We start from the raw sequence: 40,481 nt of genomic DNA, 5'->3' as shown, positions 1-40,481 counted from the left end.
ATCAAACTCTCCATAAAAAGAAATTTGATTAGCTCAAATTGTTTTGCTGGCATCATGTTTGATGTCCAAAATTTTGTTTCGTTCACTAACTCAAGGTTAGCTATTAAAAACTTTATTGATTACGTTTTGCTTGTTCAGTTTTCAAGGTTCATTTTTTCGTTTACCGCGTCACCTCTTGGCGACTTATACATAATATCATCGATTAATCATGAAAGTCAACACTAAATCATAAGTTTTTTTAAGAACTTTATTTTACTGTATCAATTATGCCTCGGCATAATTGCGTCCGGAATCGGCTTTGTGCTTAGGCCTGCGTGATGCAGGTCAGTTAGCCGTTATCGCATGGATGCGATGATTTTAGGCTAACATCCTTTATTAACTCCTTTCCGATTCCGTGACATCCGCCGGAGGCATTAACTTCTGTAGCTGACGCTTTGCTTTCGCTACGAAAACATTTGTAGCTGACGCTTTGCTTTCGCTACGAAAACATTTGCTGAAAGAAGTTAAAAATATAGAAACGAGGTTGTTATGAATGGTTCGTAAAACGTTGATTTCACTGCTTTTCATCGTAATACTGTTTGTCTTTATAAAGCCGATAAATTCTACTATGATTTCTGTATTTAATATCGCTGATGCTCCAGCAGTTGTAACAAAAGGACATTATGGTACATCACTTATTGTCGAAATTTCTTTCTCTGATGAAACCCTGTTGGATTGGCTTAAAACTATAAAAGAACCTTATCCGCTTCTTTTGTTAGATGCTGCATGGATTGAACGTTCATCCGAGCACCTAAAAGTCATTCAAGAGCGAAAACTACCTACAGGATTATTAGGGCCTGAGGATTCCGTAGATAAGCCAATTGATCTTGCCGTCGTTCAAAAGGATATTAATACTTACGAAAAGCATTTTCAAGAAACCCCACTTTGGTTTGCAACACGAAATCACCAGTATTCGCAGGATTTACAAAATAACTTATTTCAACAGCAGATGAATATACTTTCTCCCTCTCTAATCTGGAAAGGTGAAAAAACACCTAAATTACAAAAGGGAGATTTTGTTTTTATGTCTTTACACCAAAATAATAAAATCTCGATTAAAGAGCTGAATACATTTCTACAACAAAATAAATTTATGTCGATTGAGGAAAATATATTCGGCTATAAAGTTCAAACAAAAAAATCACCATAAAGCGAAACTTTAATCAGTGGTCCCCACTGATTATTAGTCTTCACCAATCGGGCTTTTACGGACAGTTGATTTCCCACACTTTCGCTAAATTTTACGGCAGAAGTCTTGTACCTGACGCTTCACTTTCGATAATTACTGCCCGCCCGTTAATGCGGGATAACAAAGAAGTTGCCTCTAACTAATAGAGGCAACTTCTTTTGTTAATTATTACGCGTTTTTAGCTTGTTCACGACGTGCTTTGCGGCGTGCTTCTAATCTTTGACGATCTTCTTCGGATTTTGCATTATATTTTGGTAATACTAATAATTGATAAGCATTTACAGCAAGTAGTGGGAATAGTAATAGTGCAACATACTCGTTAATATTTTCATCGCGACCCATTAATGCAATTGTCCATTCTAGTGTTGTAACAACAATCATAAAAAATAATGCCGAAACGAAAACGTGTTTTTTTCCAGTTAATTTTACTTTTTGAATAGCTGTTGCTATAGCACCTACTATTAATACAATTAACAAGCCAACATAGAATAACCAACTTTGTCCATCTTTTACACCTGGTATAAAGCGGAAGAATATAATATCAAAAATAGTAATAGCAATTAATAATAGCTGTACCCAATTCCATAATGTAAGTGTTCTAAAAATATTAACTCCCACTTGATGGAGCGTTAAATAAGCAAAAAAGCCTGCTTGTGCAATAACACTCATTGTAAATCCTAAGAAAACCATCCATAAAAGCCCGGCTAAAAATTCACCCCAGTGACCATTTGTTATGTATGGTTGAAAGAAGTCCCATCGAATAAATAAACTGCAAATTCCGTTGACTGCGCCACCAACGAGCATTGCAAAGAAGAAAAACTTTGCCCAATTACGTATCGTCACAACTAAAAGTCCCCCAATTTCTCAATATATATCTGTACTTATTTTAACAATGCATTGTTAAAAAAGCTATTTCTCATCGTAACCAATACATAAAGTCATCATAAATGTGAACAATAATTGAAAGAGTCTATCTATAGAAAGGACTGATGATTGATGCGAAAATTCTTCTTACTACTAATTCTAATGCTGTTTCTTTCTGCCTGTTCACAAGATAAAGCCTCTACCATGTCCTATGAAGAAATAAAAAAAATAATGATCGACTCTTTACAAACTGAGGATGGTAAAAAGGCGCTGCGAAAGCTTTTAGAGGAACCAAGTTTCCGTGAATTATTAGTTTTGGAACATGATGAAGTGAAGAAGGCTACTGAGGCTACCTTGCTTTCCAAAGAAGCAGAAGACTTTTGGAAGAAAACGTTCGAAGATCCAAAATTTAAGGAAACCGTAGCTAAAAGTATGCAGAAGCAACAACAGGATATTATGAAGGAATTAATAAAAGACCCCACTTTCCAAAAAGATATGGAAGCTTTCTTTGGCCAGCCAGATATGCAAAAGCAGTTAGAGACTATTCTAAAATCCTCCAATATACGAAAACAAATGGAGGAAGTCGTCAAGGAAACGATTGAAAGTCCGCTTATGCAAACAAAATGGCAGGAGCTTATTAGGAAGAGCGGTGGAGAGACAGGTAAGGCTGGCGGCGGTAAAAAAGAAGAAGCTGGCGGTGGTGAGGGTAATGAGAAAAAAGGCACTCAATAACCACTTATATGTAAAAACGGATTTCCTCCATTGTTTGAGGAAATCCGTTTTCATTATTTATTTAATTTATTGATGATGTTCGTCGCGATGTCTAAATAGATTTGTCCTGTTGTGTGCTTTTCAGCATAAACAGAAGGTGCAAAATCTTCTTCTGACCAGTCAGGTTGACCAAGAGGAATTTGACCAAGTAGCTCTGTACGTAGCTCTTCTGCTAACTTTGGACCTCCACCTTGACCGAATACGAATTCACGGTCACCTGATTTTGATTCATACCATGCCATGTTTTCAATAACGCCTAAAATTTCATGGTCTGTTTGTAAAGCCATTGCACCCGCACGAGCTGCGACGAACGCTGCCGTTGGATGTGGTGTTGTTACAACAATTTCTTTTGATGAAGGAAGCATTTGGTGAATATCTAATGCAACGTCACCTGTACCTGGGGGTAAATCCAATAGTAGATAGTCTAGCTCGCCCCATTCTACATCACGGAAGAACTGATCTAACACTTTACCTAACATTGGTCCACGCCATACAATCGGTGCGTTATTTTCAACAAAGAAGCCCATCGAAATCATTTTCACACCTAAACGATCAACAGGGAAAATTCGATTGTCTACTACTTTAGGCATATCTGTAACACCCATCATATCAGGCACACTGAATCCATAAATATCAGCATCAATTAAGCCAACCTTCTTACCTAGACGAGCTAATGCAACAGCTAAGTTTACTGATACTGTAGATTTCCCTACACCGCCTTTACCAGAGGCAATTGAAATAACTTGTACTGTACTAAGCGGAGATAAAATATCTTGTGCCTCAGCTTCAGTTGCTACGCCACGGAAGCTCTGTAGTTTTTCTGCTGACAGCTCTTCGAAACGAATTCCAACTGTATTTGCACCCGCTTCTTTCAAAACTTCAACAATTTTCATTTGTAACTGTAATTGTTCAGGTGTATTTGTTTTAGCAATCGCAATTTTTACACTGACATGATTCTTCTCTTCTTTTATTGTTACGTTTGTAATACCGTCTGTTTCTGCGAATGATTTATGTAAAAATGGATCTTGTAGTTGTCCTAGTATTTCTCGTACTTGTTGTTCATTTATCACGACGAACACTCCCCTTATATTATCTCAATGTTAGTATATCATAATGATTTAATTTACGTTGTGTTGTTGCTCTATTCAATTTTAGCTAATAAATACTCTTCTATACCTTCAACAATGGCATCTCCCATTTTTTCTTGGTATTTCTTATCTGTTAATAGTGCACATTCCTCATCATTACTTATAAATCCTGTTTCGACTAGTGCAGCAGGTACCTCAGCTTTTTTCAGTAAATATATTTGTTTTATAGACATTGCTTCTCGGTCAGTATTTTTCAAATTAGTACGAATAGCATCTTGAATGCTCTTTGCTAATAATTCACTTTCAGCATGTCCTTCTTGATGATAAAACACCTGTGCTCCACGCCATTTTGTTTCAGGAATGGCATTTGCATGAATTGTAATAAAAATATCCGGTTTTTCTTTTTCTACTATATCTTTTCTTAAAAAGATGTCCTGCTTTTTTCGTTCTCTCAATGTTCCAAACTTTTCTGAGGACGCGTGCTCATCGATAACATCTCCATCTTTTGTTCGTGTCATTACGACCGTTGCGCCTTTTTTCTTTAATTGCTTCTCAACATGCTGAGCAATTGCAAGTGTAATATCCTTTTCAATTACTTCGCCCTTTGAAGCACCTCCATCTTGACCTCCGTGTCCCGCATCGATGACAATTTTTTGGCCACCAAGTGGGTCCGGTAAGAAGAAGTTACGGTTCGAAGCATTCGTTTCATATGCCACGACCACTATACTCATTAGCATAATTACTCCTAGTGCAAGCCAGCGCTTCACCCATATCCACCACCCTTTTATATTTAGTGTACGAAGTTAGTGATTAAACTATGCCAGAAAGTAAAAAAACTCTTTAAGTAATCGGAAAGGAATTTTCAGCCTACTTTCAGCGGATATTTGTATATCGAAAGAAGCTATAATTAAGAGGTTTGTTTTGTAGTAGAAGATACTTTTTAGTAAAAATAAAAAGGCATTAATCCATTTAAACAACAAGGACTAACGCCGTTAATATTTTTTATTTTAGTGTAAATTCAGGTTTAAACTTACCTGTATAAGGTTCATGCTCAACAAATACTGTTATATCCTTACCATCTTTATCTTTACCAGTTCTTTGATACGTGAATTTTTTATTATTTAGCTCGGTAATTTCGAGCACAGCTCCATATTTATTGTCGCCAATTGAAACATGGGCTCTTAATTTATTTCCATCGATAACATTAAAGTATCCATAGTCACCGCGACTTTTACCTGTTTCAGGATTGAAAAATTCATATTTATTCGTATTAGCATCATATTTCGCAATACTAATAAAATTTGTATTATATTGTGTTACATCATTTTTGTTTACATCTAATACAACTGTTCCTTGCCAAAGCGTATCAGCTAAGATTTTATCTCCATCCACATCCTTAACAATTGGGCCTGTAGAATTATTTAAAGCTTTAGCTGATTCAGTAAATGTTAGCTTTTTTTCCTTATAAGGGGCATGCTCAACGAATACCTCTGCATCGTTGCCATTTGCATCTTTACCCATTCTCTTAGACGTAAACATATTATTTTTTACCGTAGTAATTTCTTCAACTACTTGGTAATTTTTCGTTTGTGAAATCAATATTCTATGCTTTCCGTCATGCGTAATAAAGAAAGTCCCTTTATCGTCAATACTTCCAGCTGTATTTGGATCGAAGAATTCATAGCGTCCTGAGTCAGCGTCATATTTCGCAAGGCCCATTAAATTTGAATTCTCAGCTGTTACATCTTTATTTTTTTTATCGTAAACTTTTGTGGCTTGCCAGTTTGCACTACTAAGAATGTTAGCGTTTGCTTGACCTTCTGTTATTTCACCCTGTCTCTGATCTGCAGTATTCCCTGTTTTTACTTCCTCCGTTTTTTTTACGTCAGTTTTATTCTGACATGCACCAAGAAGTGCCATTGCTGCAAGTGATAATATTAGTAGCTTTTTCATATATTGACCTCCACTTTCAGAATAAACAACTTAACAGTAGTATCAGCCATTTCTATGTAAATTACACATCATAATTGCTACTAATATTCCAGACAATAACAGTGCCTCAGGATTTCTTGGAATACTTGAAATTCTAAGTATAAGAACCCAGGTATAATAACATTTTCCAAACAAAAAAACCCTTTCTCGAAAATTCGAGAAAGGGCTTGGAAAACGTTGATATAACAACGATATTAACGTTTTGAGAACTGAGGTGCACGACGAGCGCCGCGTAGACCTGGTTTTTTACGTTCTTTCATGCGTGAATCACGAGTAAGTAATCCAGCAGATTTTAATGCAGCACGGAATTCTGGGTCTACTTGAAGTAGAGCACGAGCGATACCGTGACGTACTGCACCAGCTTGACCAGTGTATCCACCACCATTAACGTTTACGTGGATGTCATAGCTTCCTGTAGTTTCAGTAGCTACTAATGGTTGTTTAATTACTTCACGTAATGCAGCGAATGGTACGTATTCTTCGATTTCACGTTTGTTGATAACAATTTTACCTGTACCTGGTACTAAACGTACGCGAGCTACAGAGCTTTTACGGCGACCAGTGCCGATGTATTGAACTTGTGCCAAAGTAATATCCTCCTCTTAATTTATATTATCCGCGAAGCTCGTATGCTTCTGGTTTTTGTGCAGCATGTGGGTGTTCTGTTCCAGTGTAAACGTTTAGTTTACCGAACATTTTGCGACCTAAAGAGTTTTTAGGAAGCATCCCTTTGATTGCTAATTCGATCATTCTTGTTGGGTACTTGTCTAGCATTTCACCAGCAGTACGAGTTTTTAATCCACCTGAAAATTGAGTATGGTGACGGTAAAGTTTACCCTCTAATTTGTTACCAGTTAAATGGATTTTGTCAGCGTTGATGATGATTACGTGATCACCTGTGTCAACGTTTGGTGTGAATGTTGGTTTATGTTTACCACGTAAGATAGCAGCTACTTCAGAAGCTAAACGTCCAAGAGTTTGGCCTTCTGCATCAACTACTAGCCATTTACGGTCTACTTCGTGACCTTTAGCCATGAATGTTGTACGCATGTATATATCCTCCTAATCGATTCGATTACCGTTATTTTTCATTAAACTACACTATAAGTTTTCGGGGCTTATTTGTGGTGGTAATGAAAATACCATCTGTTATCATATAATGAATGACTTTTAAAGTCAAGCAATTTCAATAAACACCTGGAGAAGTTGTTCAGATTCATTTATTGGTTAAATTAGGGCTTTTATTAGCCTTCATTTTTTAAATATAATGTTATTTCGTGTCAAAAATTTTATAACATAATAATGGCTCATCACCAAAACGAGTGGTTGATTTCCGTTCCGACTGGGCGCTTTCCTGGGGGCGTCCGATGAGCCGCTTCGCTTCGCTGCAGGGTCTCATCTGTGACGCTGATCCCCAAGGAGTCGCCCAGTCTCCACTCCAATCAACTTATATGCATGGCATACGTTCTAACAAATGGCATTTTAACTTTTGGTGGTGATTCTTTTAATAGAAGACTTTCTCAAGATATAGACCTTGTGGCGGTGCAGTTTTACCCGCCTTATCGCGATTCATAGATTTAACGACTTGCTCCACGTTCTCCATGTCACGACGTCCTATACCAACTTCCCACAGCGTGCCTGCGATAATACGAACCATGTTATATAAGAAGCCATTTCCTTCGATCACCATATGTAGCTCCTCACCATACCATTCGAATTGTAGTGTAGTCACTGTGCGCACCTTATCTTTGACACTTGTATTAGCTGCACAAAAACATGAAAAATCATGTGTACCGATAATAGCCTTTGTTGCATCCTGCATTGCCTCAACATTTGGTTTCACACCATTTGTCTCTACAGTGTAATGTCTGCGAAATGGACTTTGTACAGGCTCACATGACCATATATATCGGTACCGCTTTCCTGTTACACTGTAGCGAGCATGAAAATCGGCTGCTACTTCTTCAATCGACATTACTCGAATATCTCTTGGCAGTTGAACATTTAATGCCTTCATGTATTTATCTACTGGAATCGCGAGTGGTGAATCAAAATGCAATGTTTGACCTGTTGCATGCACTCTTGCATCTGTACGTCCACTTGCTGTTACCTTTATCTTTTCCCCTTTATGCATAATGGCTAGAACACGTTCAAGCTCTGCCTGTACCGTACGCTCCCCAGGCTGTACTTGATAGCCAGAAAATTGCGTCCCATCATAACTTATAATTGCTTTTAATCGTCGCATAAAGCTTACTCCTTTTAACTTCTATAGAAGAATAGTAATACGGCCATTGCTACTAATAACATAAGTGCAAATGTATCACTCATATCCCATTTTAGCTTGCGATATCTCGTACGTCCTTCGCCACCACGGTAGCCTCTTACCTCCATAGCTGTTGCTAAATCTTCAGCTCGTTTAAAAGCACTTACAAAGAGAGGTACCAATAATGGCACAACCGCTTTAATACGATCCTTTATTGGTCCAGAAGATAAATCCGAACCACGTGCCATTTGTGCTTTCATAATTTTATCTGTTTCATCCATTAACGTTGGAATAAAGCGCAATGAAATAGACATCATCAGAGCTAACTCATGTACAGGCACTTTTACCGCTTTTAATGGATTTAGCAGCACTTCAATGCCATCCGTAATGGAAATCGGTGACGTTGTAAGCGTTAAGATAGATGTCATAAACACTAGAACTAGAAAACGTATCGAAATAAATATCCCTTGTCGGATACCTTCTTCATAAATAGTGATAAACTTCCACTCAAATACTGGGGCGCCTTCTTTCGTCATAAATATATGAATTAAGAAGGTAAACGCCATTAAAAAAAGTACTGGCTTTAGACCATTAATTAAAAAATACAAACGAATACGTGACACTAGCACAATGAGTAAGGTAAAAGCTAATAGCAAAGCATATGTCACTGTGTTGTTTGCTAAAAAAACAATAATAATGAATGCAAACACAAATATAAGCTTTGATCGTGGATCGAGCTTATGAACTGGAGAATCCCCTGGAAGAAAGCGCCCAAATATCATTTTCTCCATCATGACTGTCCACGCTCCTCTCTTAGGACCCGAGCAATTTCAGTTGCTAGCTCTTCTTCGGTTAAACATATCTTCGAGAAGGAATTGTTTATCATTTTTTCGATTTTTTGTTGAAATCGTACGATACGAGGTGGTTCTAAGCGGAAATTCTTTAATGTCTCTACATCCTTGAAAATTTCTTGAGGTGTGCCACTTAGTACATTTTTCCCTTCATGCATAATGATAATACTATCTGCATAACGAGCTGCGTCCTCCATACTATGCGTAACGAGTATCGTTGTTAGGCCACGTTCCTTGTGTAGCTTATAAAACATATCCATAATCTCTTTCTGACCACGTGGATCAAGCCCTGCAGTTGGTTCATCTAAAACAATCACTTCAGGTTCCATCGCCAAAACGCCAGCAATTGCTACCCTGCGCATTTGTCCACCTGATAAATCAAAAGGTGATTTTTCAAGTACGTCCCCTGGTAAGCCTACTAAGCCTACTAGCTCCTTTGCTCGTGCTTCTGCCTCTTGCTCCGAAACACCAAAGTTCATAGGACCAAACATAATATCCTTTAATACAGTTTCTTCAAACAGCTGATGCTCCGGGAATTGAAACACAATACCAACCTTTTGACGTACAGCCTTTAAATCCTTGGCCTTTTTTCCAGCTACAACAATGCGATCTCCGATATGTACTTCTCCAGATGTTGGTTTTAGAAGTGCATTAAAATGCTGAAGAATTGTCGATTTACCGGAACCCGTATGTCCGATAATTGCCTGATACGTATGTGAAGGGATTTCAAAATCCACATCAAATAATGCACGTTTTTCAAAAGGTGTACCCTGTGCATAAGCATAGCTTACTTGTTGAAGTTTGATGTCCATAAATCATTCACCAACTCTTCTTCTGTCATATGTTGTCCCATTAATGGAACACCTTCCTTTTGCAATAACTTTGATAACTTCATGGCAAATGGCAAGTCTAACCCGAACTCAACTAGCTTGTCCCCAAGTGTAAAAATTTCAGCAGGTGTACCCTCAGCAAATTTCTTTCCGTCATTCATAAAGAGAACACGATCTGCAAGCATGGCTTCCTCTAAATCATGCGTAATAGATAGTACCGTTAACCCTGTTTCAGCACGTAAAGTTTGAACTGTTTGTAATACTTCAACACGTCCTTGAGGATCTAGCATAGAAGTAGCTTCATCAAGAATAAGGAGCTTGGGTTTCAACGCAAGTGCGCCTGCAATAGCAACACGCTGCTTTTGCCCACCCGATAAATGATGTGGCTCATGATCTAAAAAATCACCCATTTTTACTTGATCGAGTGCTGCATGTACACGTTCTACCATCTCTTCAAACGGTACTCCGTTATTTTCAAGAGCGAAAGCAACATCATCCTGCACTGTCGCACCAACAAATTGATTGTCTGGATTTTGAAAAACCATGCCCATTTGTGAACGGCTTTCCCACAGGTTTTCTTCACTCAATGGTTGACGTAAAATACGGACATCACCTTGCTGTGGGTAAAGCAATCCATTCATTAGCTTTGCAATAGTGGATTTACCGGAACCGTTATGGCCAACAATGGCAATCCATTCCCCTTCCTGTACCGCAAAGCTTACATTCTCGACAGCATTGCGACTTTCTTTTTCTTCTGGTGTATATGAAAATGTCACATTATTTAATGATAAAATTTCTGGCATTTCTAGAACTCCTCTCTACATGCTCAGCTCTACTAACTAACTTACACTTTTTTATGTATGAATTCTACTACAATCAGTATGTCGATAAAAGAAAAGTGCTAAAATCACTTGCCATTCTTTTGTCTGTCTCATATAAGCCTAACTATAATTTATAGGCCATCTTTTAAGAATATATCAAATATTGGAACGAGACACCCTATACTCCCTCAACTTACTACCATTAAAAAATCAGCCTATAAAAAAAAGCACCACTAAATTGGCGCTATCTCTTACTTCCCTAAAAAATAAAAAAGCGCGCACCTCATTCGATAGAAATGCGCTAGTCGTTACATTTTCAAGAAACGCGGGTGCTCAAGCCCTTGTTCCCTCAGAATGAGGTGCGGAGAGCTAAACGAGACGCCACACAAAAGTGTCCGCTCATCATAACGCTCAGCTTAATTATTTGTCGTATAAATCGTTAATAAAGAAAGAGGGTGGTGATTCCACCCTCTTCACCACTTGTCTTCTCTTATGATTAAACTAATTCAATCACAACAACAGGTGCACCGTCACCACGACGAGGACCTACTTTAAGAATACGAGTGTAACCACCTTGACGTTCTGCATAACGTGGTGCAACATCATCAAATAACTTTTGAAGTGCAAATGAAGTTGTTTCGTTACCTTCTGCATCAGTAGTTGTTACTAGTTCACGACGGATGAATGCAGCAGCTTGACGGCGTGCATGTAAATCACCGCGTTTACCTAAAGTAATCATTTTTTCAACAGCTTTACGTACTTCTTTAGCGCGAGCTTCAGTAGTTTCGATACGCTCGTTGATGATTAAATCAGTAGCTAAGTCACGTAACATCGCTTTACGTTGAGAACTTGTACGACCAAGTTTTCTGTAACCCATGGATGTTTCCCTCCTTTATAAAAAATATCTGATCTTATAAGTTTTGTTTAAATCGCTTAGTCTTCTTTGCGTAACCCTAAACCAAGCTCTTCTAACTTCGCTTTTACTTCTTCAAGTGACTTACGTCCAAGGTTACGAACTTTCATCATGTCGTCTTCTGACTTATTCGCAAGTTCTAGTACTGTATTAATACCAGCGCGTTTTAAGCAGTTATAAGAACGAACAGAAAGATCAAGTTCTTCGATAGTCATCTCTAAAACTTTTTCTTTTTGATCTTCTTCTTTTTCGACCATGATTTCAGCAGTTTGTGCCTCATCTGTCATGCCCACGAAGATGTTTAGATGCTCGGTTAAAATTTTTGCTCCGAGCGAAATCGCCTCTTTCGGACCGATGCTACCATCTGTCCACACATCAAGAGAAAGTTTATCGTAGTCAGAAGACTGACCTACACGAGTATTTTCCACTTGGAAATTGACGCGTGATACTGGAGTGTAAATAGAGTCGATCGGGATCACGCCGATAGGAAGATCCTCACGTTTGTTTTGATCAGCAGGAGTGTAACCACGGCCGCGTTGAGCGTACATACGCATACGTAAATGACCGTTTTTAGCGATTGTTGCAATATATAGATCCGGGTTTAAAATTTCTACATCACTGTCATGTGTAATGTCAGCAGCTGTAACTGTACCATCGCCTTTTACATCAATCTCAATAACTTTTTCTTCGTCAGAGTAGATTTTAAGAGCTAGTTTTTTCACGTTCAAAATAATTGAAGCTACATCCTCTACAACGCCTTCTACAGTTGAGAATTCGTGAAGAACACCGTCAATTTGAATTGAAGTGACAGCAGCTCCTGGTAATGAAGACAGAAGGATACGACGTAAAGAATTACCCAAAGTGTTTCCATATCCGCGTTCAAGCGGTTCTACAACAAACTTTCCATATTTGGAATCTTCGCTGATCTCCACCGTTTCAATCTTTGGTTTTTCAATTTCGATCATTTTATTTACCCTCCTTCAAAACATCGAATGTATAGGTTCTTTCCATCATAGATTCGATCGTCATTGACGTATCGTTTATTATCTGCACAAGACAGTCTGTACAAAAAATGATGTTCTCATACAATATGAGACGCACCCATTACACGCGACGACGTTTTGGCGGACGGCAACCATTATGAGGAACTGGAGTAACGTCTTTAATAGCAGTTACATCTAAACCAGCAGCTTGAAGTGCACGAATTGCAGCTTCACGACCAGCACCAGGACCTTTAACAGTTACTTCCAACGTTTTCAGACCATGTTCAAGGGATGCTTTAGCAGCAGTTTCTGCAGCCATTTGAGCAGCGAATGGTGTAGATTTACGTGAACCACGGAAACCAAGAGAACCAGCACTTGACCAAGATACAGCGTTACCTTGCATATCTGTAATCGTTACGATTGTATTGTTAAATGTAGAACGAATGTGTGCGATACCAGATTCGATATTCTTTTTCACACGACGTTTACGAGTTTGTTGTTTACGAGCCATGTTAAGAAGGAACCTCCTTTACTTATTATTTTTTCTTGTTCGCAACTGTTTTACGAGGACCTTTACGCGTACGCGCATTGTTCTTCGTATTTTGACCACGAACAGGTAAACCACGACGGTGACGGATACCACGGAATGAACCGATTTCCATCAGACGTTTAATATTTAATGAAGTTTCGCGACGTAAGTCACCTTCAAGTTTGTATGAGTCTAATTGTTCACGGATTTTGTTTAACTCATCTTCAGTTAAGTCGCGTACGCGTGTATCTTCTGAAATACCTGCGTCAGCTAATACTTTCTGAGCTGTAGTTTTACCAATACCGTAAATGTAAGTTAATGAAATTACCACGCGTTTGTCGCGAGGAATGTCAACACCAGCAATACGTGCCATGTACGTTGTGCACCTCCTTTAGAATTACCCTTGTTTTTGTTTGTGTTTAGGATTTTCACAGATTACCATTACTTTACCGCGTCGGCGAATTACTTTACATTTTTCGCAGATCGGTTTCACAGATGGTCTCACTTTCATCTAACCTAACCTCCTTAGTAGTCCGGAGCGCAAAAGATTATTTAAAACGGTATGTGATACGACCGCGAGTTAAATCATAAGGAGATAACTCGATAGTAACCTTATCTCCAGGTAGAATACGGATAAAGTGCATACGAATCTTACCAGATACGTGTGCTAGAATCACATGTCCATTTTCTAATTCTACCTTAAACATCGCGTTTGGCAAAGTCTCAACGACTGTCCCTTCGACTTCAATTACATCATCTTTCGCCATCTACTCTGTCTCCTCTCTATATGCAAATTAAAGTTCTCATCGTTACATCAAACGGATATCTGCTGCAACTATAGAAGCAACCTCGTTTCAACATATGTTTGGATTGTATGAGAGATGTTTGAAAGACGCTCGTCTGGTTTCGCTTCACACAATCCACGGAATACACAGAACCATTAAGGGCACTGAACCTCCCATGTTTACACGAATACCGGAATGTCTTTGATGAGATATTCATACCCGTTACACAGATGCTTCCACGAAACCCATTATACTCTTCCAAAAGTCATGTTGCACTTTTTAAAAGAAATATATACCGGGCACAATATGCTTTTGCAACTCTCAAAAAAAAAATTATGTTTCGTTGTTGCTCCCGCATGCCTCCCGCGGAAGCAGTATTCTGCGCCCGGAGCCGGGTATCAGCTGCGGCTGCCCTGTAAAAGAGCATCAAGATCAGCAAACACATTGTTAATATCTTGCTGTCCATCTATATTTGTTAACACACCTTTTACGTCATAGTAGTTCAGTAAAGGTTGTGCTTGTTTCATATTTACTTCCAGACGGTTTGCAACCGTTTCAGGATTATCATCCGCACGTGTGTAAAGCTCGCCACCATCTTTATCACATTTTCCTTCCTCAGCTGGAGGATTGAAAATTAGATGATACGATGTACCACAAGTTTTACAAATACGACGACCTGAGAGACGAGCAACTAGCTCATCTTTTTCAACTTGGATGTTAATTGTATGTTCAATAGCTTTACCAAGATCAGCAAGGATGCTGTCTAAAGCTTCAGCTTGAGGAACAGTACGTGGGAATCCATCTAATAAGAAGCCCTTATCACAATCATGTTTAGCAAGTCGCTCGCGAACAATACCAATCGTTACTTCATCAGGTACTAGAGCACCTTGATCCATGAACGATTTAGCTTGCAAGCCTAGTTCTGTACCATCTTTAATAGCAGCACGGAACATATCGCCTGTAGAAATATGAGGAATCGCGTACTTCTCAACGATTTTATCTGCCTGAGTACCTTTACCAGCACCTGGCAGACCCATTAAAACGATATTCATACGGAAATATTCCTCCCACAAAAGGTTTGCTGATTTCAGGAAACGATGAAACGTTCCCTAAAAACCAACATTATTTCATAAAGCCTTTGTAGTGACGTTTAACAAGTTGAGATTCTAGCTGTTTCATCGTTTCGAGCGCAACGCCGACTACGATAATTATACTAGTACCACCGATTTGCACTGTGGCAGGTAGATTCATAAAGTTTATGATTATAATCGGCATTACTGATATAACAGTTAAGAAAATCGCACCGACAAATGTCAGACGATATAACACGCTTGTTAAATACGTTTGAGTACTTTCACCAGGACGAATACCTGGAATGTAAGCACCTTGCTTTTTCAAGTTATCTGCCACATTTTCTGGATTCACTTGTATGAATGCATAGAAATATGTGAACGCGATGATCAAGGCAACGTAAACAATCATTCCAACAGGTTTTGTATAATCAAACGTGTTATTAATAAATGTTGATACAGCACCATCACCAAAGAACGGAACTAACGTACGAGGTGTCATCAGAAACGCTGATGCAAAGATTACCGGAATAACCCCTGCAGCATTTACTTTTAACGGTAAATGCGTTTGTTGAGAACCTGTTTGTTGATTGCGTCCAGTAACTCGTTTTGCATATTGAATTGGAATTTTACGTAGTGCTTGTTGCACATAGATAACTCCAACAACAACTGCAAGCAAAACTAAAACAAGTAAACCAAGAATCACTAGATTGATAAATAACTTATCACCAGCACCCTCGATTTGCTGTGCATAGATTTGGTTAATGCCATTCGGTAATGCCGCAACGATACCTGCGAAAATTACAACAGAAATACCATTCCCAACACCATGCGCAGTAATTTGATCAGCAAGCCATACTAGGAATGCTGTACCCGCCGTTAATACAATAGAAATTATAACATATGTTAAAATTCCTTCTTCTTTAATCAATGATCCGCCGTACATTCTGTTAAAACCAAATGACATTGCGAATGATTGGATAAAAGCAAGAATAATTGTAAAGTAACGAGTAAATTGAGCAAGTTTTCGTCTTCCGACTTCACCTTGCTTTGCCCACTCTGCAAATTTCGGTACTACGTCCATTTGCAATAACTGAACAATGATTGAAGCAGTGATGTAAGGCATAATTCCCATCGCAAAGATAGAAAAGTTTTTCAAAGCACCACCGCCAAAAGTATTTAGGAAACCAACGAGATTGAACTCATCAGTTGCCTTTAATACATTAGCGTCAACGTTTGGTACTGGTACAAACGTACCAATACGGAAAACGATTAACATTAAAAGAGTGAAAATGATTTTATTTCGTATATCTCGAACACGCATAAAGTTAGAGATTGTCTGAAACATTAAATCACCTCAGTAGTTCCGCCGGCATTTTCAATTGCTTCTTTAGCCGAAGCTGAGAATTTATGAGCTTTTACTGTAAGCTTTTTGTTAAGAGTTCCGTTTCCAAGAACTTTAATTCCAGCTTTTTCATTGCTCACTAAACCTGATTCAAGTAATAATGCAGTTGTTACTTCTGCACCATCTTCAAAACGGTTTAATGTGTCAAGATTAACGATCGCGTACTCTTTACGGTTAATGTTAGTAAAGCCGCGTTTCGGTAAACGACGGAATAAAGGGTTTTGACCACCTTCGAATCCTGGGCGTACACCGCCGCCAGAACGAGAGTTTTGACCTTTATGACCTCTACCTGCAGTTTTACCGTTACCAGAACCGATACCGCGACCTACGCGGTTACGTACTTTACGGGAACCTTCTGCTGGTTTTAACTCATGAAGTTTCATATTGGATGGCACCTCCTTGTTCGTTAATTAAAAATTAGTTTTCTTTTACAGTAACTAAGTGCGCTACTACATCAATCATACCGCGAGTTGCTGCATTGTCAGCTTTCTCAACAGTTTGGTTTAATTTACGTAAACCTAATGCTTCAATAGTTTTGCGTTGTGCTGGTTTAGAACCAATCACAGATTTTGTAAGGGTGATTTCTAATTTGTTAGCCATTATCTTTCCCCCCTTATCCTAATATTTCTTCCACTGATTTACCACGTAATTTAGCTACGTCCTCTACGCGTTTTAATTCAGTTAAACCTTGAATAGTTGCACGCACCATATTGATTGGTGTGTTAGTTCCAAGAGATTTTGAAAGAATATCAGTAATACCAGCAAGCTCTAGTACGGCACGTACTGGACCACCAGCGATAACCCCTGTACCAGGAGCAGCAGGTTTAATTAGGATTTCTCCTGCACCAAAGCGACCTTGCACTAAGTGTGGAGTTGTTCCACCTACGCGTGGCACTTCGATTAAGTTTTTCTTCGCATCTTCAACAGCTTTACGGATAGCATCTGGCACCTCTTGAGCTTTACCAGTACCGAATCCAACGTGACCGTTTTTATCGCCAACAACAACTAATGCTGTGAAGCGGAAGCGACGTCCACCTTTAACAACTTTAGCAACACGGTTAATAGTAACTACGCGTTCTTCAAGTTCTCCAAGTTTGTTTGCGTCAATTCGACTCATGAAATGTGTCCCTCCTTTTTATTAAAATTCTAAACCGTTCTCACGTGCAGCTTCAGCTAAAGCTTTTACACGTCCATGATATAAGTAACCACCACGGTCAAATACTACAGCAGTAATATTTTTTTCCGTAGCGCGTTTTGCGATTGTTTCACCGACTTTAGTTGCAGCATCAACATTGCTACCAGCAGCTTCAAAATCATTTTCTTGAGAAGATGCGCTAACAATTGTTACGCCTGCTACGTCATCGATAAGTTGAGCGTAAATGTTCTTGTTTGAACGGAATACGTTTAAGCGTGGACGCTCAGCAGTACCCGAAATTTTAGAACGTACGCGTGCATGACGTTTTTTACGAACCTGATTTTTATCTTGTTTCGTAATCACAAGGGTCACTCCTTTCTAATGCTTAAGCAGCATTATTTACCTGTTTTACCTTCTTTACGACGAACATATTCGCCTTCATAACGGATCCCTTTACCTTTGTAAGGCTCTGGTGGACGCACGTCACGGATGTTAGATGCAAGAGCACCAACGCGTTCTTTGCTAATACCTTTAACGATGATCTTAGTGTTAGAAGGAACTTCAACTTCTAGACCATCTTCAGGTGTGAACTCAACTGGATGTGAATAACCTACGTTAAGAACAAGTTTTTTACCTTGTAATTGCGCACGGTAACCTACACCGATTAGTTCTAATGATTTTTCGAAACCTGCAGAAACACCAGTAACCATGTTCGCTAATAGCGCACGAGTTGTACCGTGGTTTGTGCGGTGTTCTTTTGAGTCAGAAGGACGAGATACAGAAATCGCATTACCTTCTTGCTCAATTTTCATATCTTGGTGGAAAGAACGAACAAGTTCGCCCTTAGGACCTTTAACGGTAACTGAGTTGTCAGCTGCAACAGTAACAGTTACGTTAGCTGGTACCTCGATAATTTTTTTACCTACACGAGACATTTAGTTGCACCTCCATTCATTTATTGCTAATTACCAAACGTATGCTAAAACTTCGCCGCCAACTTGTTTAGCGCGAGCTTCTTTATCTGTTAATAAACCTTGTGAAGTTGACACTAAAGCGATACCAAGACCGTTCAGTACTTTAGGCACTTCATTTGTTTTTGCATATACTCGTAGACCAGGTTTAGAAATACGTTTTAAGCCAGTGATAACGCGTTCGTTATCTTTACCGTATTTTAAGAAAATACGGATAATACCTTGCTTGTTGTCTTCCACGTATTCTACGTCACGTACGAAACCTTCACGCTTTAAAATTTCAGCGATTTCTTTTTTCACGTTGGAAGCTGGTACTTCTAACTTCTCGTGACGAACCATGTTCGCATTACGAATGCGAGTAAGCATATCTGCAATCGGATCAGTCATTGTCATTACATTTACCTCCTTCCCAAATTAGGGGATTACCAGCTGGCTTTTTTCACGCCAGGAATTTGTCCCTTATATGCAAGTTCTCGGAAACAAATACGGCAAAGTTTAAATTTACGATATACAGAGTGTGGACGGCCACAGCGTTCACAACGTGTATATTCTTGCACTTTAAACTTTTGCTTACGTTGTTGTTTAACGATCATAGATTTTTTAGCCACGTTTTCGCCCTCCTTGTTTAATTACTTTTGGAACGGCATACCGAATTGTGTCAATAACTCGCGAGCTTCTTCATCAGAATTCGCTGTCGTTACGATCACGATGTCCATACCGCGTACTTTTGAAACTTTATCGTAATCGATTTCTGGGAAAATTAATTGCTCTTTAACACCTAAAGTGTAGTTACCGCGACCGTCGAATGCTTTTTTAGAAACACCACGGAAGTCACGTACACGAGGTAGTGAAATTGAGATTAGTTTGTCCAAGAATTCATACATACGCTCACCGCGTAATGTAACTTTAGCACCGATTGGCATACCTTCACGTAGACGGAAACCTGCGATCGATTTTTTCGCTTTAGTTACAACTGGTTTTTGACCAGTGATAATTGTTAATTCTTCTACAGCTGCATCTAATGCTTTTGAGTTTTGAACTGCATCACCAACACCCATGTTGATAACGATTTTGTCAACTTTCGGCAATTGCATAACTGATTTATATCCAAACTTGCTCATAAGAGCAGTTGAAACTTCATTTAAATATTTTTCTTTTAGGCGGCTCATTTGTGTACCTCCCTTCTTTTATAGAAATTAGTCGATTACTGCACCTGATTTTTTTGCAACACGAACTTTTTTACCGTTTTCGATTTTATAACCTACACGAGTCGGCTCGCCAGATTTAGGATCGATAAGCATTACGTTCGAAACGTGAATTGCAGCCTCTTGGCTTACAATTCCACCTTGTGGATTCAATTGGTTAGGTTTTACGTGTTTTTTCACGATGTTCACACCTTCAACAAGAACGCGATCTTGTCTAGGGTAAGAAGCAAGGATAACGCCTTCTTTGCCTTTGTCCTTACCAGTGATAACCTTAACCTTGTCACCTTTTTTTACATGCATGCTGTCGCACCTCCTTGATTGGCACTATCATGAAATTAAAGAACTTCTGGAGCTAGAGAAACGATTTTCATGAAGTTGCTGTCACGTAATTCACGTGCAACAGGTCCGAAAATACGAGTTCCGCGTGGTGATTTATCATCACGAATAATTACACAAGCATTTTCATCAAATTTGATGTACGTACCATCTTTACGACGTACGCCTGATTTAGTACGAACGATAACAGCTTTAACAACGTCACCCTTCTTAACAACGCCACCTGGTGTTGCTTTCTTAACTGTACAAACAACAACATCACCGATGTTAGCAGTTTTACGGCCAGAGCCACCAAGGACTTTAATTGTAAGAACTTCACGTGCACCTGAGTTGTCAGCAACTTTCATACGACTTTCTTGTTGGATCACTTAGGTTACCTCCCTTCGGAAATTGGTTGTTCCGAAATAGTTATTAAATAATAACCGCTTTTTCTACAACTTCAACTAGACGGAAACGTTTAGTAGCTGATAGCGGGCGAGTTTCCATGATACGTACGATATCACCGATTTTCGCTGTGTTTAACTCATCATGAGTCTTAAACTTTTTTGAGTATTTTACACGTTTACCATAAAGCTTGTGCTTTTTGTGAGTTTCAACTAAAACAGAAATAGTTTTGTCCATTTTATCTGAAACAACGCGGCCCGTGTAAACTTTGCGTTGATTACGCTCAGTCATACTTGAAAACCTCCTTTATCAGTTATTTGCACTGATTTCTCTTTCACGAATAACAGTTTTCATACGCGCGATTGCTTTACGCACTTCACGAATACGAGCTGTGTTTTCTAATTGACCAGTCGCCAATTGGAAGCGAAGGTTGAAAAGCTCTTCTTTCAGTGATTTCACTTTCAATTCTAATTCAGAAGTGGCAAGGTCACGGATTTCATTAGCTTTCATTAGATTCACCACCAGTTTCTTGACGTTTTACGATCTTACATTTAACAGGAAGCTTATGTGATGCTAAACGAAGTGCTTCACGTGCGATCTCTTCAGATACACCAGCGATTTCGAACATTACTTTTCCTGGTTTTACTACTGCAACCCAACCTTCAGGAGAACCTTTACCAGAACCCATGCGGACTTCTAGAGGTTTTTTAGTGTAAGGTTTGTGCGGGAAGATTTTAATCCAAACTTTACCGCCACGTTTCATGTAACGAGTCATCGCGATACGTGCAGATTCGATTTGACGGTTAGTAATCCAACTAGCTGTTTGAGCTTGTAAGCCCCATTCGCCGAAAGATACTTCTTTACCGCCTTTCGCTTCGCCACGCATGTTTCCGCGGTGTTCACGACGGTATTTTACGCGTTTAGGCAATAACATATTATTTGCCTCCTTCCACAGATTTCTTCGTAGGAAGAACTTCACCACGGTAGATCCATACTTTAACGCCTAATTTACCGTAAGTAGTGTCAGCTTCTGCGTGTGCATAGTCGATGTCAGCACGTAGAGTATGAAGTGGAACAGTTCCTTCACTATAGTGTTCAGCACGCGCGATATCAGCGCCACCTAAACGACCAGATACTTGTGTTTTAATTCCTTTTGCACCAGCACGAATTGTGCGTTGGATCGCTTGCTTTTGCGCACGACGGAATGATACACGGTTTTCTAATTGACGAGCGATGTTTTCAGCTACTAGACGAGCGTCAAGATCAGCACGTTTGATTTCGATAATGTTGATGTGTACACGTTTACCAGTTAAATCGCTAAGGTATTTACGAAGATTCTCAACTTCAGAACCACCTTTACCGATTACCATACCTGGTTTCGCAGTGTGAATTGTAATGTTTACACGGTTTGCAGCGCGTTCGATTTCTACTTTAGAAACAGAAGCGTCTTTAAGAGCCGTTTCAATATATTTACGCACTTTGATGTCTTCGTGAAGTAGAGTTGCATAGTCTTTTTCAGCGTACCATTTTGACTCCCAGTCACGAATAATACCAACGCGCAGTCCTATTGGATGTACTTTTTGACCCATGGATTAACCCTCCTTCTTCTCAGATACCACTAGAGTAATGTGGCTTGTGCGTTTGTTAATTGCGCTTGCACGTCCTTGTGCACGTGGACGGAAACGTTTTAATGTTGGACCTTCATCAACGAATACTTCAGAAACTACTAAAGAGTTGATGTCAAGATCGTAGTTATGCTCAGCGTTAGCAACTGCAGATTTTAATACTTTTTCAACGACTGGAGACGCCGCTTTTGGAGTATGACGTAAAATTGCAACTGCCTCACCAACTTGCTTGCCTCGGATTAAGTCTACAACTAGACGGACTTTACGCGGAGCAATGCGAACAGTACGAGCGATAGCTTTAGCTTGTGTCATTAGGATTTACCTCCTCTCAAAATTAGCGTCTTGTTTTCTTGTCGTCTGCACCGTGACCTTTGTAAGCGCGTGTCGGTGCGAACTCACCAAGTTTGTGGCCTACCATATCTTCTGTTACGTATACAGGAACGTGTTTACGTCCATCATAAACAGCAATAGTTAAACCGATGAATGTCGGGAAAATTGTAGAACGGCGTGACCAAGTTTTAATAACTTGTTTTTTCTCAGAAGCCTCTTGTGCTTCCACTTTTTTCATTAAGTGACCATCAACAAAAGGTCCTTTTTTCAAGCTGCGACCCATGTAGGAACCTCCCTTCGTGATTCCACCACGGCTCTCACATAGAACCGTAGTTTAACCACTTTATTTTTTACGACTACGGATGATGAATTTATCCGATTTGTTTTTCTTCTTGCGAGTTTTGTAACCAAGTGCTGGTTTACCCCAAGGAGTCATTGGTGATTTACGTCCGATTGGAGAACGTCCTTCACCACCGCCGTGTGGGTGATCATTAGGGTTCATTACAGAACCACGAACTGTTGGGCGTTTACCTAACCAACGGCTACGACCTGCTTTACCGATGTGTACAAGTTCGTGTTGTTCGTTACCAACTTGACCGATTGTTGCACGGCAAGTAGCTAGAACTAAACGTACTTCACCAGATTGTAGACGAACGATTACGTATTTGTCTTCACGACCAAGTACTTGAGCAGAAGTACCGGCAGAACGTACTAATTGTCCACCTTTACCAGGTTTTAACTCGATGTTATGGATTGTAGTACCCATTGGAATGTTTGCTAATGGTAATGTGTTGCCTACTTTAATATCAGCATCTGGACCAGATACGATTGTTTGACCAACCTCTAGACCTTTTGGTGCTAAGATGTAAGCTTTTGCTCCATCAGCGTAGTTGATTAATGCGATATTCGCAGAACGGTTTGGATCATATTCAATAGTAGCAACTTTTGCCGGAATGCCATCTTTCACACGTTTGAAATCGATAACACGGTATTGCTTCTTATGACCACCACCATGATGACGAACAGTGATTTTACCTTGGTTGTTACGACCAGCTTTGCGTTTAGTTGGTTCAAGCAATGATTTCTCAGGCTTGTTAGTTGTAATTTCCGCAAAGTCTAAAGACGTCATATTACGACGACCATTAGAGGTAGGTTTATACTTTTTAATCGCCATTGTGTATTCCCTCCTTCTTAAGTGTTCAAATCATAAATCCATTAAGGATTACATTTCGAATAATTCAATTTCTTTGCTATCAGCAGTTAATTTAACAATCGCTTTACGACGTTTGTTAGTGTAACCACCATAACGGCCAACGCGTTTGAATTTACCTTTGTAGTTAAGAACGTTTACTTTCTCAACTGTTACACCAAAGATTTCTTCTACAGCGTCTTTTACTTGAGTCTTGTTAGCGCGAGTGTCTACTTCGAAAGTATACTTTTTCTCTGCCATAAGTTCTGAAGAACGCTCAGTAATGACCGGACGTTTTAAAATATCACGTGCTTCCATTATCCAAGCACCTCCTCAACTTTTTCTACTGCAGACTTAGTGAATACAACTTTATCATGACCTAATAGATCAAGAACATTGATTCCGTTTGCAGTTAAAACTGTTACACCAGGGATGTTACGAGCAGATAATGCTACGTTTTCATCTAGGTCAGCAGTTACGAATAAAGATTTTTTCTCTAAAGAAAGATCTTTAAGGATTTTTGTGAATTCTTTTGTTTTTGGTGCTGCTAGTGAAAGAGCATCAAGAACTAAGAAGTTCTGTTCTACTACTTTAGCTGATAAAGCAGATTTAAGAGCTAAGCGACGAACTTTTTTCGGTAATTTGTAAGAATAGCTACGTGGAGTTGGGCCGAATACGACACCACCACCGCGCCATTGTGGAGAACGGATAGAACCTTGACGAGCACGACCAGTTCCTTTTTGACGCCATGGTTTACGACCACCACCGGCAACTTCAGAACGATTTTTAACTTTGTGATTACCTTGACGAAGAGAAGCGCGTTGTGCTACTACAGCGTCGAATAATACTGCTTCATTTGGCTCGATTCCAAAAATCGCATCGTTTAATTCGATTTCACCAACTGAAGCACCTGTTTGACTAAGTATAGATACTTTTGTCATTCCTGTTTCCTCCTTTCCTTAGGTGATTACTTAGCTTTAATTGCAGTTTTAACTGTAACAAGAGCTTTTTTAGAACCAGGAACATTACCTTTAACAAGTAGTAAGTTACGTTCCGCATCAACTTTCACGATTTCTAAGTTTTGGATTGTAACTACAGTGCCACCCATTTGACCAGGTAATTTCTTTTGTTTGAATACGCGGTTCGGAGCAACTGGACCCATTGAACCAGGACGACGGTGGTAACGAGAACCGTGGGCCATAGGACCACGAGATTGACCATGGCGTTTAATTACACCTTGGAAACCTTTACCTTTAGTAACACCTGTTACATCGATTACATCGCCTTCTGCGAAAATTTCTACTTTGACTTCTTGACCAACTTCGTATTCTTCCACGTTCACGTTGCGGAATTCACGAATGAAGCGCTTAGGAGCAGTGTTCGCTTTTGCTACGTGACCTTGTTCTGGTTTGTTAGAAAGCTTAACACGCTTGTCTTCGAAACCAACTTGGATCGCTTTGTAGCCGTCTGTTTCAACAGCTTTCTTTTGAAGTACTACGTTTGGAGTAGCTTCGATAACTGTTACCGGGATTAAATCGCCGTTTTCAGCGAAAACTTGTGTCATACCAATTTTTCTACCTAAGATTCCTTTAGCCATTTGTCACACCTCCTGTAAGTTTTAAAAAGTTATATTTTTTACCATTAAAGTTTGATTTCGATATCAACGCCAGATGGTAAATCAAGTTTCATTAACGCATCAACAGTTTGTGGTGTTGGGTTAACGATATCGATCAGACGTTTATGCGTACGCATTTCGAATTGTTCACGAGAATCTTTATACTTGTGAACAGCACGAAGAATCGTGTACACAGACTTCTCAGTTGGAAGTGGAATCGGACCTGATACACTTGCACCTGAACGTTTTGCAGTTTCCACAATTTTTTCAGCAGACTGATCTAAAATACGGTGATCATACGCTTTTAAACGAATACGAATCTTTTGTTTTGCCATTATTTTCCCTCCTTCTCGCCTATTTTCTAGACATTCTCCACGAAAATTATCCTACACACCGCCATGGCAATGCGGCCGGGTGTGTCGGCAACCTCTCGTTTCATCGCAGTCAAAGACCAACATTCAACATTATACACAATAAAAAAAGAATAAGCAAGTCTTTTCGCTAAATTCTTTTAAATGTTGCTGATGTTCTTACTACTAATATTTCTCGCTTATCTAAGCCGTTTACTAGTATATAAAATTCCCATGAACATTGCAACACATAAGGTTGTTATATCAACGTTTTCGAATATTTCTAACAATAATCAACTGCAAGAACGTGTTCGCTAAAGCACTGGTGAACTCAATTTGTAGATGATGCACTTTATCCTAGACGAAAACAATGCACTTAATTATGCCACCATTAAGAATCTATAATTTCATAGTGACAATAAAAAAAGCAGCCTCTAATAGTTAGAAACTGCTCTTTCTATTACTTATAAGAAAAACACACATGCAACCCAGCCAAATATAATGAGTGGGATGTTTATAAAAACAAACGTTGGCACACATGTATCCCAAATGTGATTATGTTGTCCATCTACATTTAAACCTGCCGTTGGTCCAAGAGTAGAATCTGAAGCAGGAGAACCGGCATCACCTAAAGCACCTGCTGTACCTATAAGACAGATAATCGCCAAAGGACTCATTCCTAACCCTTGTGCAAGAGGAACAAATAAAGTTGCAATGATAGGTACTGTCGCAAAGGATGAACCAATCCCCATCGTCACTATTAAACCAATGACCAACATAATCAATATAGCTAGACTCTTATTTCCTTGAAGAATTGTTAAAGAGTTTGAAATTAAGCTATCTACATGACCTGTAGCGTTAATAACAGATGCAAAACCATTTGCAGCGATCATCACAAAACCGATAAAGGCCATCATCTTCATTCCCTCAGAAAGAATCTCATCTGCCTCTTTCCATTTTAGGGCACCAGTAAAATACATCATCATAATTCCTGCAAAGGCGCCTACAATCATCGAGTCAGTATAAATTTGTGCACCTAGAGAGACAATTAAAGCTACAGTCGTAGAAAAAATAACGAACTTACTGACATGAACATTTAAAGACTCTGTCTCAACATCTTTATTTTGATATTGTCGAGGTTTTCGATATACGAAAAAGGCTACACATAATCCAATTAACATCCCTAGAACGGGTATAGCCATCGCTACTGGTACATCACGCGAAGTTGCTTCCATACCTGCCTCGGTTACTTGAGTAGAAACGATTTCTTGGAAAATAGCTCCGAAGCCTGCAGGTACGAAACTATACGTCCCTATTAAACCAACAGCAATTAATGTAGCGATTATTCGTCGGTCAACCTCTAGCATATTTAAAACCTTTAAAATCGGAGGGATCAATAATGGGATAAAGGCTATATGAATTGGAATTAAGTTTTGTGAGAAAATAGACATCATAAAGATCAGTAGGAAAATTAAAACCTTCACTAATCCTTTTCGATTACTTGTACCGTTTTTATTTAATATTTTTAAAATCCCTGCAATCATTAATTCAGGAATTCCCGTTTTTGAAATGGCAATTGCGAAACCACCAAGCAATCCATAACTTAAAGCAATCGTTGCGCCTGCTCCTAATCCTTCTGTAAATGATTGTACAGTTGCTTCAATACCCATGCCACTTGTTAGACCTCCTGCGAAGGCCCCCAATACAAGAGAAAGAACAACATTGATACGGAGCAAGCTTAATATTAACATGACGGCCACTGCCACAATTACTGCGTTCATTTCAACACTTCACTTTCGTACACTAGATTACTAATACGTTAAACTTTAACCGTCTAATAATTAAAAGTCAAGATATTTTTATATCCCTATAATAATCTTACAAATTTAAACGACACGAAAAAACAGTATGATCTTAAATAACCATACTGTTTTATATTTCTTCCTATTATAATGATTCACGAATGACTTTTTTATAATAACCAACAGAAAGCACAGCGAAAATAGCATATAACGCTATATAGCAGCTCATAGCAATCCATAATGGTGCGGTTAACTCTGAGCCGAATAAAAACCACCCTGACTTAACAGCAAAGTAACTATGGAATAGCCCTATTATTAACGGAACACCAAAATTAAAGGCTTGTTTCATATATATACCTTTCATAATATCTTTTTCAGCGAAGCCAATCTTTCTTAATATCGTATAAGAACCTCGCTCCTCTTCAGCCTCAGACATTTGTTTAAAGTATAAAATACTACCGGTTGTCATTAAAAATGCTAATCCTAAAAATGCTGCTGTAAATATCGTTATTCCTAATGATTCAATATTCCCCTTACGTTCTTCTTCATAGGATTGTATAAAGTTTTCGCCATTTGATTGCATATATAACTTCTCTGCTAGAGCTAAATCACTTTTATTCTTTAGATTTATAGTAGTTTGATTTTGCCACATATCAGGTACATCATGAGCAGCTAACTTTTCAAACAGTGCATCTGGAACTACAAAAATTGGCCCCCCTGGCCCAGAAGTCACAGTACCACTTATAATACTTTCATGTCGAACTTCTTTAACATGAAGCGTTTCTTCCTTAGTCCCCTCTGGACCTCTTGATGTGACAACTACATCACGATCCTTTTCAAGCGGAAACATTTCTGCCATATAACCACCATAGTTTGTTAATATAACATCATTATCCGAAACGGAAGCTTCAAGAACTAATTGTTGATAATCAGAAAGCGGAATTGTATAAATGATTCCATCTAAACCAAAAAGGGGATTATCCTCATTTTGCTGACTTTCAGATAATAATTGTGTAAACGAAGCTGAAACACTCTGTAATCGGTAATCTCTTTTATCAAAAGCAATATTATTTTCTTCTAGCTTCTTTAAAAATTCCTGACCCTTATCTTCAAGTAATACATAATCTCCGGGTACTTGACTATATGCCGACGATTCTGATGAATAATACGAAATATAAGCTAAAGTTGTAACCCCAAGTGAAAAACCCGTTAAAACCGTAATAAGTGTTAAGGATTTCGCATTACCTTTCATACGATGCATAATCGGTGTTAATGCTAATACATCACGGACAGTTAAATGTCCATTTTTCTTAAGACGAATTGAATTCATAATAAATGCTACAGAGAAACGGAAAACAAGGAACGTTCCACCAATGGTAGTTGCTAAAATAATAATCATATTAAGAAATAAATCGCCATTAGAGTTGATATCGAAGAGCTTAGTTGAAGCATAGTAACCATATGCAATTAGCACAAGTCCTAAAAAACCAATAACCATTTGTAATGGGCTGAAACGTTTTACGCGCTCATCGGCTTGCTTGGAAGCACTGAATAATGATAGTAATGATACACGGTAAATCATCCAAGCCATTTGCACAAGTACAATGACTAGTAGAATGGCAAATACAACGATAGACTGCTGTAATGCCTCTGTACTAAATGTCATTGTCACAAGCGCCTCTTTTTCGAGTACGCGCAGTAAAATCATTGCAAATAAGCGCGAGCTAAAGAACCCTGCTAGCATACCTAAAACGACAGCGCCTACAAATAACAGGATACTTTCTACTGCTAACAAGCGTACGATAAGCCCCTTTGTCATCCCTATAAGCTGATACAAGCCTATTTCCTTACTACGACGCTTCATAAATAAATGGTTTGCATAAAGTACGAAAAACAGGACAATAAAGTACAGCATATAGGTTGCTGCTTTAAAACCCGCTGTGGCTGTACCGCTCTGTTGTACTGTTTCCAGTACTTCAGCATTATTTTGCAATGTCACAAAGGAAAAATATAAAGTAACACTAAAAATAAGTGCGAAAAAATATAAATAATAATGCTTCATATTTTTCTTCATACTGCGCAATACGAGCTTACTAAGACTCATAGCCGTCACCGCCTAGCACACTTTGCGTATGCATGATTTCTTGGAAAAATGCCTGTCTCGTTTTATCTCCTTTATATAGCTCACTATAAATGAGTCCATCCTTCAAAAATAAAACACGCGTACAAAAGCTCGCTGCTACCGCATCATGCGTAACCATCATAATCGTTGCTTTTTTTGACTCATTAATACTTTGTAGATTTTTTAAAAGTGCAGTGGCTGATTTTGAATCAAGTGCACCTGTAGGTTCATCAGCAAATACAAGCGAAGGATTTGTAATTAGTGCCCGAGCCGCTGATGTACGTTGCTTTTGACCACCTGATATTTCGTTTGGATATTTATTTAAAATCTCAGCAATACCTAATAAATGTGTAAGCTCCTTTACACGGCTCTCTGCAACAGCCTTTGGTAGCCTACCAATAGCTAATGGTAGTAAAATATTTTCTTTCACCGTTAGTGTATCTAATAAATTGTAATCTTGGAAAATGAATCCTAATTTTTCGCGACGGAAATTAGCTAACGCCTTCTCCTTCATACCACGTAAGTTTTGACCATTTATTTCAATAACACCTTCAGTTGCAAAGTCAATCGAACACAGAACATTTAAGAGTGTTGTCTTCCCAGAGCCTGAAGGTCCCATAATGCCAACAAATTCACCTTGATTTACTTCTACATCAATACCCTTTAACACCTCTTGGGCTGTTGATTTTTTACCATATACTTTTTTTACTTTACGACCAATTAAAACCGCCACTTGTAAACGCCCCTTTCTTTAGTTCAAGTGTACCCTGTCTATGTCGTCAATTCGTGCGTTTTACATGACAATATAAAAAGGTAGGTGACAATTTCGTCATCTACCTGTTAGTTTGACATATTCATTTTGTAATGGAAAACGTAATGTAAATATCGAACCTTCACCCACACTAGATTGGACAGTAATACGAACGCCAATTTTCTGCGCCACATTATGCGCCAAGTATAGACCCATGCCTGTCGATTGTGCAGACTCCCGTCCGGCTGTTCCAGTGTACGATTTATAAAAAATTCGTGGTAGATCCTCCTGACGAATACCCATACCTGCATCTTTTATATGTAATAGTGTTGCTCCATTAGTCTCTACTTCAGTAAATATCAATACCTCTGAATTTGCAGGACTATATTTAATCGCATTGGACAGAATTTGTCGGATGATAAAGGCTAGCCATTTGCCATCCGTCGTCACTGTGTCTGTTAACTCTTCAACATCAAAACCGATACCTTTTTCAATACACCATGCCTGCATAGCTCTTATTTCTTTATAGACAACGCTTTTTAGCTCAATCTCCATCATATAATTATCTTTTTCAATAGAAGCTAAACGTGTTTGGTGTAGCTGCTGATCAACCAATAAATGCAGTCTTATCCACTCAGTCTCTAATTTACGACGTAGTGTCAAATCTTCTATGTGATCCAGCATTAAATTAATTGAAGTCAAAGGTGCCTTTACTTCATGAACCCACGCTAGAAGTTCATCCGAATATTCCTGCAGCTGTACCTTTGCTTGATTTAACTTTATGTTATTATCATAAAAAACATCTTCAACTTTCGTAAGATATGCCGTTTGAAAAGGTGATAACGTCAAATTTTTGCTATGTACTTCATCAAGTTGACTTTCCACATTTCCCAAGAAATCCTTTACCTGCCTTACTTCTACTGCATATCGCCAAATAAGAAAGACCATAAAACTAATAAGTACACTAACATTCATATACCAAATAGATATTCCCTCTAATCCAGCGTCTAAAGAAAATAAAACATTGATTATAACGATGATAAAAACAAAAAAGCCTATCCATGCGAGGCGTTCTTTTAAAAATAAAATGAGCATTGTCCATCACGTCCCTTGTGTTACAGCCATATAACCAAGTCCCTTTTTAGTTAAAATCACTTCTTGTAAACCTATATCCTCAAGCTTAGTGCGTAATCGATTAACATTTACCGACAATGTATTATCATTGACAAAACGTTCATCGTCCCATAACTTTCTCATTAAATCATCTCTAGATACAATTTGATCGGCCTTTTCCACTAAAATACGTAAAATAAAGAGTTCATTTTTAGTTAATGAAGCAAGCTTACCCTCATACATAATCTCACTGCGCGCATAGTCAATAACTGCACCATTAAACCGTGTGACATCCATTGATTCTTCTATATAATCATATGTACGACGTAAAACGGCTTGAACCTTTGCAAGTAATACCTCCATATGGAACGGCTTTTGTACAAAGTCATCTGCACCCATTTGCATTGCCATAACCATATCCATTGGATGGTCTCGTGAAGATAGAAAGAGAATTGGCACCTTTGAGATATGACGTATTTCACGACACCAATGAAAGCCATCATAGGCAGGTAGCTGAATGTCAATCAATACAAGCTGTGGTTTTTGTTCAATAAAATCATCCATCACCTTTTGAAAATCTTTAGGACCCACAACTTGAAGCGACCACTGTGCAAAACGTGTCAGAATCATCTCGAAAATTGATGGATCATCTTCAATCAGCAATATTTTCATCTCCATTTGCAAATTCTCCTTCCACGAAGTGTTCTTATGTATTAAATAGGATCATCGTCATAACGTGAGGTTGATTTCCGCTCCGACTGGGTGCTTTCCTGGGGGCGTCCGATGAGCCGCTTGGGCAAACACGATGTTGGTCACGAAGGCGTTATCACAGGACGTGATAATTTTAGCCTTCGTTCCTCAATTTGCTGATCCCCAAGGAGTCGCCCAGCCTCCACTCCAATCAACTTATATATGGCATATGTTTTTAACAAATGTTATCCTAGCTTTTTGAAGATAAACTATTTAACCGGTTGGTAGGAATTAAAAGGGTGCGATTCTACACTCTATATGCTGCACTTGCTTTTTATTTTGTTCCCTAGTACTAGCTTTCACCCCTAGCAGTTTCGTAAAAAAATTGCCATTTCTACTTTTTGGGTATTTCACCAATTATGTATGCATAAAATAATCTAATTCAAAGTGAAATTGTTCTTTACTTATTTTAACATAAAAAACCAATCTGTAAGCGTCCCTACAGATTGGTTTGGAAAATTAGCTTGCGCTAAAATTATTTTTGGATAGAAGCAACTACGCCAGCGCCTACAGTACGGCCACCCTCACGGATAGAGAACTTAGTACCTTCTTCAAGAGCGATTGGAGCGATAAGTTCTACTGTCATTTCGATGTTATCGCCAGGCATTACCATTTCAACGCCTTCTGGTAAGTTACAGATACCTGTTACGTCAGTTGTACGGAAGTAGAACTGAGGACGGTAGTTAGTGAAGAATGGAGTATGACGGCCACCCTCTTCTTTTGATAAAACATAAACTTCAGCTTTGAAGCTTGTGTGTGGAGTGATTGAACCTGGTTTAGATAATACTTGACCACGTTGGATATCTTCACGAGCTACACCACGAAGTAAAGCACCGATGTTGTCACCAGCTTCAGCATAGTCTAATAATTTACGGAACATTTCTACACCAGTTACAGTTGTAGATTTAGCTTCTTCAGTAATACCTACGATTTCAACTACGTCACCAACTTTAACTTGACCACGTTCAACACGGCCAGTTGCAACTGTACCACGACCAGTGATTGAGAATACGTCCTCTACTGGCATCATGAATGGTTTGTCAGTTTGACGTTCTGGAGTTGGGATGTAAGAATCTACAGCGTCCATTAATTCAACGATTTTTTCTTCCCATTCTGCTTCGCCTTCAAGAGCTTTAAGAGCAGAACCTTTGATTACTGGAAGATCGTCACCTGGGAAGTCATATTCAGATAGTAGGTCACGGATTTCCATTTCTACTAATTCTAATAATTCTTCGTCGTCAACCATATCACATTTGTTCATGAATACTACTAAGTATGGAACACCTACTTGACGAGATAAAAGGATGTGTTCACGAGTTTGTGGCATTGGGCCATCAGCAGCAGATACTACTAAGATACCGCCGTCCATTTGTGCAGCACCAGTGATCATGTTTTTAACATAGTCAGCGTGTCCTGGGCAGTCAACGTGTGCATAGTGACGAGTATCAGTTTCGTATTCTACGTGAGAAGTATTGATTGTGATACCACGTTCTTTTTCTTCTGGAGCGTTATCGATATCAGCGTATGATTTAGCTTCTCCACCCATTTTTTTAGAAAGAACTGTTGCGATAGCAGCAGTTAAAGTTGTTTTACCATGGTCAACGTGTCCGATTGTACCAATATTAGCATGCGTTTTTGAACGGTCGAATTTTTCTTTAGCCATTAGAGATTGCCTCCTCAAAATTATATGTTTTAATTTTAAAATTTATAGAATGAATGCTGATAGAGAACGGGCCCATCCTCTATCCCACAATCATAGCTTACAAATTAGTTATACTTTATGCAAGATGAAAATTCAATTATTCACCTTTATTTTTTTTGATGATTTCAGCAGCGATTGATTTTGGAACTTCTTCATAATGATCGAATGTCATTGAGAATACACCACGACCTTGCGTTGCTGAACGAAGAGTTGTTGCATAACCAAACATTTCCGCTAAAGGAACCATTGCACGAACAACTTGAGAGTTACCGCGAGCTTCCATACCCTCAACGCGTCCGCGACGAGAAGTAATGTTACCCATGATATCACCAAGGTATTCTTCTGGAATTACAACTTCTACTTTCATCATTGGTTCTAAAATAACTGCATCACATTGCTTCGATGCTTCTTTAAGAGCCATAGATGCAGCAATTTTGAACGCCATCTCATTCGAGTCAACGTCATGGTAAGAACCGAATACTAATTTCGCTTTAATGTCGATAAGTGGGTAACCAGCAACTACACCGCGGTCAAGAGAGTCACGAAGACCAGCTTCTACTGCAGGAATGTATTCACGAGGTACTACACCACCAACGATAGCGTTTTCGAATTCAAAGCCTTTACCTTCTTCATTTGGAGAGAACTCAATCGTTACGTCTCCGTATTGTCCACGACCACCAGATTGGCGAGTGAATTTACCTTGAACTTTTGCAGAGCTACGGAATGTTTCACGGTAAGATACCATTGGAGCACCTACGTTAGCTTCTACTTTAAATTCACGGCGCATACGGTCAACTAAGATATCAAGGTGAAGCTCACCCATACCTGAGATGATTGTTTGACCAGTTTCTGTGTCAGTGTGAGCACGGAAAGTTGGATCCTCTTCTTGAAGTTTTTGTAAAGCTTGACCCATTTTATCTTGGTCAGCTTTTGATTTTGGTTCTACAGAAAGAGAAATTACTGGTTCAGGGAATTCCATTGATTCAAGAATAACTAGGTTTTTCTCGTCACATAGAGTATCACCAGTAGTAGTATCTTTAAGACCTACTGCTGCAGCGATGTCCCCAGCAAATACTTTAGAAATCTCTTCACGAGAGTTTGCGTGCATTTGTAGGATACGGCCTACGCGTTCACGTTTACCTTTAGAAGAGTTTTGTACGTATGAACCTGATTCTAAAGTTCCAGAATACACACGGAAGAAAGTTAATTTACCTACGAATGGGTCAGTCATAACTTTAAATGCAAGAGCTGAGAATGGCTCCTCATCTGAAGAATGACGTTCTAATTCCTCGTCACCATCAATATCAGTACCTTTGATTGCTGGTACATCTAATGGAGATGGTAAGTAATCGATAACTGCATCTAACATTGGGCGTACGCCTTTGTGTTTGAATGCTGTACCACAGATTACTGGGTAAAATTCTACTGCGATCGTAGCACGACGGATAGCCGCTTTAAGTTCAGCAACAGAAATTTCTTCACCTTCTAAATATTTTTCCATGATTTCTTCATCAACACTTGCAACAGCATCGATTAATTTTTCACGGTATTCTTCAGCTTGTGCGCGGTGTTCTTCAGGAATTTCACCTTCAGTTACTGCTGTACCTTTTTCGTCGCCGTAGAAAGTAGCTTTCATTTCAACTAAGTCAATGATTGCTGAGAACTGATCTTCAGCTCCGATAGGTAATTGGATAGGATGAGCGTTTGCTTGTAAACGTTCGTGTAGAGTTCCTACAGAATATAGGAAATCTGCTCCTGTTTTATCCATTTTGTTAATGAACACGATACGTGGAACGCCGTAAGTTGTAGCTTGACGCCATACTGTTTCAGTTTGAGGTTCAACACCAGATTGAGCATCAAGAACTGTTACAGCACCATCAAGTACGCGTAGTGAACGTTCAACTTCTACAGTGAAGTCTACGTGTCCAGGAGTATCGATGATGTTTACACGGTGGCCGTCCCATTGAGCTGTTGTTGCAGCAGAAGTGATTGTGATACCACGTTCTTGCTCTTGCTCCATCCAGTCCATTTGAGAAGCGCCTTCGTGAGTTTCACCGATTTTGTGAATCTTACCTGTGTAATAAAGGATACGCTCAGTAGTTGTTGTTTTACCAGCATCAATGTGAGCCATGATCCCAATATTACGAGTATTCTCAAGAGAGAATTCGCGTTTCATAAGGTATTTCTCCTTCCATATTGGGCTTATGCGATGTTTAGATTACCAACGGTAGTGAGCGAATGCTTTGTTCGCTTCTGCCATTTTGTGCATATCTTCACGCTTTTTAACTGATGCACCAGTGTTGTTAGAAGCATCAAGGATTTCGTTAGCTAAACGCTCTTCCATAGTTTTTTCACCACGAAGACGAGCGTAGTTAACTAGGTAACGAAGACCTAAAGTTGTACGACGTTCTGGACGTACTTCTACTGGCACTTGGTAGTTAGAACCACCAACACGGCGAGCACGAACTTCAAGAACTGGCATTACGTTGTTTAGAGCAGCTTCGAATACTTCAATTGGATTTTCACCTGAACGTTCTTTAACAATATCGAACGCACCGTATAAAATCTTTTGAGAAGTACCTCTTTTACCATCAACCATCATTTTATTAATTAAACGAGTTACTAGTTTTGAACTATAAATTGGATCTGGTAACACGTCACGTTTGGAAACAGGACCTTTACGAGGCATGTGTTTTCCTCCTTTCGAATAGTTATCGAATTATTTTATAAGAATTACCTTGTCATAGTTGTCGGGCAAATCTCCAATCTGCTAGCAAGGTTGGAAATTTGCGACTACTACTTCAAGTTCATTATTAAGCAACGCTCAATAATGTTAAATTATTTTTTTTCTTTAGGGCGTTTTGTTCCGTATTTAGAACGTGATTGTAAACGACCGTTTACACCAGCTGTATCAAGAGCACCACGTACGATATGGTAACGAACACCCGCTAAGTCTTTTACGCGTCCGCCACGGATAAGAACAACACTGTGCTCTTGTAAGTTGTGGCCTTCACCTGGGATATAAGCAGTTACCTCGATTTGGTTAGTTAAACGTACACGAGCGTATTTACGTAACGCTGAGTTTGGTTTACGAGGTGTCATTGTACCTACACGAGTACAAACTCCGCGTTTTTGTGGAGATTTAACATCAGTTAAAGATTTTTTAAATGAGTTATATCCTTTGTTTAACGCTGGTGATTTTGATTTCGTGCTTTTAGATTGACGAGGCTTACGTACTAATTGGTTAATTGTAGGCATCGGTTTTTCCTCCCTTCATTTATTCCTTGTTAATACCACACATCCAGGTGGTTCATTTTTTGGGTAAAAACAAAGTCTTTGTGTTTAATACACAAAAACTACTCTACAGTAATCGCAACTACCGCAGCTCCAACGTGGATTCCACAGGCCTTGCCCAGTTCCTTTTTCGACTCAACAAGAGTAACTGGTATACCGATTTCTCTCGCGAAAGATATGGCCGAATCGGTTACCCAATTGTCTGCATCAAGTGCCACAAAAAGTTCTTTCACTGAACCGGCTCGTATTGCTTTTACTGCTTGCTTTGTACCTATGATTGTTTGACTATCCCTTACTCTATCATAAGACATTTTCATATCCTCCGAAGTACAGACAGTTAACTATCAACCTTCAATATATTATCATTACCAATTTCGACTGTCAACTCATATCTTTAAAAAGTCCGAAGAGATGATAGAAATTCATCTCCTCGGCACTTATCTAATGATTATTCAGCAGAAATTAAATTTTCTGTGTCAAGCTCATCTTTTTCAATACGGATTTGACGGTAACGTTGCATACCAGTACCTGCAGGAACAAGTTTACCGATAATTACGTTTTCCTTCAGACCAAGAAGTTCATCACGTTTACCTTTAATAGCAGCATCCGTTAACACACGAGTTGTTTCTTGGAATGATGCAGCAGATAAGAATGATTCTGTTTCAAGAGACGCTTTTGTAATACCTAGGATAACAGGACGACAAGTTGCAGGGTTTTTGCCATTCATAACAGCATCTACGTTTGCCTCTGAGAATTGGTGAATATCTAGTAATGAACCTGGTAATAATTCTGTATCCCCAGCTTCAATTACACGCACTTTACGAAGCATTTGGCGAACCATTACCTCGATATGTTTGTCACCAATTTCTACCCCTTGCATACGGTATACTTTTTGCACTTCTTTTAAGAGGTATACTTGAACTGTTGAAACGTCTTTAACTTTTAACAATTGTTTTGGATCAATAGAACCTTCTGTTAATACTTGACCACGTTCTACAAAGTCGCCTTCTTGTACTTTCAGACGAGCATTGTAAGGCGCCGCGTACTTACGTGTTTCTACTTCACCTTCAATTGTAATCTCTTTTAGACCTTCACGGATTTCAGTGATGTCTGAAACAGTACCTGCGATATCAGTAATAACTGATTGACCTTTAGGATTACGTGCTTCAAAGATCTCTTGGATACGTGGAAGACCTTGTGTAATATCATCTCCGGCAACCCCACCTGTATGGAATGTACGCATTGTTAATTGTGTACCTGGTTCACCGATTGATTGAGCCGCAATAATACCAACTGCTTCTCCAACTTCAACCTCTTCACCTGTTGCTAAGTTCATGCCGTAACATTTTTTACATACGCCATGTTTTGTATTACATGTAAACGCAGAACGGATTGTAACTTCTTCGATACCTAGCTCTATAATGATACGAGCGATATCTTGGTCGATTAAACCGTCTTTTTCTAAAATTACTTCGCCTGTTTCTGGATGGTAGATTGTTTTCTTCGTATGACGACCGATAATACGTTCATCTAACGCTTCAATTAGCTCTGTACCTTCCATTAACGCACCAATTGTTAAACCACGGTCAGTTCCACAGTCATCCTCACGAACGATAACATCTTGTGCTACGTCAACAAGACGACGTGTTAAGTAACCTGAATCGGCAGTTTTTAGGGCTGTATCGGCAAGACCTTTACGAGCACCGTGAGTTGAGATGAAGTATTCTAATACCGTTAAACCTTCACGGAATGAAGATTTAATTGGAAGTTCGATGATACGACCAGCCGGGTTGGCCATCAGACCACGCATACCTGCTAACTGTGTAAAGTTAGATGCGTTACCACGGGCACCTGAGTCAGACATCATAAAGATTGGGTTTGTTTTCTCAAGCGACTTCATCAGCTTCGATTGAATTTCATCTTTCGCAGCACTCCAGCTTGAGATAACGCGATCATAACGCTCATCTTCCGTGATGAAACCACGACGGAATTGCGCTTGAACTTTATCTACTTTTTCTTGAGCTTCCGCTAAAATTTCGCCTTTGTCTGGTAACACGACGATGTCAGATACACCTACAGTGATACCAGCACGTGTTGAATATTTGAAACCTAGGTTCTTCATGCGGTCAAGCATTTTAGATGTTTCAGTGATGTGGAAACGTTTAAATACTTCAGCAATGATATTACCTAAGAATTTTTTACGGAATGGGTTTACAACTGGTACTGATGCAAAGTGTTTGCGCAGTACAGCTGTGCGTTGTGCATCAACTTTACCTTTTTCATCAAGCCCATTATAAGCAGCATCTGCCTCAAGCTCTTTTAGCGTTTCTTCATCAATTGTTAAGTTAACAAAGTATTTGCTTGGTGTTTCTTGTTCTAAGTTGACTGCAGTTGGCTCATTAATGTATGGGAATGATTTAGGCAAGATTTCGTTAAAGATTACTTTACCAACAGTCGTTAATAGGAACATATTATTTTGTTCCTCAGTAAATGTTGGGTTGTTTAACGAACTTGCTTTAATCGCAATACGAGTATGCAAATGAACATGACCTGTATCATATGCAATTAATACTTCGTTTGGTCCATAGAAAGTTGTTCCTTCGCCACGAGCTGTTTCACGTTCAAGTGTTAAGTAGTAGTTTCCTAATACCATATCTTGAGATGGTGTTACAACTGGTTTACCGTCTTTCGGGTTCAGGATATTTTGTGCAGCAAGCATTAGAAGACGAGCCTCAGCTTGCGCTTCCGCTGATAATGGTACGTGAACCGCCATTTGGTCACCATCGAAGTCAGCGTTATAAGCTGTACATACTAATGGGTGAAGACGAATAGCACGACCTTCAACTAGTGTTGGTTCAAACGCTTGAATACCAAGACGGTGAAGCGTAGGTGCACGGTTTAGTAATACTGGATGCTCACGAATAACATCTTCTAAAACGTCCCATACATCGTTGTTTAAACGCTCTATTTTACGTTTAGCTGATTTAATATTATGAGCAAGACCACGTTCTACTAACTCTTTCATTACGAAAGGCTTGAATAATTCAATTGCCATTTCTTTTGGTAGACCACATTGGTACATTTTTAAGTTTGGACCTACTACGATAACCGAACGACCAGAGTAGTCAACACGTTTACCAAGTAAGTTTTGACGGAAACGACCTTGTTTACCTTTCAGCATATGTGAAAGTGATTTTAATGGACGGTTACCAGGACCTGTTACAGGACGACCACGACGACCGTTATCGATTAATGCATCAACAGCTTCTTGTAACATACGTTTTTCGTTTTGTACGATGATGCTTGGAGCACCAAGGTATAGTAAACGTTTTAAACGGTTATTACGGTTGATTACACGACGATATAAATCATTTAAGTCAGAAGTTGCAAAACGACCACCATCTAATTGCACCA

General features: G+C 39.1%; 52 protein-coding genes and 1 pseudogene. 2 read left to right on the top strand and 51 right to left on the bottom strand.

Annotated features, from left to right (window positions below; translation table 11 throughout):
- Window positions 1-532: 532 nt before the first annotated feature.
- Window positions 533-1,189, top strand: a complete 657-nt coding sequence (locus ACFXN8_RS20795) for a hypothetical protein (protein ID WP_386847481.1) — start codon at window positions 533-535, stop codon at window positions 1,187-1,189.
- Window positions 1,190-1,396: 207 nt separating this feature from the next.
- On the opposite strand, the gene ACFXN8_RS20790 is transcribed toward ACFXN8_RS20795, so the two are convergent.
- Window positions 1,397-2,071, bottom strand: a complete 675-nt coding sequence (locus ACFXN8_RS20790) for a KinB-signaling pathway activation protein (RefSeq protein WP_376078927.1) — start codon at window positions 2,069-2,071, stop codon at window positions 1,397-1,399.
- Window positions 2,072-2,224: 153 nt separating this feature from the next.
- On the opposite strand from ACFXN8_RS20790, the gene gerD reads away from it, so the two are divergent.
- Window positions 2,225-2,824, top strand: coding sequence for a spore germination lipoprotein GerD (gerD, locus tag ACFXN8_RS20785; RefSeq protein ID WP_376078925.1), 600 nt, complete (start codon window positions 2,225-2,227; stop codon window positions 2,822-2,824).
- A gap of 53 nt (window positions 2,825-2,877) precedes the next feature.
- Here gerD and ACFXN8_RS20780 read toward each other — a convergent pair whose 3' ends face one another.
- The 50 genes and pseudogenes from ACFXN8_RS20780 to rpoC all read right to left on the bottom strand — a co-directional run.
- On the bottom strand, window positions 2,878-3,933 hold the full coding sequence (locus ACFXN8_RS20780; RefSeq protein WP_349660276.1) for a P-loop NTPase: 1,056 nt from the start codon (window positions 3,931-3,933) through the stop codon (window positions 2,878-2,880).
- A 71-nt stretch (window positions 3,934-4,004) separates the two neighbouring features.
- The gene (locus tag ACFXN8_RS20775; protein ID WP_386847480.1) at window positions 4,005-4,718 is read right to left on the bottom strand and encodes an N-acetylmuramoyl-L-alanine amidase; all 714 of its coding nucleotides are present in this window, start codon (window positions 4,716-4,718) and stop codon (window positions 4,005-4,007) included.
- 235 nt (window positions 4,719-4,953) lie between these two features.
- On the bottom strand, window positions 4,954-5,904 hold the full coding sequence (locus ACFXN8_RS20770) for a DUF4822 domain-containing protein (RefSeq protein WP_386847479.1): 951 nt from the start codon (window positions 5,902-5,904) through the stop codon (window positions 4,954-4,956).
- Window positions 5,905-6,137: 233 nt separating this feature from the next.
- Complete coding sequence (rpsI, locus tag ACFXN8_RS20765; protein WP_376074134.1) at window positions 6,138-6,530, bottom strand: 30S ribosomal protein S9; 393 nt, start codon at window positions 6,528-6,530, stop codon at window positions 6,138-6,140.
- A gap of 25 nt (window positions 6,531-6,555) precedes the next feature.
- Complete coding sequence (rplM, locus tag ACFXN8_RS20760) at window positions 6,556-6,993, bottom strand: 50S ribosomal protein L13 (protein ID WP_376074135.1); 438 nt, start codon at window positions 6,991-6,993, stop codon at window positions 6,556-6,558.
- Between the two features lie 454 nt (window positions 6,994-7,447).
- Entirely contained in the window at window positions 7,448-8,188 is a 741-nt protein-coding gene (truA, locus tag ACFXN8_RS20755) for a tRNA pseudouridine(38-40) synthase TruA (protein WP_376074136.1), read from the bottom strand.
- A 14-nt stretch (window positions 8,189-8,202) separates the two neighbouring features.
- Window positions 8,203-9,000: an energy-coupling factor transporter transmembrane component T family protein gene (locus tag ACFXN8_RS20750; protein WP_376074137.1), complete on the bottom strand. Its 798-nt coding sequence runs from the start codon at window positions 8,998-9,000 to the stop codon at window positions 8,203-8,205.
- Entirely contained in the window at window positions 8,997-9,869 is an 873-nt protein-coding gene (locus ACFXN8_RS20745) for an energy-coupling factor ABC transporter ATP-binding protein (RefSeq protein ID WP_386847478.1), read from the bottom strand. Before ACFXN8_RS20745 ends, ACFXN8_RS20750 begins: the two co-directional genes overlap by 4 nt.
- Window positions 9,845-10,690 carry an energy-coupling factor ABC transporter ATP-binding protein gene (locus tag ACFXN8_RS20740; RefSeq protein WP_386847477.1) on the bottom strand — a complete coding sequence of 282 codons (846 nt, stop codon included), beginning with the start codon at window positions 10,688-10,690 and terminating at the stop codon, window positions 9,845-9,847. Before ACFXN8_RS20740 ends, ACFXN8_RS20745 begins: the two co-directional genes overlap by 25 nt.
- 514 nt (window positions 10,691-11,204) lie before the next feature.
- The gene (gene rplQ / locus ACFXN8_RS20735; protein ID WP_012296051.1) at window positions 11,205-11,585 is read right to left on the bottom strand and encodes a 50S ribosomal protein L17; all 381 of its coding nucleotides are present in this window, start codon (window positions 11,583-11,585) and stop codon (window positions 11,205-11,207) included.
- Window positions 11,586-11,641: 56 nt separating this feature from the next.
- Window positions 11,642-12,586 (bottom strand): DNA-directed RNA polymerase subunit alpha, encoded by a 945-nt coding sequence (locus ACFXN8_RS20730; protein WP_004233733.1) that lies wholly within the window; start codon window positions 12,584-12,586, stop codon window positions 11,642-11,644.
- Window positions 12,587-12,725: 139 nt separating this feature from the next.
- Window positions 12,726-13,115, bottom strand: a complete 390-nt coding sequence (rpsK, locus tag ACFXN8_RS20725; protein WP_049662876.1) for a 30S ribosomal protein S11 — start codon at window positions 13,113-13,115, stop codon at window positions 12,726-12,728.
- Window positions 13,116-13,140: 25 nt separating this feature from the next.
- Entirely contained in the window at window positions 13,141-13,506 is a 366-nt protein-coding gene (rpsM, locus tag ACFXN8_RS20720; RefSeq protein WP_049662875.1) for a 30S ribosomal protein S13, read from the bottom strand.
- A 24-nt stretch (window positions 13,507-13,530) separates the two neighbouring features.
- Window positions 13,531-13,644 (bottom strand): 50S ribosomal protein L36, encoded by a 114-nt coding sequence (gene rpmJ / locus ACFXN8_RS20715; protein ID WP_000868344.1) that lies wholly within the window; start codon window positions 13,642-13,644, stop codon window positions 13,531-13,533.
- 37 nt (window positions 13,645-13,681) lie between these two features.
- Complete coding sequence (gene infA, locus ACFXN8_RS20710; RefSeq protein ID WP_004233690.1) at window positions 13,682-13,900, bottom strand: translation initiation factor IF-1; 219 nt, start codon at window positions 13,898-13,900, stop codon at window positions 13,682-13,684.
- Window positions 13,901-13,986: 86 nt separating this feature from the next.
- A pseudogene (locus tag ACFXN8_RS20705) lies at window positions 13,987-14,064 on the bottom strand (type I methionyl aminopeptidase); the annotation flags it as partial.
- A gap of 252 nt (window positions 14,065-14,316) precedes the next feature.
- Window positions 14,317-14,970, bottom strand: coding sequence for an adenylate kinase (locus tag ACFXN8_RS20700; RefSeq protein WP_386847476.1), 654 nt, complete (start codon window positions 14,968-14,970; stop codon window positions 14,317-14,319).
- Window positions 14,971-15,040: 70 nt separating this feature from the next.
- Entirely contained in the window at window positions 15,041-16,336 is a 1,296-nt protein-coding gene (gene secY / locus ACFXN8_RS20695) for a preprotein translocase subunit SecY (protein WP_376074141.1), read from the bottom strand.
- Window positions 16,336-16,776 (bottom strand): 50S ribosomal protein L15, encoded by a 441-nt coding sequence (gene rplO / locus ACFXN8_RS20690; RefSeq protein WP_079562360.1) that lies wholly within the window; start codon window positions 16,774-16,776, stop codon window positions 16,336-16,338. Before rplO ends, secY begins: the two co-directional genes overlap by 1 nt.
- A gap of 34 nt (window positions 16,777-16,810) precedes the next feature.
- Window positions 16,811-16,993, bottom strand: a complete 183-nt coding sequence (rpmD, locus tag ACFXN8_RS20685; RefSeq protein ID WP_049662869.1) for a 50S ribosomal protein L30 — start codon at window positions 16,991-16,993, stop codon at window positions 16,811-16,813.
- 13 nt (window positions 16,994-17,006) lie between these two features.
- The gene (gene rpsE / locus ACFXN8_RS20680; RefSeq protein WP_053482806.1) at window positions 17,007-17,510 is read right to left on the bottom strand and encodes a 30S ribosomal protein S5; all 504 of its coding nucleotides are present in this window, start codon (window positions 17,508-17,510) and stop codon (window positions 17,007-17,009) included.
- A 21-nt stretch (window positions 17,511-17,531) separates the two neighbouring features.
- Window positions 17,532-17,891, bottom strand: a complete 360-nt coding sequence (gene rplR / locus ACFXN8_RS20675) for a 50S ribosomal protein L18 (protein ID WP_376074142.1) — start codon at window positions 17,889-17,891, stop codon at window positions 17,532-17,534.
- Window positions 17,892-17,923: 32 nt separating this feature from the next.
- Complete coding sequence (rplF, locus tag ACFXN8_RS20670; protein WP_376074143.1) at window positions 17,924-18,463, bottom strand: 50S ribosomal protein L6; 540 nt, start codon at window positions 18,461-18,463, stop codon at window positions 17,924-17,926.
- Between the two features lie 30 nt (window positions 18,464-18,493).
- The gene (gene rpsH, locus ACFXN8_RS20665; RefSeq protein ID WP_008181717.1) at window positions 18,494-18,892 is read right to left on the bottom strand and encodes a 30S ribosomal protein S8; all 399 of its coding nucleotides are present in this window, start codon (window positions 18,890-18,892) and stop codon (window positions 18,494-18,496) included.
- 29 nt (window positions 18,893-18,921) lie between these two features.
- Window positions 18,922-19,107 carry a type Z 30S ribosomal protein S14 gene (locus ACFXN8_RS20660; protein WP_004233656.1) on the bottom strand — a complete coding sequence of 62 codons (186 nt, stop codon included), beginning with the start codon at window positions 19,105-19,107 and terminating at the stop codon, window positions 18,922-18,924.
- Between the two features lie 21 nt (window positions 19,108-19,128).
- Window positions 19,129-19,668 (bottom strand): 50S ribosomal protein L5, encoded by a 540-nt coding sequence (gene rplE / locus ACFXN8_RS20655; protein WP_079562362.1) that lies wholly within the window; start codon window positions 19,666-19,668, stop codon window positions 19,129-19,131.
- 27 nt (window positions 19,669-19,695) lie between these two features.
- Entirely contained in the window at window positions 19,696-20,004 is a 309-nt protein-coding gene (gene rplX / locus ACFXN8_RS20650) for a 50S ribosomal protein L24 (protein WP_079562363.1), read from the bottom strand.
- Window positions 20,005-20,039: 35 nt separating this feature from the next.
- On the bottom strand, window positions 20,040-20,408 hold the full coding sequence (rplN, locus tag ACFXN8_RS20645) for a 50S ribosomal protein L14 (RefSeq protein WP_376074144.1): 369 nt from the start codon (window positions 20,406-20,408) through the stop codon (window positions 20,040-20,042).
- 43 nt (window positions 20,409-20,451) lie between these two features.
- Entirely contained in the window at window positions 20,452-20,715 is a 264-nt protein-coding gene (rpsQ, locus tag ACFXN8_RS20640; protein WP_049662854.1) for a 30S ribosomal protein S17, read from the bottom strand.
- A gap of 18 nt (window positions 20,716-20,733) precedes the next feature.
- A complete protein-coding gene (gene rpmC, locus ACFXN8_RS20635; RefSeq protein WP_049662852.1) occupies window positions 20,734-20,934 on the bottom strand; it encodes a 50S ribosomal protein L29 in 201 nt (66 codons plus the stop codon).
- A complete protein-coding gene (rplP, locus tag ACFXN8_RS20630) occupies window positions 20,924-21,358 on the bottom strand; it encodes a 50S ribosomal protein L16 (RefSeq protein WP_010860599.1) in 435 nt (144 codons plus the stop codon). Before rplP ends, rpmC begins: the two co-directional genes overlap by 11 nt.
- A gap of 1 nt (window position 21,359) precedes the next feature.
- On the bottom strand, window positions 21,360-22,013 hold the full coding sequence (rpsC, locus tag ACFXN8_RS20625) for a 30S ribosomal protein S3 (RefSeq protein ID WP_049662850.1): 654 nt from the start codon (window positions 22,011-22,013) through the stop codon (window positions 21,360-21,362).
- A 3-nt stretch (window positions 22,014-22,016) separates the two neighbouring features.
- A complete protein-coding gene (gene rplV / locus ACFXN8_RS20620) occupies window positions 22,017-22,361 on the bottom strand; it encodes a 50S ribosomal protein L22 (RefSeq protein ID WP_004233639.1) in 345 nt (114 codons plus the stop codon).
- A gap of 22 nt (window positions 22,362-22,383) precedes the next feature.
- Entirely contained in the window at window positions 22,384-22,662 is a 279-nt protein-coding gene (gene rpsS / locus ACFXN8_RS20615; protein ID WP_376074145.1) for a 30S ribosomal protein S19, read from the bottom strand.
- Window positions 22,663-22,722: 60 nt separating this feature from the next.
- Entirely contained in the window at window positions 22,723-23,553 is an 831-nt protein-coding gene (gene rplB / locus ACFXN8_RS20610) for a 50S ribosomal protein L2 (protein WP_049662846.1), read from the bottom strand.
- A 48-nt stretch (window positions 23,554-23,601) separates the two neighbouring features.
- Window positions 23,602-23,886 (bottom strand): 50S ribosomal protein L23, encoded by a 285-nt coding sequence (rplW, locus tag ACFXN8_RS20605; RefSeq protein ID WP_053482811.1) that lies wholly within the window; start codon window positions 23,884-23,886, stop codon window positions 23,602-23,604.
- Window positions 23,886-24,509 (bottom strand): 50S ribosomal protein L4, encoded by a 624-nt coding sequence (rplD, locus tag ACFXN8_RS20600; RefSeq protein ID WP_376074146.1) that lies wholly within the window; start codon window positions 24,507-24,509, stop codon window positions 23,886-23,888. The genes rplW and rplD overlap by 1 nt, the downstream gene beginning before the upstream one ends.
- A 26-nt stretch (window positions 24,510-24,535) precedes the next feature.
- On the bottom strand, window positions 24,536-25,165 hold the full coding sequence (rplC, locus tag ACFXN8_RS20595) for a 50S ribosomal protein L3 (RefSeq protein WP_386847475.1): 630 nt from the start codon (window positions 25,163-25,165) through the stop codon (window positions 24,536-24,538).
- A gap of 44 nt (window positions 25,166-25,209) precedes the next feature.
- Entirely contained in the window at window positions 25,210-25,518 is a 309-nt protein-coding gene (gene rpsJ, locus ACFXN8_RS20590; protein ID WP_004233624.1) for a 30S ribosomal protein S10, read from the bottom strand.
- A gap of 479 nt (window positions 25,519-25,997) precedes the next feature.
- Complete coding sequence (locus ACFXN8_RS20585; protein WP_386847474.1) at window positions 25,998-27,314, bottom strand: Na+/H+ antiporter family protein; 1,317 nt, start codon at window positions 27,312-27,314, stop codon at window positions 25,998-26,000.
- 166 nt (window positions 27,315-27,480) lie between these two features.
- Window positions 27,481-29,439, bottom strand: coding sequence for an FtsX-like permease family protein (locus ACFXN8_RS20580; RefSeq protein ID WP_386847473.1), 1,959 nt, complete (start codon window positions 29,437-29,439; stop codon window positions 27,481-27,483).
- A complete protein-coding gene (locus ACFXN8_RS20575; RefSeq protein ID WP_386847472.1) occupies window positions 29,429-30,190 on the bottom strand; it encodes an ABC transporter ATP-binding protein in 762 nt (253 codons plus the stop codon). The genes ACFXN8_RS20580 and ACFXN8_RS20575 overlap by 11 nt, the downstream gene beginning before the upstream one ends.
- A 96-nt stretch (window positions 30,191-30,286) precedes the next feature.
- The gene (locus tag ACFXN8_RS20570) at window positions 30,287-31,303 is read right to left on the bottom strand and encodes a sensor histidine kinase (RefSeq protein ID WP_386847471.1); all 1,017 of its coding nucleotides are present in this window, start codon (window positions 31,301-31,303) and stop codon (window positions 30,287-30,289) included.
- A gap of 6 nt (window positions 31,304-31,309) precedes the next feature.
- Window positions 31,310-31,993, bottom strand: coding sequence for a response regulator (locus ACFXN8_RS20565; protein WP_386847482.1), 684 nt, complete (start codon window positions 31,991-31,993; stop codon window positions 31,310-31,312).
- A 553-nt stretch (window positions 31,994-32,546) separates the two neighbouring features.
- Window positions 32,547-33,734 (bottom strand): elongation factor Tu, encoded by a 1,188-nt coding sequence (gene tuf, locus ACFXN8_RS20560; protein WP_079562372.1) that lies wholly within the window; start codon window positions 33,732-33,734, stop codon window positions 32,547-32,549.
- A 136-nt stretch (window positions 33,735-33,870) separates the two neighbouring features.
- Window positions 33,871-35,949, bottom strand: coding sequence for an elongation factor G (gene fusA / locus ACFXN8_RS20555; RefSeq protein ID WP_376074151.1), 2,079 nt, complete (start codon window positions 35,947-35,949; stop codon window positions 33,871-33,873).
- Between the two features lie 42 nt (window positions 35,950-35,991).
- Complete coding sequence (rpsG, locus tag ACFXN8_RS20550; protein WP_079562374.1) at window positions 35,992-36,462, bottom strand: 30S ribosomal protein S7; 471 nt, start codon at window positions 36,460-36,462, stop codon at window positions 35,992-35,994.
- Window positions 36,463-36,611: 149 nt separating this feature from the next.
- Window positions 36,612-37,031 carry a 30S ribosomal protein S12 gene (gene rpsL, locus ACFXN8_RS20545; protein WP_008181595.1) on the bottom strand — a complete coding sequence of 140 codons (420 nt, stop codon included), beginning with the start codon at window positions 37,029-37,031 and terminating at the stop codon, window positions 36,612-36,614.
- A 98-nt stretch (window positions 37,032-37,129) separates the two neighbouring features.
- Entirely contained in the window at window positions 37,130-37,378 is a 249-nt protein-coding gene (locus ACFXN8_RS20540) for a ribosomal L7Ae/L30e/S12e/Gadd45 family protein (protein WP_376074152.1), read from the bottom strand.
- 137 nt (window positions 37,379-37,515) lie between these two features.
- Window positions 37,516-40,481, bottom strand: a 2,966-nt coding sequence (gene rpoC, locus ACFXN8_RS20535) for a DNA-directed RNA polymerase subunit beta' (RefSeq protein WP_386847470.1), incomplete at its 5' end; no start/stop codon positions are given.

This window comes from Lysinibacillus sp. NPDC059133 (assembly GCF_042755925.1).
Lineage (GTDB): Bacteria > Bacillota > Bacilli > Bacillales_A > Planococcaceae > Lysinibacillus.
The sequence above is the reverse complement of the archived record's forward strand: the minus strand, read 5'-3'. Positions and strand labels throughout refer to the sequence as shown.

Bases quoted from the DNA above. Each gene is read 5' to 3' on its own strand.
- ACFXN8_RS20795 (WP_386847481.1), top strand. From the start codon at position 533: ATGGTTCGTAAAACGTTGATTTCACTGCTTTTCATCGTAATACTGTTT.
- gerD (WP_376078925.1), top strand. From the start codon at position 2,225: ATGCGAAAATTCTTCTTACTACTAATTCTAATGCTGTTTCTTTCTGCC.
- ACFXN8_RS20770 (WP_386847479.1), bottom strand. From the start codon at position 5,904: ATGAAAAAGCTACTAATATTATCACTTGCAGCAATGGCACTTCTTGGT.
- rplM (WP_376074135.1), bottom strand. From the start codon at position 6,993: ATGCGTACAACATTCATGGCTAAAGGTCACGAAGTAGACCGTAAATGG.
- truA (WP_376074136.1), bottom strand. From the start codon at position 8,188: ATGCGACGATTAAAAGCAATTATAAGTTATGATGGGACGCAATTTTCT.
- ACFXN8_RS20750 (WP_376074137.1), bottom strand. From the start codon at position 9,000: ATGATGGAGAAAATGATATTTGGGCGCTTTCTTCCAGGGGATTCTCCA.
- ACFXN8_RS20745 (WP_386847478.1), bottom strand. From the start codon at position 9,869: ATGGACATCAAACTTCAACAAGTAAGCTATGCTTATGCACAGGGTACA.
- ACFXN8_RS20740 (WP_386847477.1), bottom strand. From the start codon at position 10,690: ATGCCAGAAATTTTATCATTAAATAATGTGACATTTTCATATACACCA.
- rplQ (WP_012296051.1), bottom strand. From the start codon at position 11,585: ATGGGTTACAGAAAACTTGGTCGTACAAGTTCTCAACGTAAAGCGATG.
- ACFXN8_RS20730 (WP_004233733.1), bottom strand. From the start codon at position 12,586: ATGATCGAAATTGAAAAACCAAAGATTGAAACGGTGGAGATCAGCGAA.
- rpsK (WP_049662876.1), bottom strand. From the start codon at position 13,115: ATGGCTCGTAAACAACAAACTCGTAAACGTCGTGTGAAAAAGAATATC.
- rpsM (WP_049662875.1), bottom strand. From the start codon at position 13,506: ATGGCACGTATTGCTGGTGTTGACATTCCTCGCGACAAACGCGTGGTA.
- rpmJ (WP_000868344.1), bottom strand. From the start codon at position 13,644: ATGAAAGTGAGACCATCTGTGAAACCGATCTGCGAAAAATGTAAAGTA.
- infA (WP_004233690.1), bottom strand. From the start codon at position 13,900: ATGGCGAAAGATGATGTAATTGAAGTCGAAGGGACAGTCGTTGAGACT.
- ACFXN8_RS20700 (WP_386847476.1), bottom strand. From the start codon at position 14,970: ATGAATATCGTTTTAATGGGTCTGCCAGGTGCTGGTAAAGGTACTCAG.
- secY (WP_376074141.1), bottom strand. From the start codon at position 16,336: ATGTTTCAGACAATCTCTAACTTTATGCGTGTTCGAGATATACGAAAT.
- rplO (WP_079562360.1), bottom strand. From the start codon at position 16,776: ATGAAACTTCATGAGTTAAAACCAGCAGAAGGTTCCCGTAAAGTACGT.
- rpmD (WP_049662869.1), bottom strand. From the start codon at position 16,993: ATGGCTAACAAATTAGAAATCACCCTTACAAAATCTGTGATTGGTTCT.
- rpsE (WP_053482806.1), bottom strand. From the start codon at position 17,510: ATGAGTCGAATTGACGCAAACAAACTTGGAGAACTTGAAGAACGCGTA.
- rplF (WP_376074143.1), bottom strand. From the start codon at position 18,463: ATGTCTCGTGTAGGTAAAAAAATTATCGAGGTACCAGCTAACGTAACT.
- rpsH (WP_008181717.1), bottom strand. From the start codon at position 18,892: ATGACAATGACTGATCCGATTGCAGATATGCTTACTCGCATTCGTAAT.
- rplE (WP_079562362.1), bottom strand. From the start codon at position 19,668: ATGAGCCGCCTAAAAGAAAAATATTTAAATGAAGTTTCAACTGCTCTT.
- rplX (WP_079562363.1), bottom strand. From the start codon at position 20,004: ATGCATGTAAAAAAAGGTGACAAGGTTAAGGTTATCACTGGTAAGGAC.
- rpsQ (WP_049662854.1), bottom strand. From the start codon at position 20,715: ATGACTGAGCGTAATCAACGCAAAGTTTACACGGGCCGCGTTGTTTCA.
- rpmC (WP_049662852.1), bottom strand. From the start codon at position 20,934: ATGAAAGCTAATGAAATCCGTGACCTTGCCACTTCTGAATTAGAATTG.
- rplP (WP_010860599.1), bottom strand. From the start codon at position 21,358: ATGTTATTGCCTAAACGCGTAAAATACCGTCGTGAACACCGCGGAAAC.
- rpsC (WP_049662850.1), bottom strand. From the start codon at position 22,013: ATGGGTCAAAAAGTACATCCAATAGGACTGCGCGTTGGTATTATTCGT.
- rplV (WP_004233639.1), bottom strand. From the start codon at position 22,361: ATGACACAAGCTAAAGCTATCGCTCGTACTGTTCGCATTGCTCCGCGT.
- rpsS (WP_376074145.1), bottom strand. From the start codon at position 22,662: ATGGGTCGCAGCTTGAAAAAAGGACCTTTTGTTGATGGTCACTTAATG.
- rplB (WP_049662846.1), bottom strand. From the start codon at position 23,553: ATGGCGATTAAAAAGTATAAACCTACCTCTAATGGTCGTCGTAATATG.
- rplW (WP_053482811.1), bottom strand. From the start codon at position 23,886: ATGGAAGCACGTGATATTTTAAAACGTCCGGTCATTACTGAGCGTTCT.
- rplD (WP_376074146.1), bottom strand. From the start codon at position 24,509: ATGACAAAAGTATCTATACTTAGTCAAACAGGTGCTTCAGTTGGTGAA.
- rplC (WP_386847475.1), bottom strand. From the start codon at position 25,165: ATGGCTAAAGGAATCTTAGGTAGAAAAATTGGTATGACACAAGTTTTC.
- rpsJ (WP_004233624.1), bottom strand. From the start codon at position 25,518: ATGGCAAAACAAAAGATTCGTATTCGTTTAAAAGCGTATGATCACCGT.
- ACFXN8_RS20585 (WP_386847474.1), bottom strand. From the start codon at position 27,314: ATGAACGCAGTAATTGTGGCAGTGGCCGTCATGTTAATATTAAGCTTG.
- ACFXN8_RS20580 (WP_386847473.1), bottom strand. From the start codon at position 29,439: ATGAGTCTTAGTAAGCTCGTATTGCGCAGTATGAAGAAAAATATGAAG.
- ACFXN8_RS20570 (WP_386847471.1), bottom strand. From the start codon at position 31,303: ATGCTCATTTTATTTTTAAAAGAACGCCTCGCATGGATAGGCTTTTTT.
- ACFXN8_RS20565 (WP_386847482.1), bottom strand. From the start codon at position 31,993: ATGAAAATATTGCTGATTGAAGATGATCCATCAATTTTCGAGATGATT.
- tuf (WP_079562372.1), bottom strand. From the start codon at position 33,734: ATGGCTAAAGAAAAATTCGACCGTTCAAAAACGCATGCTAATATTGGT.
- fusA (WP_376074151.1), bottom strand. From the start codon at position 35,949: ATGAAACGCGAATTCTCTCTTGAGAATACTCGTAATATTGGGATCATG.
- rpsG (WP_079562374.1), bottom strand. From the start codon at position 36,462: ATGCCTCGTAAAGGTCCTGTTTCCAAACGTGACGTGTTACCAGATCCA.
- rpsL (WP_008181595.1), bottom strand. From the start codon at position 37,031: ATGCCTACAATTAACCAATTAGTACGTAAGCCTCGTCAATCTAAAAGC.
- ACFXN8_RS20540 (WP_376074152.1), bottom strand. From the start codon at position 37,378: ATGTCTTATGATAGAGTAAGGGATAGTCAAACAATCATAGGTACAAAG.